This window comes from Mesobacillus sp. AQ2 (assembly GCF_030122805.1).
GTDB lineage: Bacteria > Bacillota > Bacilli > Bacillales > Cytobacillaceae > Mesobacillus > Mesobacillus oceanisediminis_A.
This window is the reverse complement of record NZ_CP126080.1, coordinates 2,613,691-2,670,045: the sequence shown is the minus strand read 5'-3', so window position 1 is coordinate 2,670,045 and position 56,355 is coordinate 2,613,691. Positions and strand designations below refer to the sequence as shown.

Annotated in this window: 64 protein-coding genes, 1 pseudogene and 1 riboswitch (1 of these 66 only partly in view); of the genes and pseudogenes, 46 read left to right on the top strand and 19 right to left on the bottom strand. The window is 40.5% G+C overall.

The genetic code is table 11. The annotated features are described in order from the left end of the window. Nucleotides 1–37 precede the first annotated feature (37 nt). Nucleotides 38–367, bottom strand: coding sequence for a DUF3231 family protein (locus tag QNH36_RS13390; RefSeq protein ID WP_283903645.1), 330 nt, complete (start codon nucleotides 365–367; stop codon nucleotides 38–40). Nucleotides 368–607: 240 nt separating this feature from the next. Here QNH36_RS13390 and QNH36_RS13385 point away from each other — a divergent pair, with 240 nt between their 5' ends. The 4 genes from QNH36_RS13385 (at nucleotide 608) to QNH36_RS13370 (ending at nucleotide 2,710) form a co-directional block, all read left to right on the top strand. Beyond that, entirely contained in the window at nucleotides 608–1,291 is a 684-nt protein-coding gene (locus QNH36_RS13385) for a Na-translocating system protein MpsC family protein (RefSeq protein WP_144480698.1), read from the top strand. 257 nt (nucleotides 1,292–1,548) lie between these two features. After that, entirely contained in the window at nucleotides 1,549–1,821 is a 273-nt protein-coding gene (locus tag QNH36_RS13380; RefSeq protein WP_144480700.1) for a hypothetical protein, read from the top strand. Nucleotides 1,822–1,920: 99 nt separating this feature from the next. Next, nucleotides 1,921–2,316, top strand: a complete 396-nt coding sequence (locus QNH36_RS13375; protein ID WP_144480702.1) for a flavoprotein — start codon at nucleotides 1,921–1,923, stop codon at nucleotides 2,314–2,316. A 25-nt stretch (nucleotides 2,317–2,341) separates the two neighbouring features. Next, complete coding sequence (locus QNH36_RS13370) at nucleotides 2,342–2,710, top strand: YbaN family protein (protein WP_144480704.1); 369 nt, start codon at nucleotides 2,342–2,344, stop codon at nucleotides 2,708–2,710. Between the two features lie 292 nt (nucleotides 2,711–3,002). Here the strand turns inward: QNH36_RS13370 and QNH36_RS13365 are convergent, their stop codons facing one another. Both QNH36_RS13365 and QNH36_RS13360 read right to left on the bottom strand, forming a co-directional pair. Beyond that, nucleotides 3,003–3,335 (bottom strand): cyclic-phosphate processing receiver domain-containing protein, encoded by a 333-nt coding sequence (locus QNH36_RS13365; protein WP_144480706.1) that lies wholly within the window; start codon nucleotides 3,333–3,335, stop codon nucleotides 3,003–3,005. A 214-nt stretch (nucleotides 3,336–3,549) separates the two neighbouring features. Next, nucleotides 3,550–4,821 carry an FAD-dependent oxidoreductase gene (locus QNH36_RS13360; RefSeq protein WP_283903644.1) on the bottom strand — a complete coding sequence of 424 codons (1,272 nt, stop codon included), beginning with the start codon at nucleotides 4,819–4,821 and terminating at the stop codon, nucleotides 3,550–3,552. A 284-nt stretch (nucleotides 4,822–5,105) separates the two neighbouring features. Between QNH36_RS13360 and QNH36_RS13355 the strand changes: the two genes are divergently transcribed. Together QNH36_RS13355 and QNH36_RS13350 are read left to right on the top strand one after the other, a co-directional pair. Further along, a complete protein-coding gene (locus QNH36_RS13355) occupies nucleotides 5,106–5,705 on the top strand; it encodes a methyltransferase (protein ID WP_144480708.1) in 600 nt (199 codons plus the stop codon). A 125-nt stretch (nucleotides 5,706–5,830) separates the two neighbouring features. Continuing rightward, entirely contained in the window at nucleotides 5,831–6,298 is a 468-nt protein-coding gene (locus tag QNH36_RS13350) for a PaaI family thioesterase (protein WP_395883626.1), read from the top strand. Between the two features lie 43 nt (nucleotides 6,299–6,341). Here the strand turns inward: QNH36_RS13350 and QNH36_RS13345 are convergent, their stop codons facing one another. Further along, nucleotides 6,342–6,851: a hypothetical protein gene (locus QNH36_RS13345; RefSeq protein WP_144480712.1), complete on the bottom strand. Its 510-nt coding sequence runs from the start codon at nucleotides 6,849–6,851 to the stop codon at nucleotides 6,342–6,344. 140 nt (nucleotides 6,852–6,991) lie between these two features. On the opposite strand from QNH36_RS13345, the pseudogene QNH36_RS13340 reads away from it, so the two are divergent. Then, nucleotides 6,992–7,706: pseudogene (locus QNH36_RS13340) on the top strand (nucleotidyltransferase domain-containing protein). Nucleotides 7,707–8,878: 1,172 nt separating this feature from the next. On the opposite strand, the gene QNH36_RS13335 reads toward QNH36_RS13340, so the two are convergent. Beyond that, the gene (locus QNH36_RS13335; protein ID WP_251540307.1) at nucleotides 8,879–9,178 is read right to left on the bottom strand and encodes a hypothetical protein; all 300 of its coding nucleotides are present in this window, start codon (nucleotides 9,176–9,178) and stop codon (nucleotides 8,879–8,881) included. 256 nt (nucleotides 9,179–9,434) lie between these two features. On the opposite strand from QNH36_RS13335, the gene QNH36_RS13330 reads away from it, so the two are divergent. The 5 genes from QNH36_RS13330 to QNH36_RS13310 all read left to right on the top strand — a co-directional run bounded on the left by QNH36_RS13330 (nucleotide 9,435) and on the right by QNH36_RS13310 (nucleotide 12,391). Then, a complete protein-coding gene (locus QNH36_RS13330) occupies nucleotides 9,435–9,809 on the top strand; it encodes a hypothetical protein (protein WP_283903643.1) in 375 nt (124 codons plus the stop codon). A gap of 73 nt (nucleotides 9,810–9,882) precedes the next feature. After that, nucleotides 9,883–9,925, top strand: a riboswitch (PreQ1 riboswitch). A 53-nt stretch (nucleotides 9,926–9,978) separates the two neighbouring features. Then, on the top strand, nucleotides 9,979–10,635 hold the full coding sequence (queC, locus tag QNH36_RS13325; protein ID WP_144480720.1) for a 7-cyano-7-deazaguanine synthase QueC: 657 nt from the start codon (nucleotides 9,979–9,981) through the stop codon (nucleotides 10,633–10,635). After that, entirely contained in the window at nucleotides 10,635–11,111 is a 477-nt protein-coding gene (gene queD / locus QNH36_RS13320) for a 6-carboxytetrahydropterin synthase QueD (RefSeq protein WP_283905419.1), read from the top strand. The genes queC and queD overlap by 1 nt, the downstream gene beginning before the upstream one ends. Further along, nucleotides 11,104–11,832, top strand: a complete 729-nt coding sequence (queE, locus tag QNH36_RS13315) for a 7-carboxy-7-deazaguanine synthase QueE (RefSeq protein ID WP_283903642.1) — start codon at nucleotides 11,104–11,106, stop codon at nucleotides 11,830–11,832. Before queD ends, queE begins: the two co-directional genes overlap by 8 nt. 19 nt (nucleotides 11,833–11,851) lie before the next feature. After that, entirely contained in the window at nucleotides 11,852–12,391 is a 540-nt protein-coding gene (locus QNH36_RS13310) for a VUT family protein (RefSeq protein ID WP_144480724.1), read from the top strand. A gap of 61 nt (nucleotides 12,392–12,452) precedes the next feature. Here the strand turns inward: QNH36_RS13310 and QNH36_RS13305 are convergent, their stop codons facing one another. After that, nucleotides 12,453–13,280, bottom strand: coding sequence for an SDR family oxidoreductase (locus QNH36_RS13305; RefSeq protein ID WP_283903641.1), 828 nt, complete (start codon nucleotides 13,278–13,280; stop codon nucleotides 12,453–12,455). A gap of 112 nt (nucleotides 13,281–13,392) precedes the next feature. On the opposite strand from QNH36_RS13305, the gene QNH36_RS13300 reads away from it, so the two are divergent. From QNH36_RS13300 to QNH36_RS13285, 4 genes are all read left to right on the top strand, one after another. Beyond that, nucleotides 13,393–13,683 (top strand): replicative helicase loader/inhibitor, encoded by a 291-nt coding sequence (locus tag QNH36_RS13300; protein ID WP_251540301.1) that lies wholly within the window; start codon nucleotides 13,393–13,395, stop codon nucleotides 13,681–13,683. 193 nt (nucleotides 13,684–13,876) lie between these two features. Beyond that, a complete protein-coding gene (desA, locus tag QNH36_RS13295; RefSeq protein WP_144480895.1) occupies nucleotides 13,877–14,911 on the top strand; it encodes a Delta(5) desaturase DesA in 1,035 nt (344 codons plus the stop codon). A 122-nt stretch (nucleotides 14,912–15,033) separates the two neighbouring features. Further along, entirely contained in the window at nucleotides 15,034–16,173 is a 1,140-nt protein-coding gene (locus QNH36_RS13290) for a sensor histidine kinase (protein WP_144480730.1), read from the top strand. Then, entirely contained in the window at nucleotides 16,170–16,769 is a 600-nt protein-coding gene (locus QNH36_RS13285; RefSeq protein WP_144480732.1) for a response regulator transcription factor, read from the top strand. The genes QNH36_RS13290 and QNH36_RS13285 overlap by 4 nt, the downstream gene beginning before the upstream one ends. Nucleotides 16,770–16,796: 27 nt before the next feature. Here the strand turns inward: QNH36_RS13285 and QNH36_RS13280 are convergent, their stop codons facing one another. Then, on the bottom strand, nucleotides 16,797–17,171 hold the full coding sequence (locus QNH36_RS13280) for a nucleotide excision repair endonuclease (protein ID WP_023614140.1): 375 nt from the start codon (nucleotides 17,169–17,171) through the stop codon (nucleotides 16,797–16,799). Between the two features lie 214 nt (nucleotides 17,172–17,385). On the opposite strand from QNH36_RS13280, the gene QNH36_RS13275 reads away from it, so the two are divergent. After that, the gene (locus tag QNH36_RS13275; protein ID WP_251540300.1) at nucleotides 17,386–18,942 is read left to right on the top strand and encodes a DEAD/DEAH box helicase; all 1,557 of its coding nucleotides are present in this window, start codon (nucleotides 17,386–17,388) and stop codon (nucleotides 18,940–18,942) included. Between the two features lie 55 nt (nucleotides 18,943–18,997). Here QNH36_RS13275 and QNH36_RS13270 read toward each other — a convergent pair whose 3' ends face one another. Together QNH36_RS13270 and QNH36_RS13265 are read right to left on the bottom strand one after the other, a co-directional pair. Next, entirely contained in the window at nucleotides 18,998–19,117 is a 120-nt protein-coding gene (locus tag QNH36_RS13270) for a DUF4023 domain-containing protein (protein WP_041965366.1), read from the bottom strand. Nucleotides 19,118–19,207: 90 nt separating this feature from the next. Continuing rightward, nucleotides 19,208–19,750 (bottom strand): histidine phosphatase family protein, encoded by a 543-nt coding sequence (locus tag QNH36_RS13265; protein ID WP_251540299.1) that lies wholly within the window; start codon nucleotides 19,748–19,750, stop codon nucleotides 19,208–19,210. Nucleotides 19,751–19,868: 118 nt separating this feature from the next. Between QNH36_RS13265 and QNH36_RS13260 the strand changes: the two genes are divergently transcribed. The 6 genes from QNH36_RS13260 (at nucleotide 19,869) to QNH36_RS13235 (ending at nucleotide 25,258) form a co-directional block, all read left to right on the top strand. Further along, on the top strand, nucleotides 19,869–20,024 hold the full coding sequence (locus tag QNH36_RS13260; protein ID WP_251540298.1) for a hypothetical protein: 156 nt from the start codon (nucleotides 19,869–19,871) through the stop codon (nucleotides 20,022–20,024). Between the two features lie 127 nt (nucleotides 20,025–20,151). Beyond that, the gene (locus tag QNH36_RS13255; RefSeq protein ID WP_283903640.1) at nucleotides 20,152–21,192 is read left to right on the top strand and encodes a LacI family DNA-binding transcriptional regulator; all 1,041 of its coding nucleotides are present in this window, start codon (nucleotides 20,152–20,154) and stop codon (nucleotides 21,190–21,192) included. Between the two features lie 41 nt (nucleotides 21,193–21,233). Then, nucleotides 21,234–22,916: a glycoside hydrolase family 13 protein gene (locus QNH36_RS13250; RefSeq protein WP_283903639.1), complete on the top strand. Its 1,683-nt coding sequence runs from the start codon at nucleotides 21,234–21,236 to the stop codon at nucleotides 22,914–22,916. A 165-nt stretch (nucleotides 22,917–23,081) separates the two neighbouring features. Continuing rightward, nucleotides 23,082–23,834 (top strand): SDR family NAD(P)-dependent oxidoreductase, encoded by a 753-nt coding sequence (locus QNH36_RS13245; RefSeq protein WP_283903638.1) that lies wholly within the window; start codon nucleotides 23,082–23,084, stop codon nucleotides 23,832–23,834. Next, entirely contained in the window at nucleotides 23,806–24,843 is a 1,038-nt protein-coding gene (locus QNH36_RS13240; RefSeq protein WP_283903637.1) for an S-adenosylmethionine:tRNA ribosyltransferase-isomerase, read from the top strand. Before QNH36_RS13245 ends, QNH36_RS13240 begins: the two co-directional genes overlap by 29 nt. Before the next feature lie 64 nt (nucleotides 24,844–24,907). After that, nucleotides 24,908–25,258 carry a VOC family protein gene (locus QNH36_RS13235; RefSeq protein ID WP_144480746.1) on the top strand — a complete coding sequence of 117 codons (351 nt, stop codon included), beginning with the start codon at nucleotides 24,908–24,910 and terminating at the stop codon, nucleotides 25,256–25,258. Between the two features lie 44 nt (nucleotides 25,259–25,302). Here QNH36_RS13235 and QNH36_RS13230 read toward each other — a convergent pair whose 3' ends face one another. Then, nucleotides 25,303–25,758 (bottom strand): DUF2062 domain-containing protein, encoded by a 456-nt coding sequence (locus tag QNH36_RS13230; protein ID WP_251541218.1) that lies wholly within the window; start codon nucleotides 25,756–25,758, stop codon nucleotides 25,303–25,305. Nucleotides 25,759–26,027: 269 nt separating this feature from the next. On the opposite strand from QNH36_RS13230, the gene pssA reads away from it, so the two are divergent. Further along, nucleotides 26,028–26,723, top strand: coding sequence for a CDP-diacylglycerol--serine O-phosphatidyltransferase (gene pssA, locus QNH36_RS13225; protein WP_144480750.1), 696 nt, complete (start codon nucleotides 26,028–26,030; stop codon nucleotides 26,721–26,723). Nucleotides 26,724–26,779: 56 nt separating this feature from the next. On the opposite strand, the gene QNH36_RS13220 is transcribed toward pssA, so the two are convergent. After that, on the bottom strand, nucleotides 26,780–26,974 hold the full coding sequence (locus QNH36_RS13220) for a CsbD family protein (RefSeq protein WP_144480752.1): 195 nt from the start codon (nucleotides 26,972–26,974) through the stop codon (nucleotides 26,780–26,782). A gap of 265 nt (nucleotides 26,975–27,239) precedes the next feature. Here QNH36_RS13220 and QNH36_RS13215 point away from each other — a divergent pair, with 265 nt between their 5' ends. Continuing rightward, the gene (locus QNH36_RS13215) at nucleotides 27,240–28,289 is read left to right on the top strand and encodes an ATP synthase beta subunit C-terminal domain-containing protein (RefSeq protein ID WP_144480754.1); all 1,050 of its coding nucleotides are present in this window, start codon (nucleotides 27,240–27,242) and stop codon (nucleotides 28,287–28,289) included. Between the two features lie 62 nt (nucleotides 28,290–28,351). Further along, nucleotides 28,352–28,486 carry a hypothetical protein gene (locus tag QNH36_RS13210; RefSeq protein WP_283903636.1) on the top strand — a complete coding sequence of 45 codons (135 nt, stop codon included), beginning with the start codon at nucleotides 28,352–28,354 and terminating at the stop codon, nucleotides 28,484–28,486. Nucleotides 28,487–28,609: 123 nt separating this feature from the next. Here QNH36_RS13210 and QNH36_RS13205 read toward each other — a convergent pair whose 3' ends face one another. Together QNH36_RS13205 and QNH36_RS13200 are read right to left on the bottom strand one after the other, a co-directional pair. Then, nucleotides 28,610–29,098 carry a hypothetical protein gene (locus QNH36_RS13205; protein WP_144480756.1) on the bottom strand — a complete coding sequence of 163 codons (489 nt, stop codon included), beginning with the start codon at nucleotides 29,096–29,098 and terminating at the stop codon, nucleotides 28,610–28,612. Further along, on the bottom strand, nucleotides 29,091–30,539 hold the full coding sequence (locus tag QNH36_RS13200; RefSeq protein ID WP_186326869.1) for a GGDEF domain-containing protein: 1,449 nt from the start codon (nucleotides 30,537–30,539) through the stop codon (nucleotides 29,091–29,093). The genes QNH36_RS13205 and QNH36_RS13200 overlap by 8 nt, the downstream gene beginning before the upstream one ends. Before the next feature lie 248 nt (nucleotides 30,540–30,787). Between QNH36_RS13200 and QNH36_RS13195 the strand changes: the two genes are divergently transcribed. From QNH36_RS13195 to QNH36_RS13170, 6 genes are all read left to right on the top strand, one after another. After that, nucleotides 30,788–31,060, top strand: coding sequence for a DUF3231 family protein (locus QNH36_RS13195; RefSeq protein WP_260983670.1), 273 nt, complete (start codon nucleotides 30,788–30,790; stop codon nucleotides 31,058–31,060). Nucleotides 31,061–31,070: 10 nt separating this feature from the next. After that, nucleotides 31,071–31,796, top strand: a complete 726-nt coding sequence (locus tag QNH36_RS13190) for a DUF3231 family protein (RefSeq protein ID WP_260983671.1) — start codon at nucleotides 31,071–31,073, stop codon at nucleotides 31,794–31,796. A gap of 233 nt (nucleotides 31,797–32,029) precedes the next feature. After that, a complete protein-coding gene (locus QNH36_RS13185) occupies nucleotides 32,030–32,434 on the top strand; it encodes a DUF6188 family protein (RefSeq protein WP_283903635.1) in 405 nt (134 codons plus the stop codon). A gap of 701 nt (nucleotides 32,435–33,135) precedes the next feature. After that, entirely contained in the window at nucleotides 33,136–33,768 is a 633-nt protein-coding gene (locus QNH36_RS13180; RefSeq protein WP_283905418.1) for a zinc dependent phospholipase C family protein, read from the top strand. 130 nt (nucleotides 33,769–33,898) lie between these two features. After that, nucleotides 33,899–34,405: an NUDIX hydrolase gene (locus QNH36_RS13175; RefSeq protein ID WP_144480762.1), complete on the top strand. Its 507-nt coding sequence runs from the start codon at nucleotides 33,899–33,901 to the stop codon at nucleotides 34,403–34,405. A 137-nt stretch (nucleotides 34,406–34,542) separates the two neighbouring features. Next, complete coding sequence (locus QNH36_RS13170; RefSeq protein WP_260983672.1) at nucleotides 34,543–35,274, top strand: alpha/beta fold hydrolase; 732 nt, start codon at nucleotides 34,543–34,545, stop codon at nucleotides 35,272–35,274. Between the two features lie 338 nt (nucleotides 35,275–35,612). Here the strand turns inward: QNH36_RS13170 and QNH36_RS13165 are convergent, their stop codons facing one another. Further along, nucleotides 35,613–35,978, bottom strand: coding sequence for a hypothetical protein (locus QNH36_RS13165; RefSeq protein ID WP_283903634.1), 366 nt, complete (start codon nucleotides 35,976–35,978; stop codon nucleotides 35,613–35,615). Between the two features lie 228 nt (nucleotides 35,979–36,206). Between QNH36_RS13165 and QNH36_RS13160 the strand changes: the two genes are divergently transcribed. Beyond that, nucleotides 36,207–36,836, top strand: a complete 630-nt coding sequence (locus QNH36_RS13160) for a pyridoxamine 5'-phosphate oxidase family protein (protein ID WP_144480766.1) — start codon at nucleotides 36,207–36,209, stop codon at nucleotides 36,834–36,836. A 48-nt stretch (nucleotides 36,837–36,884) separates the two neighbouring features. Here QNH36_RS13160 and QNH36_RS13155 read toward each other — a convergent pair whose 3' ends face one another. Next, nucleotides 36,885–37,760 carry a glycerophosphodiester phosphodiesterase gene (locus tag QNH36_RS13155; RefSeq protein WP_283905417.1) on the bottom strand — a complete coding sequence of 292 codons (876 nt, stop codon included), beginning with the start codon at nucleotides 37,758–37,760 and terminating at the stop codon, nucleotides 36,885–36,887. 114 nt (nucleotides 37,761–37,874) lie between these two features. After that, entirely contained in the window at nucleotides 37,875–39,179 is a 1,305-nt protein-coding gene (locus QNH36_RS13150; RefSeq protein WP_283903633.1) for a MerR family transcriptional regulator, read from the bottom strand. Between the two features lie 308 nt (nucleotides 39,180–39,487). Between QNH36_RS13150 and aspA the strand changes: the two genes are divergently transcribed. Continuing rightward, the gene (gene aspA / locus QNH36_RS13145; protein WP_251540276.1) at nucleotides 39,488–40,912 is read left to right on the top strand and encodes an aspartate ammonia-lyase; all 1,425 of its coding nucleotides are present in this window, start codon (nucleotides 39,488–39,490) and stop codon (nucleotides 40,910–40,912) included. Nucleotides 40,913–40,955: 43 nt separating this feature from the next. On the opposite strand, the gene QNH36_RS13140 is transcribed toward aspA, so the two are convergent. Continuing rightward, nucleotides 40,956–42,197: an MFS transporter gene (locus QNH36_RS13140; RefSeq protein WP_283903632.1), complete on the bottom strand. Its 1,242-nt coding sequence runs from the start codon at nucleotides 42,195–42,197 to the stop codon at nucleotides 40,956–40,958. 11 nt (nucleotides 42,198–42,208) lie between these two features. Next, nucleotides 42,209–42,811 (bottom strand): PadR family transcriptional regulator, encoded by a 603-nt coding sequence (locus QNH36_RS13135; protein ID WP_144480776.1) that lies wholly within the window; start codon nucleotides 42,809–42,811, stop codon nucleotides 42,209–42,211. A gap of 183 nt (nucleotides 42,812–42,994) precedes the next feature. On the opposite strand from QNH36_RS13135, the gene QNH36_RS13130 reads away from it, so the two are divergent. Beyond that, nucleotides 42,995–43,831, top strand: a complete 837-nt coding sequence (locus tag QNH36_RS13130) for a formate/nitrite transporter family protein (protein ID WP_251540270.1) — start codon at nucleotides 42,995–42,997, stop codon at nucleotides 43,829–43,831. A gap of 60 nt (nucleotides 43,832–43,891) precedes the next feature. On the opposite strand, the gene QNH36_RS13125 is transcribed toward QNH36_RS13130, so the two are convergent. Continuing rightward, on the bottom strand, nucleotides 43,892–44,680 hold the full coding sequence (locus QNH36_RS13125) for an HAD family hydrolase (protein ID WP_144480780.1): 789 nt from the start codon (nucleotides 44,678–44,680) through the stop codon (nucleotides 43,892–43,894). Nucleotides 44,681–44,841: 161 nt separating this feature from the next. Here QNH36_RS13125 and QNH36_RS13120 point away from each other — a divergent pair, with 161 nt between their 5' ends. From QNH36_RS13120 to QNH36_RS13070, 11 genes are all read left to right on the top strand, one after another. Then, nucleotides 44,842–44,988: a lmo0937 family membrane protein gene (locus tag QNH36_RS13120; protein WP_144480782.1), complete on the top strand. Its 147-nt coding sequence runs from the start codon at nucleotides 44,842–44,844 to the stop codon at nucleotides 44,986–44,988. A gap of 1,236 nt (nucleotides 44,989–46,224) precedes the next feature. Further along, nucleotides 46,225–46,854: an NUDIX hydrolase gene (locus QNH36_RS13115; protein WP_251540266.1), complete on the top strand. Its 630-nt coding sequence runs from the start codon at nucleotides 46,225–46,227 to the stop codon at nucleotides 46,852–46,854. Between the two features lie 295 nt (nucleotides 46,855–47,149). Further along, nucleotides 47,150–47,974, top strand: a complete 825-nt coding sequence (locus QNH36_RS13110) for a M55 family metallopeptidase (RefSeq protein ID WP_144480786.1) — start codon at nucleotides 47,150–47,152, stop codon at nucleotides 47,972–47,974. Nucleotides 47,975–48,063: 89 nt separating this feature from the next. After that, entirely contained in the window at nucleotides 48,064–48,996 is a 933-nt protein-coding gene (locus tag QNH36_RS13105) for an ABC transporter permease (RefSeq protein ID WP_283903631.1), read from the top strand. After that, on the top strand, nucleotides 48,996–49,949 hold the full coding sequence (locus QNH36_RS13100) for an ABC transporter permease (RefSeq protein WP_283905416.1): 954 nt from the start codon (nucleotides 48,996–48,998) through the stop codon (nucleotides 49,947–49,949). Before QNH36_RS13105 ends, QNH36_RS13100 begins: the two co-directional genes overlap by 1 nt. A 5-nt stretch (nucleotides 49,950–49,954) precedes the next feature. Beyond that, nucleotides 49,955–50,950, top strand: coding sequence for an ABC transporter ATP-binding protein (locus QNH36_RS13095; RefSeq protein WP_144480791.1), 996 nt, complete (start codon nucleotides 49,955–49,957; stop codon nucleotides 50,948–50,950). A gap of 77 nt (nucleotides 50,951–51,027) precedes the next feature. After that, a complete protein-coding gene (locus tag QNH36_RS13090) occupies nucleotides 51,028–52,632 on the top strand; it encodes a peptide ABC transporter substrate-binding protein (RefSeq protein ID WP_144480901.1) in 1,605 nt (534 codons plus the stop codon). A gap of 475 nt (nucleotides 52,633–53,107) precedes the next feature. Next, complete coding sequence (locus QNH36_RS13085) at nucleotides 53,108–54,028, top strand: S66 peptidase family protein (RefSeq protein WP_283903629.1); 921 nt, start codon at nucleotides 53,108–53,110, stop codon at nucleotides 54,026–54,028. Between the two features lie 19 nt (nucleotides 54,029–54,047). Beyond that, a complete protein-coding gene (locus QNH36_RS13080; protein WP_283903628.1) occupies nucleotides 54,048–55,136 on the top strand; it encodes a dipeptide epimerase in 1,089 nt (362 codons plus the stop codon). A 3-nt stretch (nucleotides 55,137–55,139) separates the two neighbouring features. Continuing rightward, complete coding sequence (locus tag QNH36_RS13075; RefSeq protein ID WP_144480797.1) at nucleotides 55,140–56,069, top strand: C40 family peptidase; 930 nt, start codon at nucleotides 55,140–55,142, stop codon at nucleotides 56,067–56,069. Between the two features lie 2 nt (nucleotides 56,070–56,071). Beyond that, on the top strand, nucleotides 56,072–56,355 hold the start of the coding sequence (locus QNH36_RS13070; protein WP_283905415.1) for an ABC transporter ATP-binding protein. 727 nt of this gene lie beyond the right edge of the window; only the first 284 of its 1,011 coding nucleotides appear in the window; its start codon is at nucleotides 56,072–56,074; the stop codon falls past the right edge of the window.

Below are 56,355 nucleotides of genomic sequence, written 5' to 3'. Positions count from 1 at the left end.
GGAACATATGTTCCTGTTGGGCAAGGTGAGTTTAGTGCTAGTGAAAAAGGCGTTTAAGTTTCGTATTTTCCCAAACATCCCCCACTTCAAACGGTTCGAAAGAGCAGTTAAGTGGCGGGTAGTTCAAGTATTTCAGATGAAAGATATCAGAGAACTGTCTTTCTGATTTCAGATTGACATCCTGTTCTGTAAACCCATGCGTAACAGAAATGTTTTCATTGATGAACATCTCTTTGAATTTAGCGACATGCTGTTGTGAAAGTTCCAGTGCATGCTCCACCAATATTTTGATTTCTGGATCTTCAATGTTCTGCAAAAAATAATGCAGGACACATATTGACGTAGTGTCGCTTAAGTCGTGGCCCATATGAAGGATAAATCGGCTGCTGTCATTTTGATGGTATTATGATTGCTTTCCAAGATTCCGCCCCCTTTCATTCAAGAAGTACTATTCCCAATACAAATCATAAATATAACGATGAACACTAATTAAATGATACATAATTCAAGGGATAAATCCTAAATTTAAATACGATTCATAAATGGTTTTATTGCTCCTTAAAGAGGGAAAAAACAAGGAGGAGTATATTGCATTGTGAGGTAGATTATGGATTTTGCTGAATTAGAAAAAGAAATCAGTGGATATATTGGACGTTTGTTGCGGGAAAACTTTGGGCGTGGTCCAGGCAATGTTTTTTGCACGATTTCAAGCCCGTTTGTTTCAATTTATATCACCAATTTCTTATCCCCAATGGAAAACACACTTATTTCAAATAAACAGAGTGTCTATGTGCAAAAAACAAGAGACTTAATGATGGAAACACTTGAAGAACAAATTAAGTCATACATCGAGATGAATACGAAAGATGAAATAAAAGAGTTTTATTATGATTGGAATCTTGAAGCCAAATCAGGAATGTTCCTGTTTATTTTTAAAAATGACCGCCCTTATAACTTTGGATGCTTTGATAATAAAGACTTAATCGAAAACGAAACTGTCAAACTCAGTATGGAAATACAAAAGGCCCCAAAAGAAACTCATTGCAAGTTGTTAAATGAGCGTACTTTGATCATTGTTCGGCACGGTATCCTCATCAGTCTGGAAAAAGAATTCATCCAACTAGGCTTTTCGGAAACCTTGAAAATTGCAAAGCTAAATCTTGAAAAGAAGGTCATTAAAAATCATCGGGATTCCTATGAAAAATATCTTAATGCCAGGATCACCGATTATTTTGTGGACTGGAATTTCGAACAGGATAAAAGCTATACTTTATTCATTTTGAAGCCTTAATTAAAGATGAACTTGAATAAAAATAGATAAGATGTTACTATACTTATTAGGGTAATGATTAAGACTCTTAATCTTACTTAAAAACATTTTGTAAGTTTTATTCAAAAAATCAAATAAAATGACTTCTGATTGTAATGAATGGGCATAGAACCAGAACATAAGTCAGAAAAGGATTAATCTGATTAATCCTTTTCTGGCTTTTTTTATTGTCATATATTGGATTAAATAACTACTGTAAAGGATGATTTTACAACATAATGACTATCAGCAATAGAGATTTAATTTCATGTATTGAAAACTTTATTTCAGCAAAAAAGACGACTCTTTCGGATACACCGAATACAATCAAGAAAAAAGAGCTGGAATCCTATTTAGAAGAATTTGCGGCCGAGCAGGGCATTGATTATAAAAAAAAGGAAGAGCCGACCAGAACTAGTTATTCCTTTACCGTACAGGGACAAGAGGCACTCGTGGAATTTTTCTATCGGTACAGTCATTTTTACACCAGACATTCTATTACTCTTAAATAATCAAGCTGTTCCTATGGAGCAGCTTTTTATATTTTGTTATTGAATTAAACAGAATGGTATAGGATAATTTTGTCAATGTGCTTTAAGGGGGCAGGGAAATTGGAAAAGTCATTTAATCGCTTTTTTGAAGAATATCTGAAAGAATGGAAGAAGTCTTCTTTAACTCAATTTAAATCGATGATTTCAAGGGAATACCAGGCAAGAGAAGTAACACAGGGGAAAATTCATGATTTTGGATTTGATGAATCCATTCGAGGATGGGAGCATGGTTTCAATTTTGTCAAAAGCAACGGCGCAGTATGGGATTTAGCAGAAGTAAAGAGGATTCAGCTCAGGGAGCAAGAAATAATGGCAGTAATCATTGCGAAACTGGTTATTGACGGAAAAAAGATGGATACTTGTAATCTTTTCTTTCAAACATTCACTTATGATTTCGGCTGGAAGTTAATCAGGAGTTACATAGAGGCTGGCATTCCTGTAAGCCAGTTTGATTAGCGAAGTACCGCAAGGAGGATGAACGATGAACATCGCAGTAAAAGTTATATTGATCATCATTGGATCGCTCTCAATCATATTAGGAGTGATTGGGATCGTGGTTCCTCTTTTGCCTACTACCCCGCTAATCTTGTTAGGGGCAGCTTGTTATTTCAAAGCGTCCGATGAACTGTACAAAAAATTAATCCGGAATAAATGGCTGGGCGGGTATATAAAGGATTTCCGTGAGAAAAACGGAATCACGCTGAAGAACAAAATTTTAAGCATCAGTCTTATGTGGATATCGATAGCTGCAACATTGTTAATAGTCGATTTCTATTTTTGGCTTGCAGCTGGTCTAATTATTATAGCTGTAACAGTAAGTGCTTATATCCTATCATTCGATACTCTTTAAAGGCTGCCAAACCAGAGGGGAATTAAGCTTTTGCCCGAGACTCGTATTTTACAAAAATTTAATATCAATAATACAAGAAAGAGCAATGTGATCCATTGCTCTTTTAATCTTTTTTGATAATGAGTATTAAGTTCAACCAGAAATAATTAATATTACTGGATCATTATTCAGAAAAGGAATCTATTAATGAAAAGAGCGTCCATTAAATCAAAAGTGGCTGAATTAATTGTAAGCAAGGGGATTGTGGACATCTGCACTTAGGGAATGGATTTGTAGAGTCAAGTGATATGCATTAGTAATGCAGGGGCAGGGGGCGTAAATAAATATTGATGGTGTTGGGCATCAAGCTGTCTTTCTGAGCTTGTTTAAAACTGTTGAACATTGCCTTTCCTCCGGTATGGTTAGCGGAGTGGATGGTGATTCTTTCAGCGTAAAGTTGTTTAGTAATCATTATTTTCACGAGCATTAATCCATTCCTTACATGATTTGTAAGGTCATGGTCGAGTGAAAGATGGTCGATATCGTAATTATGAAGAAGGTACAGACATTCATCAATCGTTTCGGCCAAAATATAACCCTCTGGCGGTCGGCGGTAATCATCCATAAAAACACTTATTTTCTCCATTTCTAGCACTCCTTCCTAAAAGAGGGGTGACTAAGAAAAGTCGGATAGCCCAAAATTCTTTCTTAATCTAAAGCCTAACACATATCGCGACAAAAATGGACATTTTCAGCTTGGGAAATCCTTCTATTTTTTTAAAATTTGTGTTTTATCTATTTTATTTGTGTTTTTTTAAGTCATGCAAAAATCTTTAAAACAATCAAAACCCCAATCAAGTTTATCGTCGGGTTTTCAAAATTGTTGGGCGGAAAATCCTAGCGAGCAGGCTCAGTTTGACCAGGCTGACAGGGTGAGATTTAAGGTGCAGCACCGTGATAAACTGAGCGTAAACTTTTTCATCATGGGAACAAGCCAGGGAGACCTTTTTAACAAACCATTGTAATAAATTGAGACCAGCAGGTTTTGGGCCGCTCGTTGTGCTAAAACGAAAATCTTCTGTTAAGGCAGTCAGCCATGGCATATCGACAATCCTGCTTACCTTTCTATGGAACTTCTTTGTTAGGTCTTTTTTTGACAGCCCTTTTGATAAAAGTGTTTTTAATGCTTTAGCTTCCATTGCAGCAAGACTCATTCCCTGTGCGAAAACAGGATCTACACGGCAAAAGGCATCCCCAATAACCAATAATCCCGAAGGTAAGTGATTTTTTCTTTCGAAATGAAACCGCCTCATAGAGGGAAATCGATAGACTTGAACAGTGTCAGATAGCGGTAGACCAGCTTTTATTGCTTGAAAAAAATCTGGATGATCAAGTTTCTTAGAATATTGCAGAAAAGAGTCTCTGTTAGTTGGAACATCCTTCTCCCCATAGCCAATCAGGGTTACAAGCATATGGTTTTCTTCTAAAGGTGAAATTGTGCCCCCGCGGTTAAGCGATGGGGGACTTGGATAGGAGAGGAGACTATGCCAATCCCTTGTTAAAGGAGAAAGCTTCTGGTATACCATGCTGGCATAAAATAAATCCACTTTGATTTCTGTTTTAGCTGGCATGTAAAAGTGAGAATCTTTTAGCCATTTAGTATGGAGGGCTGCTGCACCTGATGCGTCGATAATTAAATCTGCAGGGATTTCTGTTACATTTCCGTTCTGTTCTTTGGTTACAACGCTATCAACCTCATTGTTTCGGTATAAAAGATTTTGAACCTTACATGAGTAGTGGAAAACGATATTTGGCATTGTTTCAAGTCTTTTCTGGATGCTTAACTCCAGCAAAGGGCGGCTTTGCTGGCTAATGAATACTTTTGAATCAAACCTGACCTTATGTCTTCCGTGATGGGACCATGAAAGATCGCCAGCAAAATCTGAAAGTGTCGCCCCTTTTTGAGACAATTCCTTTATAAGGCCAGGGAAAAGCTCCTCTAATATTTCTTCTCCACTTTTTAACAAAACATGGCCCTGTTTCCCCTGCGGGATACCGTTCCTGGCAGAGGCATCCTTATGATCCTTGTCTTTTTCTATTACAATGACTTCGTCAAAAAACTCCGATAGCACTCTGGCAGCCAGCTGCCTGCGATCCCGTTCCCAACAACCACGGCTCGATTTACTGCTTCCTTTTTAGAATACATTCGCTGCCCCCTGCTATATATATAGAAAAGTTATGTTTCTTCAAGACCTATAAGTTAAAATGTAGGTAGCTGAACAATACGATAATTTTACCTAAAGAGACAGGGAAATGAAAGAGCTGTTATATATAGATCCAGGCTCATGGATAAAATACAATATCCTGCGACTTGTTCAAGAAACCTGTATCCCTATTATGATTGGAGAACATGCTGATGAATGAGCAACAGTTTGATAGATTGCTGAATGTTGGAACCACGGGCCAACAGAAAGGATTCATGACATCCTTGCATTATCATCGTTATGAACCTACTCCATACGAGGCACTTGAGTTATTTTTTCAAGAGTATGAACTTAGTCGACATGATCAAATAGTTGACTTTGGGTGTGGTAAAGGGCGTTTGAATTTTTATCTTAATTATCGTTTCAATTCAACTGTCACTGGAATTGAAATGAATGAGATCTTCTATTCGGAAGCACTTGAAAATAAACTTAACTATTTGAAGAATCATCGTAACAGAGCGGATGCCATCCATTTTCACTGCATTTTGGCAGAGGATTATGAAATTTCCCTTGATGAAAATAAATTTTACTTTTTTAATCCTTTTACAGTGCAGATTATGATGAAGGTAGTTAAGAATATCCTGTTATCTTTTGAAAGGGAACCGAGGCAAATCGACTTGATTCTTTATTTTCCATCGGAAGATTATATTTTTTATTTGGAGTCGCAGACACCATTTGCACTGGTATTTGAATATGAATTACCGGATCCCAACCTGAATGAAAGATTTTTAGTGTACAGATTGAACCCTTAAAGCAAGTTTTAAAGAAATGAAAGAAATTAGCAAAATCCTGCTTTTTAAAGGGATTTAACCGTGAATAGAGAAATTATTACTGAATAAGGATTGATAAGGGAGGAAACAAATTGGAAGAGAAAGTGATGAATGCAATACAGGATGATTACCCAGAGGATTTTGCCTGGTGTTATGGCTGCGGAAGGATGAATGAACACGGCCATCATTTCCGTACAGGTTGGAACGGTGAAAAGACAATAACAATATACAAACCCAAAAAAGAACATATGGCATTACCAGGTTTCGTATATGGCGGTTTGATTGGTTCGCTGGTGGATTGCCATGGCACTGGTTCAGCTGCCCTCTACCTGCATCGGAAAAATGGTAACGAACCAGGTAATGGGGCAGAGCCTCCAAGGTTTGTAACAGCATCGCTTCATGTCGATTTCCTGAAGCCAACACCTAATGGAATCGAATTGAAAGCAATAGGAACCGTCCGCGAGATTCATCCAAAGAAATATCGCGTAGAAACAGAAGTATATGCTGGAGAAACATTATGTGCTAAAGGGGAAGTAGTGGCTGTTGTCATGCCTGATACTTTTTTAGAAAAATAATGCGTGAAAAAGACCCTGATCACCCTCAGGGTCTTAAATTTGATTATTTCACAGGTTCAAGCAAATTTGTCGGCAAAAAGCCTTCTTCGCCCGAATCCTTCATTTTCACCTTTGTTCGCCGGAGGTCTCTTTCCACTATTTCCGCTTCACTTCCCTGCTTGATTTCCTTGACATCTTGATCTTTTACGATCTTGTCCACTCCTTCTACATCATTCAATTCAATCAATTTATAAAGTTCATCATAAGCTTCTGCTGAAAGTGCAAGATAGGCATCTTTTTGGACTGTGGCCGTATCTCCGGACTGCAGGGTGTTATCCTTTACTTCCTGTTCACCTTCCTTGTAGGTATCCTTCATGTTCTGGATGATTCCCGGTGTTTCTTCTTTTACTTTATCAACGACTTCTTTTGACTTTTCCTCGGTTGCTTTCGCGGCATTTTTTGTTTCTTCTTCTAATTGTTTTGCTCCCTGTTCAGCTTCATCATTGCTGCATCCAGAGATCAACATAACTGCTAATCCAGCAGGCAATATCCATTTTTTTAATGAAACGGTCATAAGTAAAATCCTCCTGATCCCACTATTCGTATATTGTAAGATACCACTCAGGTTAGCAATTAAAACATCCATGCTACATCGACAAATACTCAATATTGGATAATAATACCTTTATACATTATTTTCGAGGGGGGATTTGCATGAAAGGGAAAAGAGGACTATCTCCACTTGCCACAGCCAAGAAATTCATAGATGACCTGTTTCCTGACTGTGACGCAGCGCTTCTGGCCGGGAGTGTAACCAGGGGGGGAAGCAACCGAAACCTCCGATTTGGATATGGTGGTCTTTATAAAAGATATTCCCTCAGCATACAGAGAGTCATTGGTCGCATATGGGTGGCCAATTGAAGTATTTGTACATAATCTGCACACCTGCAGAGAGTTTTTTCAAAACGATATTAGCAGGGCGAGGCCCAGTTTGCCCAGAATGGTTGCTGAGGGAGTGGTCATCAGAAATAATGAATTACTGGCTGAAATAATCGATGAAGCGAAAAGTATCATTGAAGAAGGTCCTGCCGAATGGACGCTGAAAGAGATCGAGTTCAAGAGATATTTCATCACCGATACTCTGGATGATTTCATCGGGACAAATAATAAGGCAGAAGAACTCTTCATTGCCAATGGTTTGGCTGACCAACTTCAAGAATTTATTTTAAGGACCAACAAACGGTGGATCGGCAAGTCAAAATGGGTAGTGAGGGAATTAATAAGATTTGACCCTGAATTTACTGAAAGATTTATTGGATCGTTCGAAATATATTACAAAACCGGAAACAAGCAAATGATCATAAAATTGGCGGAGGAAATATTAGAAGAATACGGTGGCAGATTATTTGATGGTTTTTCAATTAGATGAAAAAGCAGCCATATTATTGACTGATTTAGATTGCTTATTCTCAGCCTTTTTGAATCTTGACAGGTTTGAAGGAGTAGTGTGAAAAGCTGTCAAAAACCCGTCGTTATTTTGACAGGTTGGATGGTGTAGAGAGAAAAGTTGTCAAAAATCCATCGTTATTTTGACAGGTTTGAAGGAGTAGTGTGAAAAGCTGTCAAAAACCCGTCGTTATTTTGACAGGTTTATAGTTGTAGAGCAAAAAGCTGTCAAAAATCCGTCGTAATTTTGACAGGTTTGAAGGAGTAGTGTGAAAAGCTGTCAAAAATCCATCGATTTTTTGACAGGTTAGATGGTGTAGAGCGAAAAGTTGTCAAGAATCCATCGTTATTTTGACAGGTTTATAGGTATAGAGCAAAAAGCTGTCAAGAATCCATCGTTATTTTGACAGGTTATATGGTGTAGAGAGAAAAGCTGTCAAGAACCCGGCGCTATTTTGACAGGTTTATAGGTAAGAGCAAAAAGCTGTCAAAAATCCGTCGTAATTTTGACAGGTTGTGAGGTGTAGAGCGAAAAGCTGTCAAAAATCCATCGATATTTTGACAGGTTAGATGGTGTAGAGCGAAAAGTTGTCAAGAATCCATCGTTATTTTGACAGGTTTATAGGTATAGGTCAAAAAGCTGTCAAGAATCCATCGTTATTTTGACAGGTTTATAGGTATAGAGCAAAAAGCTGTCAAAAATCCGTCGTAATTTTGACAGGTTGTGAGGTGTAGAGCGAAAAGCTGTCAAAAATCCGTCGTAATTTTGACAGGTTGTGAGGTGTAGAGCGAAAAGCTGTCAAGAATACATCGTTATTTTGACAGGTTATATGGTATAGAGCAAAAAGCTGTCAAGAATCCATCGTTATTTTGACAGGTTATATGGTGTAGAGAGAAAAGCTGTCAAGAACCCGGCGCTATTTTGACAGGTTTATAGGTATAGAGCAAAAAGCTGTCAAAAATCCGTCGTAATTTTGACAGGTTGTGAGGTGTAGAGAGAAAAGCTGTCGAAAATCCATCGATATTTTGACAGGTTAGATGGTGTAGAGCGAAAAGTTGTCAAGAATCCATCGTTATTTTGACAGGTTAGATGGTCGCGAGCGAAAAGCTGTCAAAACCACGTCGTTGTTTTAAAATAAGCTTTTCAAATGGAATTTAAGCTTTGTAAATTGTGAAGGCAGCTATGCAAAAACAGCTGATGATAATGATCTCAATCGTGAGAAGGTACCAAATCCCTTCAGAAGCGGCAGTTCCTGCCATCGGTGCCGTGAATCCCATGATTAAACCAATTAGATATCCAGTCAATATTGTTTTGAAGTTAAATAGATTTCCAAATAGAATACCTGATAAACCTCCAATAATCACGGAAAGCAACGCGGCCTCCAGGAAGTGTAAAGGATATAAGTTGATAAAAATCAGCCCCGTTCCCAGCGCTAATCCGGCGGCGGCCACCATCGTTATATTCCTGCCCAGGTGTAAATCGATATACATTCTACGATTGTACAAATAGATATATAGAATATAAGCTGATAAAAAATTTATTGGATAAAAAATCACAATCCACTCCGGCAAGATTCATCACCTCTACATTCACTTTATTCATGTACGGAGAGGAGGTGCTAACAATTAGAATGGTGCTAGTCGTTTGTTCTTAACCCGTTGTAATTTTTAATAAATAAAATGAATAGTTTAAACTGAAAGAATGTTCTTTATGGATGAAATAGTTAAAAAGCTGCGATTTAAAGAAGGCAATACATTGGTATTGAATGCACCAGATGGATTCCGCTTAGGGGTGGAAGGTGAACAGCAGAGTGATAAAAATAATTTCTTACTTTTGTTCGTGAATAATAGTGACGAAGTCAGGGCGTGGCTGCCAAAGGCGCTGGAAGCTTTAAAGGAAGATGCAGTTTTCTGGATTGCATTCCCGAAGAAGAGTTCAAAGGTTAAAGCAGACATCAACCGCGACTCTCTTTTTGCGATCGTAAGCGAACTATCTGATTATAGAGCTGTAAGCAATGTCTCCATAGACTCAAAGTGGTCAGCTCTCCGATTCAGGCAAGAGCACCTGGTGAAAACAAAAAAATGACGGTATAAATTTAGCTTTCCTTTTATAAAATGTATGATAAAATGAATAAGTCAAAATTACATATTCCGTCTATACGGAAGAGGTTCTAGCTACCCTCTCAAAAAAACTAAGGGAAAACAGTACTGCTGTCTTAGTGGTGCTGTTTTTTCGTTGTAAAGGAGAATTTTTTATGAAAAACGAGAAAGCTGTTGTCGTTTTCAGTGGCGGGCAGGATAGTACAACATGCCTGTTTTGGGCTTTAAAAGAATTTAAAGAGGTTGAATTAGTGACATTTGATTACAACCAGCGTCACAGGACAGAAATTGACTGTGCGAAGGACATTGCAAGTGAACTTGGAATCAAGCATCATATCCTCGATATGGGACTGCTGAACCAATTAGCGCCAAACGCATTGACCCGGAACGAAATTGAAGTGAAAGATGGAGAGGACGGGGAGTTGCCGTCCACGTTTGTTCCAGGTAGGAACTTATTGTTTTTATCATTTGCTGGTGTTCTTGCGAGTCAAATCAACGCAAAACACATCGTAACAGGTGTTTGTGAAACGGACTTCAGCGGCTACCCTGATTGCCGGGATGTTTTTATAAAATCAATGAATGTTACCCTTAATCTTTCAATGGATGATAACTTTGTCATCCATACACCTTTAATGTGGCTGAATAAGGCGGAAACATGGAAGCTGGCCGATGATCTTGGCGCAATGGAATTTGTCAGGACAAAGACATTGACTTGCTATAACGGGATCATCGCCGATGGATGCGGGGTATGCCCTGCCTGCAGGCTGCGGAAGAAAGGACTGGATGAGTTCCTGGAAGGAGCTGAGTCATGATGTGCGATTTCCGAATTGTCGACCAGCTTCAAAAAATAGATGAAGATATAAAAAGAGGACAGTTAAAATATCACTCAAAACGTGTCCTTGTCAGCAAGGAATTTACCTTTGATGCCGCCCATCATCTTCATGAATATGATGGGAAATGCAAAAATCTGCACGGACATACGTATAGAGTCATCTTCGGTCTGAGTGGTTTTGTTGATGCCCGCGGTCTAATGATTGATTTTGGTGACATAAAGGATATTTGGAAGACAGAAATAGAACTATACCTTGACCACAGATATTTGAATGAAACCTTGCCGCCGATGAATACGACGGCTGAAAATATGGTTGTCTGGATTTATGAACAAATGGCAAATGCTCTGGCAAACAGAAAGCACTTGTATGACGGAGCTAGGGTTGAATTCGTCAGACTCTATGAAACTCCTACAAGCTATGCAGTAGCAAGACGGGAGTGGATGAAGATTGAGTAAGATTCCCGTTATGGAGATTTTTGGGCCGACCATCCAGGGTGAGGGAATGGTAGTAGGCCAAAAAACAATGTTTGTACGTACCGCAGGGTGCGACTATTCATGTGCCTGGTGTGATTCAGCATTTACTTGGGATGGGTCCGGAAATGATTTAATCAGGCAAATGGATGCAATAGAAGTTTGGAATGAGCTCACAACACTAGGTGGAGATGGGTTCTCATATGTTACGATTTCAGGAGGTAATCCAGCGTTACTGAAAAACTTGTCGAGTCTTGTTAATTTGCTAAAGGAAAAAAATATTAATATATGCCTGGAAACCCAGGGCAGCAAATGGCAGGATTGGTTCCTGGATATTCAAGCGCTGACCCTGTCGCCAAAACCGCCTAGTTCAGGGATGAAAACTGATTTTTATGTCCTGGATAAAATTGTAGATCGTTTGGCTGAAAAAGGCGCATTACAAAATGTAAGCCTGAAGGTCGTAATTTTTGATGACATTGATTATGATTACGCTAAAATGGTGCATACACGATATCCAGCACTATCTTTTTATCTGCAGGTAGGGAATGATGATATTGTTACCGAAAACCGCCAGGAGCTTGCGGTTTCATTGGTCGATAAGTATGAATGGCTGATTGACAAAGTGATGAATGATAATGAAATGAAGAATGTAAGAGTTCTGCCGCAGCTTCATGTGTATATTTGGGGAAATAAAAGAGGGGTTTAAATAAACAGGAGGTAAGATTATGAGAATCTTTTTATACTTGATTTCAATTATAACTGCCAACGTGATTACAGCGGCACTTGCACCACTTCAGTTTGGTATGTTCATTGTGCCGATGGGTACATTATTGATAGGAGCCACATTCATTTTCCGTGACCTTGTCCAAAATAAGTATGGCCGAGCGAAAACATACATGTTCATTGGCTTGGCTCTTGTATTATCAGCAATTGTTTCTTCGATTCTTGGTGACACTCTTTGGATTGTATTCGCTTCGGCTTTGAGCTTTGCTGTTGCTGAGACGACCGATACTGAAATTTATACGAGGCTAAAACTGCCAATGAGCTGGAGAATCTTCTATAGCGGATTGGTTGGCGGACTGTTGGACTCAATCATATTCGTCGTGCTAGGATTGAGTCCTTTAGGAGCAAACTTCCTGCCATGGGAAGCCGTCCCTGCTGCGATTTTAGGCCAGGTCATCGTAAAAACCATCATTCAGGGAATCGGTGCCATGCTGCTTAATCCAATCAATCATATTTTCAACAATAAAGCAATGTCTAACTAGAGAAAAGGTGTCCAATCTATTGATCGGGCACCTTTTTTATGAAAAGAATCTGCTGGGAGGATTACATATTCAATTTTTTAATAACGATTTTTTCAATCATTTTCCACGGAAGAAGATTTTTTAAAAACAAGGTATTCTTGATGCCTTTACCAATTGGATATCTCAATTGCGGGGAGTTTACGGATGCAATTCCAGAAACAAGCCTGGCAACATCCTGAGGATTCCCATAACTGGCATCAGCGGTTTTTAGTTCTTTCATAATCGCTTCCATAGAGGATTCATATGGTGATTGGTCATGCATTGGAACTGCTTCAATGCTTTTCCATATATCCGTTTTAAAGGAACCAGGTTCAATCAAAATTACATCGATTCCAAAAGGCTTTAACTCCAGCCTTAAGCTTTCACTGTATCCCTCCAGAGCATGTTTCGATGCTGCGTAGGCAGACAGGCCTGGGAATCCAAACCTTCCGCTGATGCTGCTCATATTTATGATTTTTCCATACCTTTGCTGACGCATAAAAGGGAGGACGGCCTGAGTGACAGCAATCACTCCAAAAAAATTCGTTTCAAATTGTTTTCGATATGTGTCCACCTCAAGTTCTTCTGAAAAGCCACCTTGTGCATAGCCGGCATTATTGACTAGCAGATCTACTGAATCCAGTGAATGCACGAACCTCTTGAATTCTTGGATTGATTCATCAATCGTAACATCCAACTGAAATAATTGAATCTGATCTGTCACTTTTTCAGCCGCTGCAAGCTCCAACAAATGATCTTTCTTTTTTAGATTCCTCATTGTGGCAGTCACATGATAGCCTGATTTGGCCAGTTCAATTGCGATCAATTTTCCAAATCCGCTTGAGGAACCCGTAATAATTGCATGCTTCATATTTTCTCACCCGCCAGGACAGCTTTTTATCTCATTCTACATTGATAAAGCTCAAGTTGCTATGTATCTTTACGGCCAGCATGGAAAAAATGAATTACTGTGGGTTTGAAGGATGGTGAAGAAAACAGTGACGAAGGAAGAGAGTTTAAAACTATTGGCTTTAATCGAATATATTTATCCGGTAGTGACAGTTAAGAGCGAAACAATTATAGATTGGATGTCTATTTGTGATTCTTTGAAATATAATTTCACATTTGAAAATTTGGTTAAACATATAAGGGTAAATCCGTATCCGCCAACTTTGACAGAAATGATTGATGGCACCGGAAATGATCGAACAAGTTTTGGCTGGGTGAAGGAATATTCGATAAGAGATCAAAAGCGGAATAAACCAACTACATAGAAAAAATTATTAGTAAATGTTAGTACCAGATAATAATCATAAATCCTTGATATTCCAACCTTTTTATTGTAAAAACAAAACGAAACATGACATTTATCATATGTCATACATGACACCTGCTACTGCACAAAACCATTTCCCTTATTTATAATTTAATTAACTAAGAAATCCGAAAGGGGAATTATTGAACAAGATGACAACTAACAACGCAAAAGAACTTAGAAAACAGGTCGCCCCTTATGAAAATTCAAACACTAAAATGAGTATTATTCAAATAGTCAACACTGTCATTCCATTTTTGGCATTATGGTATTTTGCCTATCAAAGTCTGTCGATTTCCTATGGATTGACACTTGTGCTTGCGGCTGCTGCTGCTGGTTTCATGGTCAGGATCTTCATCATCTTCCATGACTGCACGCATCATTCGTTCTTCAAAAACCGTACTGCGAACAAAGTTGTCGGAACCCTCACCGGAGTACTGACTTTGTTTCCCTATAGCCAATGGGGCCATGACCATGCTGTCCACCATGCAACCAGCAGCAATTTGGACAAACGCGGAACTGGCGACATCTGGGTGCTGACAGTCGATGAATATATGGCTGCTCCTGCGTGGCAGAAGCTTGCGTACAGATTGTACCGCAATCCATTCGTAATGTTTGTATTGGGGCCAATTTACATCGTTTTATTCAAGAACCGTTTTAACCGCAAAGGTGCCAGAACGAAGGAGCGCCTTAACACTTATTTGACAAATGTTTTGATTTTTGGAATTTCTGGCCTCCTGATTTGGGCAATTGGCTGGAAGGCATTCTTAATGGTAGAAGGGCCGATATTCTTCATTGCCGGGATGTTTGGCATCTGGCTGTTCTATGTACAGCATACATTCGAAGATTCTTATTTTGAAGAGGATAAAGACTGGGAGTATGTAAAAGCTGCCGTGGAAGGAAGCTCATACTACAAGCTGCCAAAAGTATTGCAGTGGATCACTGGAAATATTGGCTACCACCACGTTCACCACTTAAGCCCTAGAGTCCCGAACTATAAGCTTGAAGAAGTTCATAATAATACGAAGCCATTGCAGAATGTGCCGACCATCACAATTTCAACCAGCCTGACTTCCTTGCGTTTCCGTCTTTGGGACGAACGAAAGAAGCAATTCATTAGCTTCAGGGAAATGAAAGCATTGCAGCAAAGCAATAAGTTGACGACTCAGACAAAACCGGAACTATAAAACTCGCTCCCCTAATTCTGGATGTATAAAGGCATCTTGAATCAGGGGAGTAATTTTTTGTAATTATATCCATTTCCATTATGATAGAATAGAATCAGCAATCATAAAGCAGAGGTTTTTATATGTTTAAAAGGTATTTCAATTCACTTAGAAGTACAGGAATTTCCCCATACATATGGACTATACTCGGTATTCTTCCCTTTTACTTCATTTGGCAGATGCCAACTATGGCTGGGAAAGCGGCAGGAATCATCCTGACTCTGCTGTTTTTTCTCGTATACTGGCTCGCATTTGTCTCAAGAGGATGGACAGTATACCTATGGACGTGTATCCTGATCGGTATTTCCATTGCATCTGCAAGTCTTTTCAGCTATGTTTATTTTGCATTTTTTATTGTTTATTTTATTGGGAATATAAAAGACCGTATTCCGTTTCTAGTTTTATATTTCATTCACCTGGTAGGGACATCGATTGTCATCAATTTTGAAATCGTCCTCCAGGAAGAGTTCTTTATAAAACAGCTTCCTATCATTGTGATTGTGTGGATCAGTGTGATTCTGCTTCCTTTCAGCATTCATAACAAAAATGAAAGAGGAGAGCTCGAAGAAAAGCTTGAGGATGCAAATAAGCGAATTTCGGAACTTGTTAAGCTTGAAGAGCGTCAAAGGATCGCCAGGGATTTACATGATACTCTTGGCCAAAAGTTGTCATTAATCGGATTGAAAAGTGATTTAGCCCGCAAATTGATCAATAAAGATGCCGAATTGGCAAAAGAGGAATTAAAGGATGTTCAGCAGACGGCAAGGACTGCCCTGAATGAAGTAAGAAAAATGGTGGCAGAAATGAGAGGGATCCGCGTCCGTGACGAGCTCATCCACATCAAACAGATTTTAAAAGCAGCGGAAATCAAGTTTGTCGGAAATGAAGAAGATTTTAATCTCAACAACGTATCTTTGCTTTCTGAAAATATCCTAAGCATGTGCCTTAAAGAAGCAGTTACGAATGTTGTTAAACATAGTTCAGCAACAGAATGCAGCGTTTCCATTCGGCAAACAGAAAATGAACTTGCTGCTGTAGTGAGCGATAATGGAGTCGGCAATATTACGGAAGAGGACCTCTACAAGGGCAGCGGGCTACAGGGCATGAGGGAACGACTGGAATTTGTGAATGGCACACTTGATATTCTTTCAGATAACGGTACGAATCTTAAAATTAAAATACCTAAAGTATTGAAGCAAACCGATAGGGAGGACCAGCTATGATACGTATTGTCATTGCCGAGGACCAGCGCATGCTATTGGGGGCATTGGGGTCTCTGCTGAGTCTTGAAGATGATATGGAAGTCGTTGGCAAAGCGAGCAACGGGGAGGAAGCAGTTGCACTGGCCAAAGAGATAAAACCGGATGTATGTGTGATGGACATTGAAATGCCTGGAAAAACCGGACTTGAAGCGGCGGAAGAATTGAAAGGGCTGGGCTGCAAGATCATCATTTTAACCACGTTTGCCCGATCCGGGTATTTTCAGCGAGCGTTGAAAGCAGGTGTCAGCGGGTATTTATTGAAGGATAGTCCTTCAGAGGAACTGGCGAGCACAATCCGGAGTGTGATGGGAGGAAGACGAGTGTTTGCCCCTGAACTCATGGATGATGTATACAGTGAGGAAAATCCGCTGACCGAACGTGAGATGGAGGTCCTTGAACTTGTGGCCGATGGCAAAAACACAAAGGAAATTGCCGGACAGCTCAGCATTACAACAGGCACGGTCAGAAACTATATTTCCACAATCCTGGATAAACTTCAGGTTACAAACAGGATAGAAGCCATTACCCAGTCAAAGGAAAAAGGCTGGTTTAAGTAATAAGAAGAGCCTGCATGCAGGCTCTTCTTATTTATAAAATACCTTATCGATATTATACTTGGCTTTAAGTACGTTAATAGCATAGGTTTCATAAATTTCTCTGTCGATTGGATCTACCACAGTTATGACTGCAATTTTGTTCACTTCATGACGATGGTTTTTAATTGGGGAGACATTATCCTCGAAATGTTTTTTTACACGAGGTCTAAGCTTACGTGCTTTTCCTACGAACATCAATTCATCGTCAGCGTCAAAGAACATGATGATTCCGCCTTTATCCCTTGGGATCCGGTGGTAATCAGTAAAACCATATTCACTGCTGATCACAGCTTCAACTTTTTCTCCTAATTGCTTGCTTCGTGTGATGACTACATCTGGTGCTGGCAGTTCAATTTTAATCACTTATAATCACTTCCTATTCTTCAATTAGTAAATCGTACCACAGGCAATATCTAAAATCCACATATTATTATTTTACCCAATAGTAGAAGCTTGACAACTCAGGTGAATCTGAAAAATCATTTGCAATATAACCTTGATATTTTCTAACATAAACAGCAATAATGAGAAGGGTGGTTGGGTTCATCCAGCCGAATAAAGAAAGCAGGGATTTATATTGAATCATTTTAAATCATTAGGTATATCAGAATATATTGCAGACACATTAAATCGGAATGGGATTTCTGAGCCTACTTCAATTCAGGAAAAAGCAATACCATTATTGCTGGATGGCAAGGATGTGATTGCTCAGTCTCAGACAGGTACCGGCAAGACTTTCGCTTTTGTGCTGCCCATTATAGAAAAAATCGATATTCATAATCCGAATATACAGGCATTGATTGTTACACCTACGAGAGAGCTTGCTTTACAGATTACCCATGAAATCAAAAAGCTGACGGATGATATAGAAGGAATGAATGTTCTTGCTGTATATGGCGGACAGGATGTAGAAGCGCAGCTGAAAAAACTAAAGAAAAACATCCATATTGTCATCGGTACTCCAGGGAGATTGCTTGACCATATCCGCAGGGAGACTGTCGATTTTTCCAAAGCCGCGTTTCTTGTACTTGATGAAGCGGATCAAATGCTTCATATCGGTTTCTTGAATGAGGTTGAAGAAATCATCAAGCAGACGCCAAAAACAAGACAAACATTGCTATTTTCAGCGACAATGCCTGATGAGATCAAAAGGCTGGCTAAACAACATATGTTCCAGCCTGAGTACATCCAGGTTGAGAAAACCCAGGCTCCGCTAAAAAATATCAAACAAATGGCCATCAGTTCAACGGATCGGTCCAAGCAAGGTGATTTGATTGAATCTTTAAGATCCTATCAGCCATTTCTCGCGGTGATTTTTTGCCGGACGAAAAGAAGAGTAAGCAAGCTGAACGATGTGTTAAAAGCAAATCATTTCAATTGTGATGAGCTGCACGGTGACCTGTCCCAGGCGAAAAGGGAGCAGGTAATGAAGAAATTCCGTGAAGCGAAGATTCAGTACCTTATTGCCACCGATGTAGCTGCAAGGGGACTTGATGTAGAAGGTGTCACCCATGTTTTCAATTATGACATTCCCCTTGATACCGAAAGTTATATCCATCGGATCGGAAGGACAGGAAGAGCAGGCAATGAAGGACTCGCGCTAACCTTTTATACAGCCAAAGATCGATCATTATTGGAACAAATTGAATTGGAACTCAACATCAGGATCGAAAAAAAAAATATGGGGAATGCCAAAAGAGATGAAGATCAATCAGGAGATAAGAGAGTCTCGAAAACGCATAAAGCTGGCGACTATAAAGGAAGGAATTCAAGCTTGAGACGAAGGGGTAACAGTAAACCTGAAAGAGATCATCGAGGCGAAAAAATAGCCGATAAAAAATCAGCCTCCCGCAATGGCAATCGTCCCTCACGCATGGAAGGTCAACAACGCACAGAAAGGGAACAGCCATCGTCAAGACTGGAACAAAGAAGGAAACCAGATAGCCAGGGATCAGGAAAAAACCGTCCAGACGAAAAAAGAGGTGGACAGGCTGAAAATCCATCAAGAAACGGACGGACAAGGAGCAACATAGGAGAAAAGCCTAAAAGGGATAGCAGGAACAGAACCAACTCCAGTTCATCGACAGACCGAGTGGGTCTCAAGAGCAGTTCCAGAAACCGCCGAAAAAGATAACATGAAAATAGACCGCTTTTAAGCGGTCTATTTTTAAAATGTGATGCAAGTATCTTTAATGTTGTTTGTTAGGAAGCTTGTCACTCGGGTTTTCTTTTCCCTGGCGCTTTCTATTCTGTTCATCTTTTCGCTGCTTATCATGCAATTTTTGGACAAATTCGTGTGTGTTCTCCATTTCCGTACCTCCTCATATAACTGGCTCGTCGTTACTTTTTCCATTACAGAGCCGGTTCATTCATGCGCATTCATAAAAAAAGACGCCTAATTATCGCGTCTGGTTGTCAAAAATATAGACTAGGGCATTTTCAGGCTTGTTGAATTTGGGGCCTTTAAAACCTCTTTTTAGCATTTCTTTTCTCAAAAACATCATGATTCCACCATGCCCAACAATCAAAACATCTTCGCCAAGTTCCATTGCCTGATCCAAAACCTTGTTAATCCTTGCAATGACTTCCTGTTTACTTTCCCTCTGAGATTTATGTCCAAAAAACCACGCAATCCTTATTAAGGATACGTGAAGCCAAAGAGGAAGCCGTAAATCAGAGGGAATGACTGGATATATCGAGATTTCTCTAAGTTCCTCCAGAAAAATAATATCTCCATCATAAGCCTTATATGCAGTGGTTTTTGCCCTTGGTAAATCACTGGAATAACAATTACCCCATTTTTGACCTTGATGATCGATTCCTACTTCCTCGATACTTGATTCATTATACTCTTGCTGCCATGACAGCAGCTCCTGGGAAGTCACAAACTTTGCAGGATAGCCTAATGTCACTTTAAAATGACGTAATAACCCAATCTTCATAAATTACCACCTAACAATATTATCATGATAATTAATTCAACAAATCACTTGAAATACCTGCTTAAATTATTTGGTTAGTAACAATAAGATGAGGAACATTAAGGGCAGGGGTGTTTAAATGCCAAGAGGAAAAGAACTGGAACAACTGCCAATGGCAAATTCATTGCCTGGTATGGGAGAAGACCGCAGTAAATATAACCGGGAAATCCTTACCGGTATTACTGAAAATGCTGGAACCCAACCTGCAGAAGATAGCAAAAAAAAGCAAAAGTAATCCGGGAAAGAAACCTGAAGGTCAGAGCCTTCAGGTTTCTCTTTTATAAGAAATAGTTGATATAAGATTGAAACCATATTATGATTAATTTAGAACGTAAACGTTTACGTAAAGGGTTTGATGGTTAATGAGTCATACAATAAAAGATGTAGCAAAACAAGCGAAAGTCTCTACCGCCACTGTATCAAGAGTTCTTAATGGACTGAGTGGCTTCTCAAAAGAAACCGAAGAAAAAGTGCTGCGAGCCATCAAAGAACTTGGATATCAGCCGAATGCAATCGCCCGTGGATTGGTCAGCAATAAATCCAATACTGTAGGAATCCTATTTCCGGAGGTTTCCAGTCAATTCTCTTCAAATATCCTGCGTGGAGTCGAAGAAGCGGTTCATGATCTGGGCTCAAGTGTGATCGTCTGCAATACAGCCTCACAAGGAAAGCGAACCATGAAGTATTTACAGCTCTTAGCAGAGAAGAGGGTAGATGGTATCCTGTTCGTCAGTGAAAAGATGACTGAGGAATATTACAAGCAACTCAAGTCGATGAAGGTGCCTGTTGTACTTGTTTCAACCGAATCCTACCAATACCCTTTGCCCTTCGTAAAAGTAGATGATAAACATGCAGCATTTACTGCAACTGATTATCTGGTAAAAATGGGGCACAGTAAAATTGGAATGATTGGCGGAAACACTCAGGATCCGATAGCCGGCCAGACAAGAGTAGATGGATTTAAACAGGCTATGGCTTATAATGGGCTCGCCATAATAGAAGAGAGTATCATCCATTCACCGGGATTTTCATTTAAGGATGGTTATATTCATTTTCCGAAACTCCTGGAACAATCACCAGATTTAACAGCAATATTTGCTGCAAGCGATGAGCTAGCTCTAGGCGCGATATCTTCGGCACATAAAGCCGGAATTAAAATACCAGATGAACTTTCAATCATCGGTTACGATAATCTCCCGGTTGCAGAAATGGCAATACCGCCATTGACGACAGTAGCTCAGCCGTTGGAACAAATGGGACGGGTTGCTGCAGAAATGCTTTTTACGATGATGGCCGAGGGCACAATTGTCGAAAGCAGAATCATGCCGCATTCTGTGGTCGAACGGGATAGTGTAAAAAGGCTTTCGATGAGGCGAGGGATGTTATATGAGCATCAAAATTAAAAACGTAAACGTTTACTTAAGATTACTTAGGAGTGACTTGCATGAAAAAACATTGGTGGAAAGAATCTGTCATATACCAAATATATCCCCGGAGTTTCAAGGATTCCAATGGTGATGGCATTGGCGACATCCCTGGCATTATTTCTAAGCTTGATTATTTAAAAGAATTGGGTATAGACGTAGTCTGGTTATCTCCTGTATATAAATCTCCTAATGATGATAACGGATATGATATCAGTGATTACCAAAATATCATGGATGACTTTGGGACAATGAAGGACTGGGAACTTCTCCTTAAAGAAATGCATGATAGAGGACTTAAACTGATCATGGACCTGGTTGTAAACCATAGCTCTGATGAACATCATTGGTTTATGGAGTCGAAAAGATCGAAGGATAACCCTTATCGTGATTATTATATTTGGAGACCGGGGAAAGATGGCAAGGAACCGAATAACTGGAAATCCACTTTCAGCGGCTCTGCATGGCAGTACGATGAAAATACTGAAGAGTATTACTTGCATATCTTCAGTAAAAAACAGCCTGATCTAAATTGGGAAAACCCTAAGCTTCGCCAGGAAGTATATGACATGATGAGATTCTGGCTGGATAAAGGGATCGATGGATTCAGGATGGATGTCATCAATTTCATTTCAAAAGTAGATGGACTCCCTGACGCTCCAAATCCTGAAGGAAAAAAATATGTATCCGGAAGCAGATATTTCATGAATGGACCGAGAATCCATGATTATCTTCAGGAAATGCATAGAGAAGCACTTGCTGATTATGATGTAATGACTGTTGGCGAAATGCCTGGTGTCAATGTGGAGCAAGCCAAGCTTTACACTGATGAATCCAGGAACGAAGTCAATATGGTTTTTCAGTTTGAGCATGTTGACCTGGATTCCGGCCCAGGTGGAAAGTGGGATCTCAAACCCTTACAGCTTACTGATTTAAAGAAAAACTTTACTAAATGGCAAATGGGCCTTGAGGATATTGGTTGGAACAGCTTGTATTTGAATAATCATGACCAGCCGCGGATGGTTTCAAGATTTGGGAATGACAAGCAATACAGAGTGGAATCGGCGAAGATGCTGGCCACCTTCCTGCATATGCTGAAAGGAACACCGTATGTTTATCAGGGAGAGGAAATCGGGATGACCAACGTCCGCTTTGACTCGATCGATGATTATAAGGATATTGAGACCCTGAATATGTACGATGAGAAGGTCAATCAGCAGGGGGAAGTTCCAGCAAAAGTTATGGAATCCATATATGTGAAAGGGCGTGACAATGCGCGTACACCTTTCCAGTGGGACGATAGCGAGCATGGCGGTTTTACAACAGGAACGCCTTGGATTCAGGTAAATCCAAATTATCCACAGATTAATGCCAGGCAGGCAGTCGCTGATGAAAATTCCATCTACCACTATTATCGGAAGCTGATTCAGTTAAGGAAAGAGCAGCAGATTATTGTCCATGGCCGCTATGATATTCTGCTTCCGGAAGATGAAAACATATATGTATATACGAGGACGTTGGGCTCGCAAAAGCTCCTTGTTATATTGAATTTTACCGGTGAGGAACAAAGCTTCACATTACCAGCAGACCTCCAGGATAAGAAAAGCGATGTTCTAGTGTCAAATTACGAGCCAGCACCTGAATACGTTTCTTCAATTCCCTTGAGACAATATGAAGCGATAGTATACCTTCTGGAACTTTAATAATTAATATGTAATCTGAAAAGGCTGCCATTGTGCAGCCTTTTTTGGGTTCTACTTTGAAAGTTCAGACTAAAGTCGTAGTACATTTCAAGCTTCTCTACGAGGATTCATTTTCTTGGAAATCTTATGATAAAGACAAGAAAGAAATCACAAGGAGGATTGACTATGGTAAAAAACAAAGTGGTGATGATTACTGGTGTCACGCAGGGACTTGGAAGAGCATTGACGTTAAGGTTTGCGAAAGAGGGAGCGAAACTGGCAGTCTGTGCCCGAAGGACAGAGGAGTTGTACAGGGTCAGGGAGGAAGCGGTAAGTTATGGAGTCGAAGTGCTTGCCGTTACGGCTGACATATCGATTCCCAGGGACGCAGAGAAATTCGTCGCTCTCACACTTGAAGCATATGGACGAATCGATGTGTTAATCAATAACGCCTCCATTCTGGGACCTAGCCCCATGCCTCTTTTACTCGATTTTCCCGAGGAGGATTTCACCGAGGTGCTCAAGGTTAACAGCATCAGTCCCTTTTTGGTCACGCGAAGGGTCCTGCCTTCCATGCTGGTGAATAATGAGGGGTCTGTTATAAATGTAACATCAGAAGCAGGTCATGTTGGATATGCCGGCTGGGGAGCATATGGAATCTCAAAATTTGCCGTCGAAGGTATGACCGGGACATGGGCAGATGAACTAAAATCGACAAATATAAGAGTCAATATGGTCGACCCTGGAGAAATGGACACCGCGATGCATGCACTGGCGGTTCCAGATTGCGATTATGAGTTAGCAGATCCAAATGAGGTCGCTGATGTCTTCCTTTATCTTGCCTCAGATGCCTCAAAAGGGGTCAATGGCCAGAGATTAGAGGCTCAGGCATTTAAAAAGAGGGATTATAATGCAGACAAAAACAACTGCAACATATGATTTCTTCCTGCCAGATTACCTTAATGCTTCCCATCCGCCGGAAAGGCGGGGACTTCGCCGCGATCAGGTCAGGATGATGGTTTTAGACAGGGAAACTGGCCGTGTTGGTCACGATCATTTTATTCGCCTCGAAAATTACTTGAACCCAGGAGATGTACTTGTATTGAATAACAGCAGAACCATACCGGCTGCCCTGAAGGCAGATTGGATGCGCGACGGGAAGGTAATTGGAACTGACATTGAATTAAGACTAGCCAGAAAAAGGGCTGGAGCCGTTTGGGAAGTCCTGGCTACACAGCAGAATGTAAAAACAGGGGACTGTTTTAAAATATCGGAAAAATTAGAAGCTGAGGTTATTGGGGAAGTCTTGAAATCCCCATTAAAAATTATGCAATTCACTCTTCAAGGAGAAAAGTTTTATGATGCAATCTATTCAGTAGGATACCCAGTAAGATACGAGTATATCGAAGTTCCGTGGGAGCTTGATTATTACCAGACTGTTTTCGCAAGCCAGCCAGGGTCAATAGAAATGCCATCAGCAGGCAGGGCGTTCACCTGGGAAATGTTAATGAAGCTCCAGGGAAAAGGGATAAAGCTAGTGTATCTTCAACTTCATACCGGGCTTGGTTATTTGCTTGATGACCTGAATCCTCATTCGCCGGAAGATCTTTATGAAGAATACTCAATAAACCAGGAAGCAATGGATGAAATACTCAAAGCGAAAGCAGGGGGAAGGAAGATTATCGCCGGGGGAACGACCGTAGTTAGGGCGCTTGAAACCGCAGCTGCTGAATCAACCCTGAATGGTTGGACCAATCTTTACGTTGACTCTGAATATCAATTACAGCTCGTGGACGGGATCATTACGGGATTTCATGAACCGAAGGCCAGCCATTTGGATATGCTGACAGCATTCATTAATGAGAATGGCCTATTTGAAGCTTATGCTGCCGCAATTAAAAACAATTATTTATGGCACGAATTCGGTGATATCAATCTGATTATTTAACCGAGTTTAAGATGACACTGTTAGTTTTTGATCATAAGTCACTTGAAAGGAGAGCGGGGGAATAATGAGGTTCCATCATTTAGGGATTGAAGTGAGTGATTTACAGGCTGCGAAAGCCTTTTATGAGAAAATTTTCGGGTTTAAAGAAAATGGAGGACTCCGATTTGGGGGAGAGGATATTTTCTTCTTGGAAAAGGATGGCTTCAAGATTGAACTTATTGGAAACGTGCCCGTATCGGAAAGTGGAGTGTCTATGCATCTTTGCTTTGAGGTGGATCATCTGAATTCTGTTATAAAGGAATTTCGTAGTCGAAATATCATACCTATAGAGGGTCCTTATATTGTGGGGAATTGGAGGACTGTATTTTACCCAGGCCTTGAACGAGAATTAATCGAATTCCTGGAAGTCATATAAATAAAAAATAAGGAGCAGAAAAATCTTAAGAATTTTCTTGCTCCTTATTTTTTTATATCCCATTTTTTTACTATATTCAGGAAGTTTAATCGGTACTTTCTCATGATGGTATAAACGACATAATAGACAATCAAACCGAAGAGAAGGATATTAATAATCATGCCAATGAAGAAAACGGCACCTAAATGCATTCCTGCTTCCATTCCATGTAATGTCATACCAACTGGAGAATGAAAGTTCCCACCTGGAATGACAGTCTCACCCACGACTACATTCAGATAAAACAAAAATGGAAACAGCCAGATTAGAGCTACGCCGCTTATGAAACCTGCCATAGCATTACCCTTGAACACCTTAGCACTTACGGTAGACAGGATGGGTCCCATCCCAAAAGATGGTATGAAATGGATTAAAAAACCCATGGTAAATCCTATTGAAACATTGTGTGCGTTTTCCTTTATTCTTAATAATTTTATAAGAAGAAATTTGATCCTGCGCATATATTTGTTGATCATAATTCACCAACCCCAGATAAGTATACAATTAGAAGAAACATTTTTAAAGCATTTTTTACAGAGGCCATCCATAACATTTCTTACAAAATCTTTTAGGAATTTTTATGATTATATTCTACTCAGGATGAGAATTAATGATATAGTTAAACTATATTTTCGGCGATTAAATGAAAAAATAAACATGTTTGCTAGGCTGCCAGGGTAAAAATAGGCATATGCAGAATTAGATTATGTTCGGAGAGTGATGACAACTGATGCGGTTTACAAAGATGATTCCCAATATGTTCACACTGGGGAATCTGTATTGTGGTTTTCTTTCGATTGGATTTGCGGCTAATGGTCAATTTAACAATGCGGCCATTTTAATATTAATCGGCATGATGCTCGATAGCATGGATGGAAGACTTGCGAGGATGCTGAAGGCGGATAGCCAGCTTGGCAAGGAGCTTGACTCACTTGCGGACATCGTTACCTTCGGTGTAGCGCCGTCATTCCTGGTGTATTATACATATTTCTACCAATTTGGGATATGGGGTCTAATGGTTGCCGGACTATTTCCGCTTTTTGGAGCTTATCGCCTGGCGAGGTTCAACATCAGCACGGATAAATCATCACTTAATTACTTTATTGGCGTTCCAATCACTGCTGCAGGCGGAATCATGGCCATCCTTACCCTATTCGGGCACTTGATTCCTAATATCGTTACGACGGTTGTCTTTACAGCTCTCAGCTTCCTGATGGTCAGCAGGGTGAGGATTCCTAGCTTTAAAGAAGTTCCGCTTCCAAAATACGGTACCATTGTTACCATTTTTCTTGGGTCTTTGTTATTTGTCATATGGAAAGGGACGTATGGACAATTCCCATATTTGATTTATTTTGCAACACCGTTATATATAGCCTATCTTGCATACCGGTTTGTAAAGGGTAAAAATAAGAATAATGTTGAGTAGAACAACAAGAAAACGCCTTCGCTCGTTGCGAAGGCATTTTTTCTTATTTATAGCTATTAATCTCTTGAAGAATCGTTAAATGCGCGTGATACGTCCTCTTTTAAATCCCCGGCGGTTTCTTTCAATTTGCCTTTTCCTTTATCAAGACGGCCTTCCGCTTCCATGGATTCATTGTTGGTCACCTTGCCAAATTGCTTCTTGGCTTCACCTTTTACCTGATCGAAAGCGCCTTTTGTTTGTTCGTCATTCATTGTTTTGGCCTCCTTTAATTGTGTATATTCTTTTATACCCGTTTAAAGGGAGGACAAACTCATAAGACTTCTGTGAAAGTAACTCTAGTGAAAATAGCTTGATGTTGAGTACAGTTACACAAATCGATAAGCATTTAATTTATTTAGGTGAACTGCCTTTTATGCACACGAAAAGTTAATGAGTAAAAAAATTACTTTAGAGAGTAAGTGATCGTTGCTTTATAGAGTAAAAATGATTACTATTAAAAGTAAGGAGGAGGAAGCGATGGAAAAACTTAGATTGAATGTGGCTTTACTGAGGAAGCGAGTACCTAATCTTACTACCGCAGCAAAATCTGTCGGACTAAGACCTGCTACTGTTTCAAACCTATCTACGGGTAAAATTCCCGTTGGCAGGGCGGAGGTACGTACAATTGTGGCACTGGCGGAGCTTGCTGGCTGCTCCCTGGATGAACTTATTTTAAGAGGGGAGAGTGTGGAAATGATCGAAACTGGTATTAAAATCTTAGACTTATTTGCTCCAATTGCAAAAGGCGGGACAGTTGGCCTGGTCGCACGGCCGGGTATGGGCCAATTAGTAGTATTGGCTGAAATGCTGCACAGATTAAAAATGGAAGAGTATAAGACCATTCTTCTCAATCCAAAGGACAACCATCCTGAAATGAACGACATCCTTGATGATGTTGACTTTGTGGCTAATAGTATAGAAGAGACTTTTAACATGATGATTTCTGCAGGGGTTGACAAGAAATTTGTACTTACAGCTGATCGTGCATATGTTTTATCAGGAGAGATGTACACCCTGCAAGAAATGCTTGATGATAAAGACATGACAGAAGTAACAACATTCTTGCTCGATTTAAAAGGAGAAGCAGTGGATGATGATCTTCCATATGGACCGCTCGATACTTTGTGGCAATTCGATGCTGATTTGGCTGCAAGACATAAATATCCGGCCGTAAATCCTATCTACTCTACATCTTCCATCCTTGAGGGTTCTTATCTAGACCCCGTTCACCATGGCGTACAGCAAAAAGCACAAAAATTACTCCGCCGATATCGGGAGTTGCGTTCGATCGTTACGGTTCACGGTGTCGGCCGTCTGCCGGAATCCGAACTTCAAGTCTACAAGCAAGGTGAAAAACTGGAGGCCTATTTGACTCAGCCCTTTTATGTTGCCGAACCTTATACTGGGAAAAAAGGTGTAACAGTAGGATTAAAAGAAACTTTATCTGACGTGAAAAAAATTCTTGAAAGCTCTCCAAGTGAGTTTAATGCAGAAGACCTCCAATTTATTGGTAAAATCGAATCTTGATCAGATAATTGAGAAAAGCCCGAGGTGCCTAGGGCTTTTTATCGTTCACCAGCTGAATATTCATGCTTAACATGGATTTGTATGTTTTGAAGACGGGGATTGCAATGAAGAATTTGCGCCATGTATTGGTCAATAATTCCATCCATTTGTTGATGGTTTTTTGGGCTGCACTGCTGAAAAAATGGATTTATCGTTGATTGGAAAGCCCAGATAAAGATTCACTAAAAGAATTAAAAGAGCCGGCAATTAATTAAAACCGGCTCTTTCCGTTTTTATTAGATATGCATTTAACAGTGAGGTGTTCTTTGACCTTTGGCTCCTTAATAACGGCCTACTTGCAGCTGCTTGAACACCTCATCCCGAACCTCTTGCAGGGTGTCAGGGTGGAGCAGCTTTGTGGTACTAATTTTTAAATAAGCCTCTTCATCAATACTGCCTTCTTGCTGAAGCTTATCTAAATGGGGAAGCCGGAAATTTCCGATTGGCAAATATGCGAGATATAGTTTTTCTCCTTCATGGTCCAAAGATATTTTTATTCCCTTTAACTCAGGATAAAAAAAGGATGAGTAATCCTGTTCGATGATCAAGTCCTCTTTCACCGCCGCTTTTATATAGGGAAGAGTAGTAGGAAGTGAAATGAAATAGATCATCTGGTCATAAGAGTAATGTAAATCAGCTATTCTGATAGCATATTGGGATGTGACCCGCTTCGAGTAATTCTTCATCGAAAGGGTATACATCGGCCTGCTTGTCATTATAGATGTCAAAACGAAGACCAATGCTGCGATAATAAATGTCAGTTCAATCAATGCAAACGAACTCCTTAAATGTGACCACCGTATTTTTTCCAGATCTTTTTGCTTTATAAAGTGCTTGATCGGCTGCCTCAATGAGTTCATTTTTACTCGTGATGGCAGGGTGATCTGTACATGCTATTCCAATGCTTACAGTTAAAATGCCATGTGGTTGGGTTTCCTCGCCGGGAAAGCTTGCTGCTTCTACATTTTTTCGAATGGTTTCCGCCATTACTTCTGCTTTTGGCAGAGGTGTTCCCGGTAAAAGCACAACAAATTCCTCACCGCCAAACCTGAAGGAGAAATCACCAGCTCTTAATGAATTCTCTATGACACGTGCAAGTTTCATCAACACCTCATTACCAAGGAGGTGTCCATTCTTATCATTAAAAACCTTGAAATAGTCAATATCGAAAATAATCAATGACAAAGGCCCGGGACCTTTTGCATCATCTGGAAAGTAATCATCAAGAATAGTCTGGAATGCGCGCTGGTTTAGGAGCCCCGTAAGTCCATCTCTCAAGGCCATTTCTTCAATCTGTTGATAAAGTCTGGCATGGTCAAGCGCGATGGCCGCCTGGTTGGCAAGCGGCAGAATATTCTCAGTATCTATCAATGTAATCGGACGCTTGTTAACAATATTGTCTATCAAAAGGATTCCGATATTTTTCCCCTGATTAATCAAGGGGATGACCGCAAATTCATCCGTTTGGAACAGGCTGTTAATCAGTGCCTGGGAGGAATCGGTTTCATCGATCTCCTTCACGATCACCGGCTGTTGTCGTGTTAATGATTGGCTAAAGACATTTTGGCCATCAAGCGGAATATCCAGTGACCGAAGTATTGAATTCAATTCAGGATCAGTGAAGTTGCTGTCGAAATTATGTTCAATCAAGTCGCGCAGCTTCAATTTGTCTTCCGATATCTTCTCCCAAACTTCATAGCCTTTTTTTACATCCATCGGCCCTACACCGACTACTCCTTTTAAAGAATTTGTTTCATGTGATGACAAGAAAATCATTGCCCGATTGAAGCCTAGTCCATGACCCGCAGTAACCGAAGTCAGGATTACTTTCAATAGCATATCCTGCTGAAGAGTTCGCTGCATGGTCGTACTTACTTCACGGAACACTTGTAAATGCTTTGATTGATTCATGAGCATATTTGTCCACAACTGATGATTGGTTCCCTTTTTATCGATTTGTTGTGAAACATAACCTGCTGCTGAACCAATTGCAAAATACACCGGGATAAGGAGTATCGGGAAAACTTCAGCCTGAAAGAAAACAAGGGAGGTGCTTAATCCAGCGGCAGTTAATCCGCCTATCAGGTTGAAGGAGGATCCTGATAATGCAATAAAAAAGAGAACCATCCATATTAAATGGTTTGTTCCAAAAAGCAAACCAGAAATTTCGACAAGCAACAGAGAGGCGAGGACCAGGATAAGTCGATTCAACCAAGCGCTTACATGGAATCTAATGATATTCGCTAATCCAGCTAACCCGCCGGAGATTAGGATTATAAAAAGAAGTTCAATCAGAGTGCTCACTCCTATATGGGACATCTTAAGTCCATTTTACTATTTATTTCATATGGACTCGGTTTTTTTCACTATAAAGATTTTTATCTAAATTAGTTATGTAATAAATAAAAAAAACTGAATCAGAAATAATAATTATATCATCGAAGTATCGGGGTGAGAAGATGGAAGATAAGACGAAAATCGACTTAACAGCTGCAGAAATGTCCAGTCTTTGGACACAGTATATAAACGATACGGTTTCAATCTGTGTATTAAGCTATTTTTTGAATAAAACCGAAGATAACAGAGTAAAAGAAATCGTCGAATTTGCCCTAAATGCTTCACGAAAAAACATTTCTCTTGGACAGGAGATTTTCGATGGAGAAGGATTTCCCTATCCGGTCGGTTTTACAGCAAAAGACGTGAATGTCCATTCCCCCAAGGCTCTTTTCTGATACGTTTGTGATGATGTATCTTAGGTATATGTCCATTCTTGGCATGGCTGCAAACGCAGCGGCAATCGGTCTCGGTACACGGCCTGATGTTATCCTCCTGCATAAAAGCGTATTAAAATCGGCAATCCAGCTGCAGGATAAGACCAGGGAATTGATGCTTGAACAGGGTACTTACATAAGGCCTCCATTTATATCGGTTCCGGATAAAGCAGAATTTGTGGAAAAACAAAAATTTCTTTCTGGATTGAAAAATAGAAGGCGAGCATTGACTTCTATAGAAATTTCACATTTATTCTTGAATATACAGACAAATCAAATAGGCAAGGCCTTGATTATGGGTTTCATCCAGGTAGCTCAAGATAAAGAAGTAAAGGGATACTTACAACGAGGAAAGAAAATCGCCCATAAGCATGGAGATTTATTCAGTGATATTCTTAAGCAGAATGATATACCAGCTCCGATGTTCTGGGACTCGGCAGTAACAGATACGACAACACAAATTTTCTCGGATAAGCTGATTATGTTTCATGTTTCGGCGATGATAGCAGCTGGAATCGGTAATTATGGTGCAGCAATGGCGGCAAGTCCGCGAAAAGATATTGGAATACAGTATGCATCACTGATCCCCGAAATCGCATTATATGCTGAGGACGGTGCGAATATCATGATTAAAAACTCCTGGTTGGAGGAACCCCCGATGGCAGACGATCGAGACGTGCTTTCCGGACAGAAATAGGCTTAATTTGATATAATTAGAAAAATCTATTGCCAAAATCAGTAACTCTATTTATAAGAGAATATAACTTAATAAGAACGCTAACCTAGATATCCTAAGAGGGATTTCTTTTTCGGTAAAGAATACTTAAGAATAGAATGTCGCTTTGTTTTAAAAAAGCTCTCTTATAGCAGCTTTAAGTTTTTCGTAAAAGAACTCTGATTAAATGATTTCTATATAAAGTAGGGACGAAAATGTATAGAAAATTAAGTAATATTGACTTCAATTTTTTTATAGGCCAGAAAGTAATAGAGGTAAGGGTGGATAAGAATCTACCTTTAGTAATGATTTTTGAATCAGGCAGATTAATAGTTGAATGTCCTTGGAGGCTGCATGTTAAGAAAGAAATTGCCATTGGGTATTCAGACTGTATCCACTCACCTGAAAGATACTCTCATAAAAAGATTGAAAAGATACTAATGGAAAAAGGAATAGTTAAAATCCTTCATTTTGATGAAATATCTGATTTAGTTGTGGAATTTGAGGGTGATGTTATTCTTGAATTGTTCCATGACAGTAATTATTTTGAAGGGTGGCAGTTAAGTGGAGACAAAGGGTTTGATTTAGTATCTTTACCAGGAGGTTCTTATTCGGATTAGTTAAGCACCGCCATCGTACGATTGTTTGGTGGCTTAAGTATAATAATGCATTTAGCTGTAATACCTCCTTATTATTTCTTAAACGTAGCAGCATACCCATACGTGTACTAATGGAAACTCACGTAATATGAAATTTATTTGATCTAAAAGGAAGATGGTACCTTTTTTGTTGTATTCCTATGTGCATGGGGCAGTTAGTTTATTATAAGTTTTTGTCTTAGGATAGGCTAATTTATTATCTTTTGGATTAAAGTACAAAATGAACCAGGAATAGGAGAAAAGGATGAATAAACAAATTAGTCAATTTTTCTATATATCATTATATATTGGTAATCTTATTAAAAATAAAATTGGAATGGGCAATAAGGGGATTATTGTATACGTATTAGTATATTTTAGTTTTTCTACCTTTCTGTCAATACTCACCAATGGATCTGATATATGGTTAATTAAGGTGCTTATGCCTTCTTTTATTAGCAATTATCTACTGATGGGAATGCTGTATGTCTTCTTTTTTACTTGGAGGAGATAGAACTGTACGGACAGTATAAGGTGGGTTGATTCAAGAAGGAATAGCTTCCTTCTTTTTTTCCTTATTGAACAAATGGCGCAATTTAGTTAAAGAAGAAGCTGGAAAACATAGGGTTATAAAATGTCTTCTTGAATTAAATAGATCAGAAGTGAAAAAAGGGGAGAGTATTTTGGGTTCAAGAATAATGCACTCAATTATTGGTAAAAAAATTGCAGAGGCTTTATCGATCGAGGACAAAACATCATTTTTGCTTGGCAGCATTGCTCCAGACGCAGTTTTTACATACGAGGAAAAAAACTTATCACATTTCTTCATAGGTGAAGTGCAAGATTATTCAAGAAGCGTTGATTATAAAGGATTTTTACATAAATATAGTTCCCAAGTAGAAAACGCTTATATATTGGGGTACTGTGCACATTTAATTGCTGATGATATATGGTTAAGAGGTTTTAACCTGTCTTGGTTAAAGAACAGAATGGATGCTGATGATGGATTATACAAGTTATACCATAATGATTTCCGATTACTAAATGGAAAGTTATTAGAACACTATGGTTTTTCAGATGAATTGAGAAAGTTATTTAGTCATTATCATCTAACCCAAGATTTAGATGAGGTTACTTCGATAGAAGTTGAAAAATTAGTTCCTTATGTATTAGGAGATATGGTGTACGATAAGGAACTTCTAAATGAAAAACTTAATGTTTTTACTTTTAATCAAATTATCGGTTATATAGAGACTTCAGTTGATCATGCGGTACAAATTATTAAACCACACCTTACAAAACAAGTCAGAAACTAATAGATGCGTAGACTCATGGTGAAACTGCCTACACATTTTGAGTTCTTTCTAATTAAAAACGATCAAGGAATATGGATACTGCATACGCAATAAATAAACGGAAAATTCCGAATAAAAAGGGGGTTGGAATATGTTCTTTCCTACACATATTGTATCTGCTGGTGGATTTGTTGAAGATTCGGAAGGAAATATTCTTTTAGTAAAAACTCGTGACGGTGGTTGGGTTTATCCTGGAGGACAAGTGGAAGCCGGAGAAAATCTCATGGACGCTTTGGTTCGTGAAATCAAAGAAGAAAGTGGAATTAGCACGACGGTTAGCCACTTAGTTGGTGTCTATTCAAATACGGGTACTTTTAAATGGTACGATGGTGAAACTGATGTTCCTACTCAAGTTATTTTTGATTTCGTATGTCATCCTATTGGTGGTCAATTAGCTGTTTCTGAAGAAACCACTGATTGCCGCTGGGTAGCGAAAGATCAAGTTTTAGAAATGGTTACACATCCCGCTATTCGAACTCGCTCTCAAGCTTATCTGCAGTTTAAAGGGGAGGTAAATTACATTGAATATATTACAAGCCCCCAGTTTAAAATCAAGCATCAGACAGGGATATCGAAGCAGATTGTTTCTCCAATATGATACTGACAGGCGCATCGATTAGGAAAGATAAATAGGGTTTGAAAAAACTTTTAAAAAAACGAAGCAATTTAGTGGAAGAAGATTGGTGTATTTAGGAAGAATATCAGCATTAAAACTTTATTTCAAGGGTGATATTATTGGTTGAAAAGTACATTAAGGTGGAAAATGGCAATCTTTGGACAGATAAAAGAGGGCAGGGAGTTCCGGTTATTTTAATCAGCGGTGGACCTGGCTCTTGTAACTATTTAGATTCTATATCAAATCTTATTGATGATATCTGTGAAGTTATTATGTTTGATCCTAAAGGATGTGGTCGATCAAATTATGATGGAAATGGGTACGATTTAGAAGCTTGTCTTCAAGACATTGAAAACATTCGGGAAGAGTACGGCCATCAAAGTTGGGTAGTAATTGGACATTCCTGGGGGGCTGATTTAGGGTTGGCTTATTCGCTTTTGTATCCCAAATCCGTAATAGGCTATGTTTCAATTTCAGGAACTGGAATCCAAAATGATAGGGATTGGAAAGATACTTATAATCGAAACAAAGTAGAAATTGATGAATTGAAACCGGATTTTGAGTATGAGGCTAATAATATTGTTCACCGTTCTCTTATTGATTCTTGGAGAGAATTTATAAAGAAACCATTATTGTTAAAAGAAATCTCACAGATTGACTTACCTTCACTTTTTATTTATGCCGAAAATGATATTCGCCCTTCTTGGTCAATTGAACAAATCTCAAATCTTATTCCTAATTCTAGATATATCGAAATTGAAGGAGCAGAACATTATATTTGGCTAAACAAGAAGAAAGAATTAGGTGAAGTCTTAAAACCTTTTATTAAGCAAATGGGCCAGTTATTTTAAGAAAAACTTAAATCATATTGTAAAATTAAAGAGATCCTCAAGTCTTGACTTCCATACAGTTAATCCACAACGAAATTGTCACCACCATAAATGAGATTTTGAAGAAGTCGTAAATAGTTGGTTGGACTGTTAACAAGCACGTATATTTTCTAAATGAATATCAGAACAATTGTGTAAAAAACTACTTAAAGTAACGGGTACTTATGCCAGAAAAATAATTAGTGAAATGCTTGGAGATTCACTACCCCAAGCATTTTTCTTGCCAAATCTCCTTTTAATTAGCTTTTGCCGTTTAGAACAGAAGTCGTTAAAAAAGTGGAAAGGTACTTTCTTTTCGTTCATTGACTTTGATTCAAATTCGGGAATTTGACGGGGGTATTTAATGATAGTTGATCCCGGTAGGAACGATAAGCAACGACACTGTGAAAGTTTGAATGAACATCTAACTGTAGAATCTTAGGCCCATTTGTTTCTAAATAATACTTCATTTGTCCTTGCGCAAGCTCATAGAATGACAAAGTAATCCCCAAATAGTGTTTCGTGGTCACTTTACTGTCAGGATGATTCATCACATAATTTGCAATCTGCTGTACCGTAGCTGATGGTGTAGAGGTGATGGAATAAAAAGTCTCCTTTGCATTGCTATACGCTTGGTTTAAAGTGTTTCTTGCTTTTTCAAGAAATTGGTTAACAGCATTGTTCATATTTGTACCTCCAACTCTATTTAAGATGTTAATTAATATACCCTTCTAATTTCATTAGAATCCATATACTGGTTCAAATTTGAGAAGAAAAAGGCGGGAGATTAGTTGCTGTGGTAAAGTAATGCTTAACCAAAGTGTTTTATGAACATTCTTAGGATGAGTTTAAAACAATTCGTTATAATATGATGATTAAAGTGGTAAGGATTTACATAAACAGAAAACGGGGGAATGAGGGAATTGGATCATACGATCAAAAGCTTTGATGAATTAAGAGAACGATTCGGGGAACCAAGTGAACTGGCAAAGCGCAAGGTCATTTCTTATGTGGATGAGCATTGCCGCAACTACATATCAAAATCACCCTTTTTAATTCTTTCCACTTCGGATAAAGACGGCTGCAGTGATGCCTCTCCCAGAGGAGATACTCCAGGGTTTGTGCTGATTCTCGATAAAAATAGGATTGTGATACCAGACCGTCCCGGAAACAAAAGAATGGACTCGCTGAAAAATATTTTATCGAATCCACAAGTTGGCTTATTATTCCTTATCCCAGGTATGTCGGAAACATTAAGAGTCAATGGCAGGGCAAGCCTTACACTTGATCCTGAATTGCTGGGAAGGATGGCAGCAGGAGGGAAAAATCCACTGTTAGGTATAGAAATAGAGGTAGAAGAATGTTTCATACAGTGCGGAAAAGCATTAAGACGTTCTGGATTATGGGTTCCCGAAAGCTGGGCAGATCCTTCCACACTGCCATCAGGGGCTGAAATACTTGCTGCTCATTCCAAATTGCCCGGCACGACTGCGGCCGAAATAAAAGATAGATTAGAAGATGGGTATAGGAATAGATTGTATTAGGATTAAAAAAGCTGCCCTTTGGCAGCTTTTTCTAAAGCATTTTAATTTTCAACGTTTCTTGATTTTCTCCCGGTAGACTTCGTACAGGCGGTCAGGATAATTAGTGAACATCCCGTTTACGCCCCAATCAAGAAGCATTTCCATATCTTCCTTTTCATTGACTGTATAAGGAAAAATCAGTAATCCAGAATCAGAAATCTTTTTTATATACGCAGGATTGGCAGCAGTGTAATGCATCCCAACTCCTACAGCATATTCTTGCAAATTCCCGATTTCACTATCCGTTATAGTAGCTGGAGCATAATAGGAAAGTAATTGGATTAATGGAATCGATTCATCGATTGCATGGATTTTCCGTAAACTTGCAGAACTGAATGACTGGATGATCACATTGCCAGCTTTATTTTCTGCACCAATCAGTTGATACTCATTCAGAAGATCAATCAACTTTTGTTCCATTTCGGGATAGACATCCGGTGATTTTGTTTCGATAAAAAATTTCGAATCAGAGCCGAATTTTTCAAGGATTTCCCTAAGCGTCGGGATCTTAAGCCCCTTGAATTCAGTTTTCGCTTTATCGGGAAAAGCTTCATTGAACCAGCTGCCTGCATCAAGACCCTTGATTTCTTCCAGTGTTAAGTTTTTAACCAGTCCAGTCTTGCCTGTAATCCGGTCAATCGTTTCATCATGCAGGGCAATCAATTCACCGTCCCTGGTCATTTGCAGATCGATCTCAATGTAATCTCCATTCATTGCCTTTCCTAATTCATAAGATGGGAAAGTGTGTTCAGGCGCATGACCAGAAGCACCACGGTGTGAGATATTGATATCTTCCATTCCATTAATTGAGGAACTGGCTGCTTGTGGAGACAGATTCCACGGTAAAAAAATGACCAACGCAATAGTTCCCAGCCAGCGATTCATACGGCCCACTAGTTTTCCCTCCAGATTCATTTGCATTTGCTGTACGATATTCTTTTGCTTGAATCCTGTTCTAGTGTAACTATTATTTACAAATTGCCTGGTTATATGCTGATTCTATTTCCAAACCTTCCACCAGTTTCTTTTTGCCTGTTTTGAAGCGGCTGTTTCCCTGAAACTGTCAACCATATCTTTGAACATTTCATCGCGCTGTTTGATTTCCTGTCTTAATTCTTCCCGTTCGCTCTGCAGGGTACGGACCAAATATTCGCGTTCTTGGTTGATGACTTGATTCAGATTGGCCAACTCCTGATTTGTAGTTTCCCGACTGTTGGAAACATAATCAGCAAGAATCTTGAATTCCTCAGAGACCGTTTCGGTCGTTTCGTTCAGACGCTTGGCAAGATTGGATATATCCTTGTTGGTGCCAGAAGATAGCTGATCAACCGTACTTGCTAATTTTAAGATCTTCTCATTCGTTCCTTTATACGTTTTTGTCATATTGGACGTAAGCGTCGCAATTCGTTCGGAGGTGCCTTTTGAAACATTCGTAAGGCTTCCGGTAAGTGCATTTATTTTTTCAGAAGTACCCTTTGAAACCTTCGCAACACTCTCAGTCAGTTTAGAGATTTTTTCACTTGTACCTTTTGAGCTTTTCTGGATAGTTTCAGATAACTGGGTAATTTTTTCAGTGGTACCATGAGAAGCTTTGGTAACCCGCTCCGATAATTTGGTGAACATTTCGGAAGTACCCTTTGAAACCTTCTCGAGATTAGTATTAATTTCGGAGGTCCCTTTCGAAACATTCGTAAGCTCGGAAGAAATGGTTCCGAGCTGTTTGGAATTCTCTTCTGAAGTCCGGTTCACTGTTTCTGAAAGCACCGTTATATGCTCATTGGTTCTTTCACCGGTTTTATAAATCGAATCCGACAGGGATTTAACTGTAGTGAGAGTTCCTTTGGAAATTTCCTTTTTTACCTCTTCAATGACTTCTTTTCTAATACCATTTCTGATCTCTGCCTTGACTTCTTCAATCAAAGAATCTTTATATTGCTCCATTGCCTTCATGAAATCGCTATATTCATCCTGGCTGTCAGAAAGGGAAGTGCCAGGCGATTCAGGCTTAATTGTCAGGCTGTGAGGATTGTATTCCTGGTCGGGAAAATGGTTTGTCTCCATATGATGCTGCAGAAGGTCCCTAATCATATCTTTGCTGAGATTTTTATCCCGCATCTGTTTTATTTTCATCAGTTGATCTATTTCAACATCCGTATAGAATCTTGCTCCCTGCTTCGTTCTGGGAACAACAAGCAGGCCGGACAGGTCCTTTTCCCATTGTCTGATGGTTCCAGACGGAACATTAATTTTCTTGGACACCTCTTTAATTGTATATGCCTTCATGAATTGAGTGTCAGTCATCATGCCCATTCCTTTCTGAATTGTATTATGAAAAATCAGTGTCCTATTACAATTCAGCAAATGTATTCCTGTTTTCCTGCATGATGACAAAAGCTATCAAAACTAGTGGGATTTCTGCATAACAACCAATAAAGGTACAGAGTTTGCAATCGATTCCCAAGAAAAAAGTTTGATTTGTCGTGATGAATTTATGATTTTGATTTACAATAGTCATGTAAGCCCAATAACTAGGCTGAGGGATAAAAAAATTGTCGGAAATTGATTGCCCTCAATACTTAATCTAAATCTGAAGCTTTTTGGAGGGGTAGGAAATGACTGAAGTAAAAGTCAGGATAGAAAAAGACTTCCTTGGAACAAAGGAAGTATTGGCAGATGCATATTATGGCATCCAGACATTAAGAGCAGTAGAAAATTTCCCGATTACCGGGTACAGAATACATAGTGAATTAATTAAGGCAATGGCCATGGTAAAAAAAGCAGCGGCATTAGCAAATATGGAAACAGGAAGACTGTATGGCGGACTTGGTGAGGTGATCGTAAAGGCGGCTGATGAAATTATCCAGGGTCAGTGGCATGATCAATTCATCGTTGATCCGATTCAGGGTGGAGCAGGAACCTCTATCAATATGAATACGAATGAGGTCATTGCGAACCGTGCATTGGAATTGCTGGGGGAGAATAAGGGTGATTATTTTACCCTTAGCCCGAACTCTCATGTGAACATGGCTCAATCGACGAATGATGCTTTTCCTACAGCAATCCATTTATCCGTGCTGTCGCTGCTGGACAAGCTTTTAGATACGATGAATATCATGCGCGATGTTTTTTCTCAGAAATCAAGAGAATTTGATGGAGTAATCAAGATGGGCAGGACTCATCTGCAGGATGCTGTGCCAATTCGCCTCGGTCAGGAATTTGAAGCCTATACCCGAGTCGTTGAGCGAGATATTGAAAGAATCAAGCATACCCGCGGCCACTTATTCGAAGTTAACATGGGGGCTACAGCAGTTGGAACAGGCCTTAATGCCAATCCAAAGTACATCAAGAATGTTGTCCGTCACCTTTCTGAGATCAGCGGATATCCATTGAAGAATGCAGACCATCTAGTCGATGCCACTCAGAATACAGACGCATATACAACGGTATCAGCGGCATTAAAGGTTTGTATGATGAATATGTCCAAAATTGCCAATGATTTACGCTTGATGGCTTCTGGACCAAGGGTCGGTTTTAATGAGATCTTCTTGCCATCAAGGCAGCCAGGTTCTTCTATCATGCCTGGAAAAGTGAACCCGGTCATGCCAGAGGTCATCAACCAGGTCGCATTCCAGGTCATTGGGAATGACCATACCATCTGCCTTGCTTCGGAAGCAGGCCAGCTTGAGCTTAATGTCATGGAACCTGTTCTCGTTTTCAACCTTATTCAATCAATCAGTATCATGAACAATGGTTTTAAGGTGTTTACAGATCATTGTCTTGTTGGAATCGAAGCAAATAAGGAAAAGCTGGAAAAAGATGTGGAAAGAAGCGTTGGCATTATAACCGCTGTAAATCCGCATCTCGGGTATGAAGCGGTATCACGAATAGCCAGGGAAGCCATCCTCACCGGTAAATCGGTAAGAGAGCTATGTCTGGCATATGATGTACTGACAGAGGAAGAACTGGATTTGATCCTGAATCCTTATGAAATGACGAATCCCGGGATAGCCGGTGAAGAGTTGCTGAATAAAGATTGATTGCAAACAGCCGTTGTCCTGACCGACAACGGCTTCGTTTGTTTTAGGCTCCAATACTTCTTGTTTCAGCGGTTTTTCTTAAAAGGAAGGCTAAAGCAAAGGTACCGAGGAAAAAGGTAGAAATGCCAGCACCGACGAGCACCCCTGAAACACCAATGCATTTAGCTAACAAGGCACCTGCAGCAGGAGCTACTAACATCGAGAATGTCTGTAAGGATGCGGCTGCAGAAGAAACCCTGCCCATGATATTCTTGGGTGTTTCTGATTGCAGTACATATCCATATGGAACACCTTCAGCAGAAGCAAGGATCCCAAGCAGGAAGGCACCAGCCATCCATAATATTTTCGGAAGCTCGAAAACACCATACACACCAACTCCGATAAGAAGAATGAGAATGCCGCTCATGACAGAAGCTGAAGCCATCAGGTGGATGGGCTTATTTTTCCAGCTTGTAAATCGTCCGAGGAGAAGGGCTCCGACTACGCTGCCGAAACCAACAGAACTTACCAGCAAACCGAATTCCTCTCCAGCAAACCCAAGATTTTGTGCGACAAAGACAAACAAACCATCATAGAGAAAAATAATGAAGAAGGCAATGGAGGAAAGGATGATTGCTGCCTTTAGTATCCTGGCAGTGAAGATGTGTCTTATGCCTTCTGTGAGGTCTTCCAAATAAGAAGTTTGATGTTGTTTCTTTATGGAAGCTTCTGTTTCGATTGTTGGCAGGGCCATCAAAATCGCAACCGCAATCAGAAAGCCTGCCGCTTCAAAGATAAAGGGGCTTCTTACCCCGAAAAGCGCGATCAATCCACCGCCCAGGGCCGGGCCGATGATTTTCATGGTATTGACTGAAAGCTGGCTTAAAGTCACAGCTTCCGGCAATTCATCTTCAGGAACGATATGCCTGATCGCACTTTGTCTAGCAGGATCATAGAGTGCGGCGACCGTTGCCTTAAGAAATACAAACAGGAGGAGTACATAAAGATTCGGCGCGAAAAACATACCAGCAACAAACAGGATTCTAAGTAATAAGCAAGTGATCATCAATGTCTTCTGGGGAAGTCTGTCAACAAATACACTGGCTAGCGGGCCGATGAGAACCCAGGGAATTCCCATGACGATGATTACTGAAGCGATTGCTGCTTCGCCCAGTCCCCAATGGTATGCAACGATTACCTGTATCGCAATAAAATCCAGCCAATTCCCCAAATCAGAAAACACCTGTGCACCAAAAAGCGAACGATAAGCTTTGTTCTTCAACGGTTTAAAGATACCTGCCTCCATATTCCATCCTCCTAATGGCCGTTTTTCAGCGCTTTTTTTCTTCGTTCTATTTGTTTTTCGCCAAGCTTCTTCGGATCCTGGCCTTCAGGCAGCTCATCATTCTCGATGAAGAAGAGCGATTCTTTTATCCAAGTAAGCTCAGCCTCAAGTTTTAACTCGGCATATCTCATTGAAAGCATTCCGACACCGTTAATATATGAAGTATTATTTTGTTTCCATTCTTTGACGAAATTCAGGATTTCCTGTGACTCCTTTGCTCTTTCTTTTAGATGTTCGGCCAGGATTGTAATATCCATTTGGTTATGCCAGGCAGCCATCTTCATGAATAACTCATCCTTAATAGCTGGTGGTTCAGGTCTTCTGGCAAGCCAGCTTTCCAATTCAAACCAGCCTTTACCGGTCAGCTCATAGAGTTTTTTCTTTCGCCCTCCAGTCTCTGATTCAATGGTGGTGATGAATCCCTCTTCTTCAAGCTTTTTAAGTTTGGGATAAAGACTGCCGTAACTCATGCCCCAGAATAGACCCGCTGCTTTATGCTCAAATTCGGATTTAATGTCGTAGCCGGTGCTTGGACGGAAGCTGATGACTGCAAGGATGGAATGTTCAATTGACATGTTCAGCACTCCTTTATGATTATATATATCATTTTGATATATCAATATGATATGTTTATTTATAAAAAATGTCAAAACATAATGAAACACCGTTTTTTTGTTGGACAAAGGGGAATTAATTCATTAAAGAAATGTTCAATTATCAAAAGGAAATAATGCATCTAAACGACAGGAGGAATAAAATTGGCATTTCGTAAACCCCATGAAATCGCACAAGTGACTATTGACTCTGGCACATATAAGGCTGCAATGCCCGTGAAGAATATGCTTATTTTGGGTTTTCTCGGAGGAGCGTTTATCGCTATTGGCTATCTTTTGGACATCAGGGTGATCGCAAACCTGCCGCATGAGTGGGGGACATTCGGAACATTCCTAGGTGCCTCGGTTTTTCCCCTAGGACTGATTTTGATCCTTCTTGCTGGAGGAGAACTGCTTACGGGGAATATGACAGCCATTTCGATGGCCAGTCTCGCTAAGAAGGTAAAAATGAAGATGCTATTGAAAAATTGGTTTTGGATCACTTTAAGCAATTTTGTAGGTGCTCTATTTGTAGCCTATTTTTTTGGCCATATTGTAGGTTTGACGGAGACTGGTCCTTATCTTGAAAAAACAGTCTCTGTGGCAGGGGCAAAACTGGATGCTGGTTTTTGGGCGGCATTTATTTCAGGAATTGGCTGTAACTGGCTTGTTGGTCTGGCGGTTTGGCTTTCATATGGTGCTTCCGACATGACCGGGAAGGTATTAGCAATCTGGTTCCCGATTATGGGCTTCGTTGCCATTGGATTCCAGCACGTTGTTGCAAACATGTTCGTGATTCCGGCAGCAATTTTTGCGGGTTATTATAGTTGGGGTGAATACTTCACCAACTTTGTGCCAGTATACTTGGGCAACGCAGTAGGCGGTGGTGTGTTTGTGGCTTTGATTTATTGGATGAGCTATAAAGATACCATTAAAAGGCAAGCTGAACAGCCCGAAAATGAATTTTCAAAAGCAAGCGCGAAGAAAAGGGCGATAAGGTAAACAAAAGGAGCCTCTAACTTGAGGTTCCTTTTTTATATTGCGGGTCTGTATTTGTGGCTATTATTCGATTAACCCAAGTGACTTTAATCCGTTATATATTCCTGAATTGGTGACAGAAGTGGTTTTATGTTTGGCATGCTGAAACAAATCAGGGTGTGCATTGCCCATCGCAAATCCTTCTCCTGCAAAGGCCACCATTTCCTTATCATTCATACCATCTCCAAAAGCAATCGATTCCTCACGTTTTATACCAAGCTTTTTCAAAAGAAATTCCACGCCAATTCCCTTATTAACTTGATCGCGAATGACATCGAAACAGTGTTGCATGCCCTCAACGTTCACTTGGGATAAATGGATTCCATCATTGAACTGGTAAAGGGAGTAATCTTTGTTTCCCGCTGTGATGATTGTCATTCCAAGAACATCTTCAATGGCATCCTCAGTAAAAATATCATTCTGGCGCAAATGAAAATGTTTTTGAAAGGCTTGGACCGCATCCGGCTCTAGGCTGGTAAAGTAATTTTTTGAATTCGAATAACAGACCACCTCATGATCATTATCATCGGCAATGTCCAGGATGTATCTTACATCCTCAGATTTCATAGGTTCTGCAAAAATGGTTTCTCCTTCATATATGCCGAGCGCACCGTTATATCCGATAAAAGAGGTAATCTGAAGTTCCTCTGCAAGATCCGATATTTCGTGGAGCGGGCGTCCTGTAGCCAATACCACCTCAATATTTTGTTTTTTCATTTCCTTAATAGCTGCCCTTGTAGAATTCTCAATCGTGTCATCAGGCGTTAAGATTGTTCCGTCTATATCCAAAAATAAAATCTTGTATGGTCCCATGTGAATTTCTCCTGTCATGAATGAATAGTTTAAGTTTTACACAACGACACATATGTTATCAAATATTTATCATGTCTCCAGTTAGAGGGCAGCTTGTTTAATAAAAATTTCAAAAGGGTAAACTTTAACCAAGACAACAACAGGGAAGGAGATGTTTGCCAATGTTATGGACAATTGCAGCAATATTGCTGGTACTCTGGGTGCTGGGGCTGGTTTTTAAGGTAGCCGGCGGAATTATCCACATCCTCCTCGTAATTGGCATCATATTGATTGCATACAAAGCAATCAAAGGACGATCAACAGGTTGATTATCGAATTAAGGGCAGCGGCAAATTTGTCGCTGTCTTTTGCTTTGCTAGAGGCGGAACCAGTGGTTTGTATAATAGACATCTTATTGGTGACTTGATTTTCCAGTAAGTGGAGATTGGAGTCGCCAATGAGGGATATTGGTGACTTGATTTTCCAGTAAGTGGAGATTAGAGTCGCCAATGGAGATTATTGGTGATCTGTTTTACCAGTAAGTGGAGATTAGAGTCGCCAATGGAGGTTATTGGTGACTAGTTTTCCCAGTAAGTGGAGATTTGAGTTACCAATAGAGGTTATTGGTGACTTGATTTTCCAGTAAGTGGAGATTGGAGTCGCCAATGAGGGATATTGGTGACTTGATTTTCCAGTAAGTGGAGATTAGAGTCGCCAATGGAGATTATTGGTGATCTGTTTTACCAGTAAGTGGAGATTAGAGTCGCCAATGGAGGTTATTGGTGACTAGTTTTCCCAGTAAGTGGAGATTTGAGTTGCCAATAGAGGTTATTGGTGACCTGATTTTCCAGTAAGTGAAGATTTGAGTTACCAATGGAGGTTATTGGTGACTTGATTTTCCAGTAAGTGGAGATTGGAGTCGCCAATGAGGGATATTGGTGACTTGATTTTCCAGTAAGTGGAGATTAGAGTCGCCAATGGAGGTTATTGGTGACTAGTTTTCCCAGTAAGTGGAGATTTGAGTTACCAATAGAGGTTATTGGTGACCTGGTTTTCCAGTAAGTGGAGATTTCGGTCACCAATGGAGGTTATTGGTGACTTGTTTTACCAGTAAATGGAGATTCGAGTTACCAATAAAGGTTATTGGTGCCCCTGTTTTTCCAGTAAGTGGAGTTTTATGTCGCCAATGGAGCTTGTTTGGAGACCTTTTTTTCCATTATGTTAAGATTAGAGTCACCAATAGATCTTATTAGTGACATGTTTATCCGGTATATAAAGATTCAAATCACCAATGAAGCTTTTTGCGCTTTATTTTCTATTAAATGATTTTATCAATGGAAACATTTTGATTAAGGATATTGGATTCGCCAATAAGGATAAATGTGTATCGGATGAAATAGTTTTAAGTGATTTTTGGCAACAACCTTGTTTACTCAGGATTTTTAAAAACTCTTCTTAGATTATTTTTACTCTGTAAAATATCAAGAGCCGTTTCCTTTATTTTCAATGGTTTTTCATAATACAATAAAGACATATACTTATACGGGGAGAGTGGATGTCCAATAATGAAAATTCAACAAATATCAGAAGCTTTATTGGGGCGTACACCCTCAATATTGGGACATGAACAATTTATGAAATTTGCTGTGCTGCTGCCGTTGGTGGAGGTCAATAATGAGGTTCATATCTTGTTTGAAGTACGGGCACTTACACTTAGAAGGCAGCCTGGCGAGGTTTGTTTTCCCGGCGGCAGGATTGAAAAGGGAGAGGAACCAAGAGTAGCTGCTGCAAGGGAAACGTCAGAGGAACTGGGTATTAAAGAGAGTGAGATCACAAATATGATTCCATTGGATTTTATGGTGTCAGCTTTTGGTACCATCATCTACCCGTTTGTTGGAACGATAAATAACCCAGAGTCAATCAAGCCGAGTGAAGCCGAGGTAGGTGAGGTCTTCACTGTTCCCCTGGCATTTTTCAAAAAGAATCAGCCGGCTACATATAAAATTAATTTCCAGGTCGAACCAGAGGATGGATTTCCGTTTGACTTGATTATCGGTGGAGAGAATTACAACTGGCAGACCAGATCAATGGATGAATATTTTTATAGGGTGAATGGCAAGGTGATCTGGGGATTGACAGCACGGGTACTGACTCATTTCCTTGAACTGATGGAACAAGAAAATATTAGAGATTAGGAGTGCCATTTCTGGCGCTCCTTTTTATTCCTGAATACCATTATCTTGAAAAAGCTGTTTCGTATTCACATGCATCATAAAATATTAATTAACTATTCAGTTTCTATCCAGATTAAATAAACTAGACACCCAAAAATTATTATTGCACAAATAGTTTTTTACCCATATTTACTTTTAGTGACAATACTCCTATTTCTTAGTAATTGCAGAAATTTATAGGAGAAAAGGTTGCGGTTGGTAGATTTATTATTTATAATTTTAAGATAATTATTTATTTATAGAAAGTTGGTTGAAAATGAAATTGTACATATCAGTGGACATGGAAGGGATCACCGGATTGGTAGACCATACCCATGTGGATTCATCTAAACATAATTACGAACGTAGCCGGAAAATCATGACCCAGGAAGCGAACTATGTGATCACTAAGGCTTTTGAAACCGGATGTGAGGAAGTCATCGTCAATGACAGCCATTCTAAAATGAATAATCTGCTGATTGAAGATCTTCACCCTGATACCCAGTTGATAACCGGTGATGTGAAGCCCTTCTCGATGGTCCAGGGATTGGATGACAGTTTTAAAGGAGCAGTGTTTGTCGGCTATCATGCCAGAGCTTCAATGAGTGGCGTAATGTCGCATTCCATGATATTTGGTGTCCGCAATATGTGGATCAACGATGTTCAAATTGGGGAACTCGGATTTAATGCATATGTAGCAGGTTATTTTGGGGTACCAGTTATCATGGTGGCTGGAGATGATGGAGCAGCAAGAGAAGCAGAAGCATTGATTCCAAATATCACCACTGCGGTTGTTAAGGAGTCAATTTCGAGATCTGCGGCAAAATCGTTAACACCTATCAAAGCTGGGGAACTTATTGCCGAGAAGACAGAACAAGCTATTAAAAACAGCGACAAAGTGAAACCGCTTACTCCGCCGGATAATCCGGTCCTGAGAATCCAATTCGCTAACTATGGGCAGGCAGAGTGGGCTAATCTGATGCCGGGAACGGAAATAGAAGTGGGAACGACCATTGTCCGTTTTCAGGCAAAGGATATTCTAGAAGCCTATCAAGCTATGCTTGTGATGACAGAGTTAGCCATGAGAACAACTTTTTCGTAAGCAGTGTTTTAGCTATCTTGATGCCTGAGCTTTCATTAAGACCGTCAAAGACATCTGCTGACATGAAGACATGATAAGGAAGTGAGTTAATGCTGCAATACATAATCAAACGGCTGGGCTCGATGGCGTTGACTTTATTGGTCATCATTACACTGACCTTTTTCTTGATGCACACTATACCTGGTTCGCCTTTTAACGAGGAGCGGGCGACAAGCGAGGCTGTACAAAAAAACCTCGAAAGTTTTTACCATTTGGATGAACCGCTTTATGTTCAATATTTCTTGTATTTAAAGTCAGTTGTTACTTTCGATTTCGGACCGTCTATTAAAAAATCCTCCCAAACCGTGAACGAAATGCTGGGCCGAGGATTTCCGGTTTCGTTTGAACTGGGAATGGTCACGCTCATTGTGGCAATCTTCTCAGGAATTCTGTTGGGAATCATCGCAGCCCTGCGGCATAACGGCATTATCGATTATCTTGCAATGACCATTGCGGTGGTCGGGATCTCCGTCCCTAACTTTGTGATGGCCACGCTTTTGATCCAGCAGCTTGCCGTGACCTGGCAAATCTTGCCCGTCGCCACTTGGACCAGCCCGAAGCATATGATCCTGCCTACATTGGCACTTGCGACCGGACCAATGGCCATCATCGCCCGTTTGACGAGGGCGAGCATGCTGGAGGTTTTGACACAGGATTATATCAGGACAGCGAAAGCAAAAGGGCTTTCCCCTGTAAAAATTGTGTTCAAACATGCGTTGAAAAATGCTTTGCTTCCGGTAGTAACCATTTTGGGATCCCTGGCGGCAAGCATTTTGACAGGTACCTTCGTAATCGAAAAAATCTTTGCGATTCCGGGCATGGGCAAGTACTTTGTCGAGAGCATCAACCAGCGTGACTATCCTGTCATTATGGGAACCACGATTTTTTACAGTACTGTGCTGATCGTGATGCTTTTCCTGGTTGACCTGGCATACGGATTCCTGGATCCGAGAATCAAACTTCATAAAAAGGAGGGGAAATGATGGCTCTGCGAAAACATCAGGAACATCAGACAAATTCGTCGATTCCCGATGACTGGTTTGTTCCTATAGAAAAGAGTGACTCAGAAGCAGAAGCTGTTGTCAGGCCCAGTCTCTCGTATTGGCAGGATGCCTGGAGAGGCCTCCTGAAAAATAAACTGGCAATGATGGGATTGTTTTGCTTATCAGGTTTGACCTTTATGGCTATTTTCGGGCCACTCATTTCACCACATACAGTCGACCATCAGGATTTAATCAACCAGAACCTCCCGCCATCCAGTGAACATTGGTTTGGTACTGATGAGCTGGGTCGCGATGTATTCACACGTACTTGGTACGGGGCACGAATATCCTTGTTCGTCGGCATCGCAGCGGCTTTGATTGATTTTGTCATTGGCGTCATCTATGGCGGTATTGCTGGCTATAAGGGCGGCAGGACAGACCATTACATGATGAGGGTCATTGAAGTACTTTATGGACTGCCGTATTTGCTGGTGGTGATTCTAATCAGCGTTGTGATGGGACCAAGCCTGGCTACGATCATATTTGCTTTGACGATAACAGGATGGATAGGAATGGCGAGGATTGTCCGCGGTCAGGTCCTGCAAATCAAGAATTATGAATACGTTTTAGCGTCTAAGACATTCGGTACAAAAGCAGGGCGGATCATCCGCAAAAATCTTCTTCCCAATACGATGGGACCGATCATCGTTCAAATCACCCTTTCCGTTCCATCGGCAATCTTTGCTGAAGCATTCCTTAGCTTCCTTGGTCTTGGAATCCAGGCACCGCTGGCGAGCTGGGGTTCAATGGCCAGCGATGCTTTGCCGGTCATATTATCGGGTGATTGGTGGAGGCTGTTTTTCCCGGCATTCTTCATCTCTTTGACGATGTTCTCGTTTAATGTGTTAGGTGATGGGCTTCAGGATGCACTTGATCCGAAGCTAAGGAGGTAAGCACCATGGAAAAAGTACTTGAAGTAAATGACCTTCATGTTTCATTCAAGACATATGGGGGCGAGGTAAAAGCCGTCCGCGGTGTCACTTTTGATTTACATAGGGGAGAAACCCTGGCTATCGTTGGAGAATCTGGATGCGGTAAAAGCGTAACTTCGCAAAGCATCATGAGACTGATCCCAGAACCGCCAGGGAAGTTTGATGGAGGGTCGATTCTTTTTAAAGGGAAAGACCTGTCAAAATTGAAAGATTCAGAAATGCGAAAAATACGCGGATCGGATATTTCGATGATTTTCCAGGATCCGATGACGGCACTGAATCCAACCTTGACGATTGGCGACCAGCTTACTGAAGGAATCCTGCAGCATATGAAGCTGACCAAAGAGCAGGCGAAAAAAGTAGCGGTTGATATGCTGTCCCTTGTCGGGATCCCCAGTCCGCATGTCCGGTTAAAACAATACCCGCATCAATTCAGTGGAGGCATGAGGCAAAGGATCGTTATCGCGATGGCGCTAGTATGTCAGCCAGAGGTTTTGATTGCGGATGAGCCTACAACCGCACTTGATGTGACCATCCAGGCGCAAATCCTGGAATTATTCAGGGATATTCAGAAAAAGACAGGCGTATCAATTATCTTGATTACCCATGATCTTGGTGTAGTGGCTCAAGTGGCTGACCGGATTGCTGTCATGTATGCCGGCAAGATCGTTGAAACAGGTACCAGAAGAGAAATCTTCTATAATCCACAGCACCCGTATACTAAAGGGTTATTGAACTCTGTACCCCGTTTGGATGTAGAAGGAGAGGAATTGATTCCAATTGGAGGTACACCGCCAGATTTGTTTTCTCCGCCTGTGGGATGCCCGTTCACAGCAAGATGCCCATATGCGATGTCAGTATGTGACAGAGTATATCCTGATCAGACCAGCCTTTCGGATAGCCATGCAGTAGATTGCTGGCTTCAGGATGAGCGTGCCCAAAAGCTGCTCGCAAACAAATAATGGTCAAACAGGCTTTTGCCTTTTGATATAAAAGAAGTTCAACTTAAGGGGGAGACAAAGTGAAAAAGATCTTAACAATGTTAATGGCAGCATTGCTTGTGTTCACGATGGCGGCATGTACCGCCAATAATGAAGCTGGCAAAGAAACAGAAAAAGACAGTGGCGAAAAAGGCGGCGAAAAGGTACTTCACCTGAATAACGGCCAGGAGCCTACATCGTTTGATCCGCCAATCGGTTTCGATTCCGCATCATGGAATTCGTTGAACAACCTGATGGAAGGCCTGACACGACTTGGCAAAGAACATCAGCCAGAAGCTGCGACGGCAGAAAAGTGGGATGTATCTGAAGATGGAAAAACATACACATTCCATATCCGTAAAGATGCAAAATGGTCTAATGGTGATGATGTAACAGCAAATGATTTCGTATTTGCCTGGAAACGTCTGCTTGATCCTGCGACTGGTTCATCTGCAGCATTCCTGGGTTATTTTATCGAAGGCGGAGAAGATTTCAACAGTGGCAAGGGGCCTGCTGAAGATGTCAAAGTAAAGGCTGTTGACGAAAAGACGTTCGAAGTTACTTTGACAAGTCCACAGGCATACTTTCTTAGTGTAATTGCTAACCCGGCTTTCTTCCCGGTGAATGAAAAAGTTGCGAAGGAAAATCCAAAATGGTTCGCAGAAGCGGAGTCATTTGTAGGCAATGGACCTTTCAATCTGGCAAGTTGGGAACATGATACGAAATTCGTCATGGAAAAGAATGACCAGTACTGGGATGCAGAAAACGTTAAACTTGACCGTGTTGAATGGGCGATTGTTGATGACACAAATACTGAATATCAAATGTATCAGGCAGGGGACCTTGACGTCTCAGACGTACCTGCTGAACTGAGCGAAAAGCTGTTTAAAGAAGGAAAGGTCCAGGTTGAAGACCAGGCAGGAGATTACTTCTACCGCTTCAACGTTACGAAGGAACCATTCCAAAACGTGAATATCCGTAAAGCGTTTGCACTTGCTGTGGACCAGCAAAAAATTGTTGATTTTGTAACAAAGAACAAAGAAGAAGCAGCTTATGGTTTTGTATCTCCAGGATTCCAAGATCCATCAGGCAAAGATTTCCGTGAAGTAAATGGAGATTTTAACAAGACAGACATTGAAGAAGCTAAAGCATTGCTAGAAAAGGGTATGGAAGAAGAAGGATATTCTGAACTTCCAGACGTTACCCTGACTTATAGCACAGACGATACTCATAAAAAGATCGCAGAGGCATTGCAGCAAATGTTCAAGGAAAATTTGGGAGTGGAAGTCAAGCTAGCGAACATGGAATGGAATGTTTTCGCAGAAGACCAGAAAGCACTGAAGCACCAGCTTTCACGAAGCTCATTCCTAGCTGACTATGCAGATCCAATCAACTTCCTGGAAAACTTCCAGACTGGACACTCCATGAACCGTACGGGCTGGGGAAATCCGAAGTATGATGAATTGATTCAAAAAGCGAAGAACGAATCTGATGAAACGAAACGTTTTGAATTAATGTACGAAGCTGAAAAGATTCTTTTTGAAGAAGCTCCAATCTTCACTGTTCATTTTTACAATCAGGTATATCTTCAAAACGAAGCTGTAACTGGTGTTGTGCGCCACCCAGTAGGATATCTGGAATTGAAGTGGGCCGATAAGAAGTAATGATTCTAAGAAAGGGGTGTTCGTCTTGGAACACCTCTTTTTAATAGTACATAAAATAGGCTCTGTTAAACAAGACTGTTGATTTTCGTTCCAGGCGCTTCGCTTTCCGCTGGAAGATATGAAAAAGACCAACTGCCGTCTTTTTCATAAGCAATTCTTCCTTGGGGCTGGCGCTGAGCCTCCTCGTCGCTTTGCTCCTGCGGGGTCTCACCTGACCAGCTAAGCCCGCGGGACATTGATAAGCTTCTTCGAACCTGCCCACGCAAGATGGAAATGCGTTAGCATTTTCGGAGGAGTCTACGCGCCTTCCACTACAATCAACAGGAGTAGAATTAGAATTTAGCTTTAACAGAGCCATTAATTAATATCCTATAACATACTATTCTTTTTTCACGGAAAGATTTTGATTTTACCATATTAATGGAATTATATATCTTATGAACTTGTCCAAAATGACTAAAGGGAGTTGATTGACATGGCAATTAAGCCCAACCGTTTGAATAAAGGTGATACTGTTGCAGTCATCGCGCCAGCAAGTCCGCCAAATAAAGAAAATTTGAAGCGAGGCTTAGCCTTTATTACTGAGCTTGGTTTGAACTATAAATTAGGTAAATCATTATACGAAGAATATGGTTATCTTGCTGGCGATGATCATGCGAGGTTGGAAGATTTACATGAAATGTTCCTTGATGACGAGGTTAATGCGATTATCTGTGCCGGAGGTGGTTATGGCACCGCACGAATCGCATCATCTATAGACTATAAACTAATTGAAAAACATCCAAAGATATTCTGGGGTTACAGCGATATCACATTTTTACACACAGCCATTCGGCAGAAGACTGGCCTCATCACATTTCATGGTCCCATGCTTGCCTCGGATATTGGCAAAGAAGGTGCCCATCCACTATCCAAAGAGACATTCCGGCAATTGTTCCAGCCAGCAGAATTGCGATATGGTCTTGATCTTTCGCAAATAGAAGAACTGGTAAGAGGTGCAGCTGAAGGCCCGTTGGTCGGCGGCAATCTATCACTCCTATCAAGTTCAATGGGGACGCCATTTGAAATTGATACAAAAGGCAAGATCCTGTTGATTGAAGACATTAATGAAGAACCGCGTGCTGTTGATAGGATGCTTAATCAGTTGTATATGGCAGGGAAATTACAGGAGGCAACCGGAATTATTTTAGGTGATTTCAATAATTGTGTTCAGGAAAGGGACCTGTCATTATCCTTGGATGAAGTCATCGAACACTACATTAAGCTCGCGGGCAGGCCTGCACTAAAGGGATTCAAAATGGGTCACTGTGCACCGCATATTGGAGTCCCGTTGGGAGCGGCTGCCAGAATGGACACCGAAACAAAACATTTATTTGTCGAGAGTGGCATTAACTAGTACCGAAGGAGACAAGGATATGATTATTGAAAAGATTGAGACATTCCGCACAGCAGTCCCTCTGAATAAGCCTTTTAAAACGGCTCTTCGTACAGTTACTGTAGCTGAAGCGACTTTTGTTAAAATCACATGTGATAATGGGATTGTTGGCTGGGGTGAGGCACCTCCGACTTTGGTGATTACTGGAGACAGTCTTTCTGGCATTGAAGCAGGAATCAATGATGTAATCCGCCCTTTCTTAATAAATCAAAATCTTCTTGGCTATGAAGCTATTTTTCAGGGGTTAAAAACAATCCTTGTCAATAACACAAGTGCGAAGGCAGCTGTAGATATGGCATTGTACGACTGCATCTCTCAAAATTGCGGTCTTCCGCTCTATCAACTTCTCGGCGGCTTCAGGAATGAAATCGAAACAGATTTTACTGTCAGCGTGAATAGTCCCGAAGAGATGGGTGACGATGCAGTTGAATACGTGAAGAATGGGTTCAATGTCCTGAAGGTTAAGGTAGGTATTGGCGAGATATCTACAGACATTGCGAGGATCAAAGAAATCCGCAACAGGGTCGGCAAAGAGATAAAAATCCGTCTTGATGCGAACCAGGGTTGGAAACCGAAGGATGCAGTCAGGGCAATTCGAAGCATGGAGGATGCGGGTCTGGACATCGAACTGGTAGAACAACCCGTAAAAGCCGAGGACCTCGACGGCCTGAAACAGGTCACAGATTCGGTTGATACATTGATCATGGCCGATGAAAGTGTATTTTCACCAAAACAGGCATTTGAAGTGATCAGAAGGAGAAGTGCAGATCTGATTAATATAAAGTTAATGAAATCAGGCGGAATTTATCAGGCTCAAATCATCAACCAATTGGCTGAAACAGCCGGGATCGAATGCATGGTAGGCAGTATGATCGAAACCAAGCTCGGTATCACGGCTGCTGCCCATTTTGCCGCCAGCAAGAAGAACATCACTCGCTTTGATTTTGATGCACCATTAATGCTTGCAAAAGAATCCATTTCAGGCGGGATAAAGTATAATGGCAGAAAAATAACACTTCCCGTACGAACAGGCCTTGGGATTGAACAAGTCTTTTTGAAGGAGGAATGATCAATGGAAAGCAATAATTTTTGGCTCGTCAATGTACCGGTAGCAACTCTTTGGACTTCCTATGATTCTTCAAGGGAAATCGATGAAGCTGCTGTATCAGGGAACGTTAATTTGGAAGAATGGCTCGAAAAACTCACGTATGAACTGAGGCTGCAATTATGTGATGATAACCTCGTTCAATCACAGGTTTTATTCGGCCAGGAAGTTTTGATCATTGATGAAAAGGATGATTGGGTCCATGTCGTTATCCCGGACCAGCCTTCAGGCAAAGACAAAAGAGGTTATCCGGGCTGGATCCCAAAAGATCAGCTGATTCAACAGTCTGATTGGTATATCAAGAAAGGCCAAGTTGCTGTGGTAACCTCCAGGAAAGCTTTGCTTTACTCAGAGCAAAATGAAAAATTGATGGAATTAAGCTATCAGACAATGCTGCCTGTCGTGGAGGATGTCGTCGACCGCATCCGCGTCAAGACGCCAACAGGAATCGGAATTTTGCGGACAGAGGATGTTGAGGTCCATCCATCTGAAAAAGAAATTCCGCAAAAGAATGGCGATGCAATCGTTGCAGCGGGCGAGCAATTCCTTGGGCTGCCATATCTGTGGGGAGGAATGAGCAGCTATGGATATGATTGCTCTGGATTCAGCTACAGTATGTGCCGGGCCAATGGTTGCATTATTCCAAGGGATGCCCATGAACAGGCAGCAGCCGGCGTGAAAATAGAAATACATGATATTTTGCCAGGTGATTTACTCTTTTTCGCATATGAGGAAGGAAAAGGACAACTTCATCATGTAGGCATCTATTATGGAGATGGGAAACTTCTTCATTCTCCCAATACAGGTAAGAACATTGAAATCATTCGGCTCGAAGGTACAATCTATGAAAAAGAACTCTGTGCAGCTAGACGCTACTGGATGAATACGGAGGCATAATGATGAAAAATGAAGTTCTATTAAGTGTCAAAGATTTAAAGAAGCATTTCACAATGGGTAAAAATGAAGTACTGAAAGCTGTAGATGGTATATCATTTGATATTTTTAAAGGTGAGACATTCGGGCTTGTTGGAGAATCAGGCTGTGGCAAATCCACTGCCGGAAGGACGATGATTGGCCTGTATGACCGTACAGATGGAGAAGTCATTTTCACCGGCAAAAATGTCCATGCATTATCTGAAAAAGAGAAATTCAAATTTCATAAGCAGATGCAAATGATTTTTCA

Coding starts and splice junctions, on each gene's coding strand:
- QNH36_RS13390 (WP_283903645.1), bottom strand. CDS start 367: ATGGGCCACGACTTAAGCGACACTACGTCAATATGTGTCCTGCATTAT.
- QNH36_RS13385 (WP_144480698.1), top strand. CDS start 608: ATGGATTTTGCTGAATTAGAAAAAGAAATCAGTGGATATATTGGACGT.
- QNH36_RS13380 (WP_144480700.1), top strand. CDS start 1,549: ATGACTATCAGCAATAGAGATTTAATTTCATGTATTGAAAACTTTATT.
- QNH36_RS13370 (WP_144480704.1), top strand. CDS start 2,342: ATGAACATCGCAGTAAAAGTTATATTGATCATCATTGGATCGCTCTCA.
- QNH36_RS13365 (WP_144480706.1), bottom strand. CDS start 3,335: ATGGAGAAAATAAGTGTTTTTATGGATGATTACCGCCGACCGCCAGAG.
- QNH36_RS13355 (WP_144480708.1), top strand. CDS start 5,106: ATGAATGAGCAACAGTTTGATAGATTGCTGAATGTTGGAACCACGGGC.
- QNH36_RS13350 (WP_395883626.1), top strand. CDS start 5,831: ATGAATGCAATACAGGATGATTACCCAGAGGATTTTGCCTGGTGTTAT.
- QNH36_RS13345 (WP_144480712.1), bottom strand. CDS start 6,851: ATGACCGTTTCATTAAAAAAATGGATATTGCCTGCTGGATTAGCAGTT.
- QNH36_RS13335 (WP_251540307.1), bottom strand. CDS start 9,178: ATGGTGGCCGCCGCCGGATTAGCGCTGGGAACGGGGCTGATTTTTATC.
- QNH36_RS13330 (WP_283903643.1), top strand. CDS start 9,435: ATGGATGAAATAGTTAAAAAGCTGCGATTTAAAGAAGGCAATACATTG.
- queC (WP_144480720.1), top strand. CDS start 9,979: ATGAAAAACGAGAAAGCTGTTGTCGTTTTCAGTGGCGGGCAGGATAGT.
- queD (WP_283905419.1), top strand. CDS start 10,635: ATGTGCGATTTCCGAATTGTCGACCAGCTTCAAAAAATAGATGAAGAT.
- QNH36_RS13310 (WP_144480724.1), top strand. CDS start 11,852: ATGAGAATCTTTTTATACTTGATTTCAATTATAACTGCCAACGTGATT.
- QNH36_RS13305 (WP_283903641.1), bottom strand. CDS start 13,280: ATGAAGCATGCAATTATTACGGGTTCCTCAAGCGGATTTGGAAAATTG.
- QNH36_RS13300 (WP_251540301.1), top strand. CDS start 13,393: ATGGTGAAGAAAACAGTGACGAAGGAAGAGAGTTTAAAACTATTGGCT.
- desA (WP_144480895.1), top strand. CDS start 13,877: ATGACAACTAACAACGCAAAAGAACTTAGAAAACAGGTCGCCCCTTAT.
- QNH36_RS13290 (WP_144480730.1), top strand. CDS start 15,034: ATGTTTAAAAGGTATTTCAATTCACTTAGAAGTACAGGAATTTCCCCA.
- QNH36_RS13285 (WP_144480732.1), top strand. CDS start 16,170: ATGATACGTATTGTCATTGCCGAGGACCAGCGCATGCTATTGGGGGCA.
- QNH36_RS13270 (WP_041965366.1), bottom strand. CDS start 19,117: ATGGAGAACACACACGAATTTGTCCAAAAATTGCATGATAAGCAGCGA.
- QNH36_RS13265 (WP_251540299.1), bottom strand. CDS start 19,750: ATGAAGATTGGGTTATTACGTCATTTTAAAGTGACATTAGGCTATCCT.
- QNH36_RS13260 (WP_251540298.1), top strand. CDS start 19,869: ATGCCAAGAGGAAAAGAACTGGAACAACTGCCAATGGCAAATTCATTG.
- QNH36_RS13255 (WP_283903640.1), top strand. CDS start 20,152: ATGAGTCATACAATAAAAGATGTAGCAAAACAAGCGAAAGTCTCTACC.
- QNH36_RS13250 (WP_283903639.1), top strand. CDS start 21,234: ATGAAAAAACATTGGTGGAAAGAATCTGTCATATACCAAATATATCCC.
- QNH36_RS13245 (WP_283903638.1), top strand. CDS start 23,082: ATGGTAAAAAACAAAGTGGTGATGATTACTGGTGTCACGCAGGGACTT.
- QNH36_RS13240 (WP_283903637.1), top strand. CDS start 23,806: ATGCAGACAAAAACAACTGCAACATATGATTTCTTCCTGCCAGATTAC.
- QNH36_RS13235 (WP_144480746.1), top strand. CDS start 24,908: ATGAGGTTCCATCATTTAGGGATTGAAGTGAGTGATTTACAGGCTGCG.
- QNH36_RS13230 (WP_251541218.1), bottom strand. CDS start 25,758: ATGCGCAGGATCAAATTTCTTCTTATAAAATTATTAAGAATAAAGGAA.
- pssA (WP_144480750.1), top strand. CDS start 26,028: ATGCGGTTTACAAAGATGATTCCCAATATGTTCACACTGGGGAATCTG.
- QNH36_RS13220 (WP_144480752.1), bottom strand. CDS start 26,974: ATGAATGACGAACAAACAAAAGGCGCTTTCGATCAGGTAAAAGGTGAA.
- QNH36_RS13215 (WP_144480754.1), top strand. CDS start 27,240: ATGGAAAAACTTAGATTGAATGTGGCTTTACTGAGGAAGCGAGTACCT.
- QNH36_RS13210 (WP_283903636.1), top strand. CDS start 28,352: ATGCTTAACATGGATTTGTATGTTTTGAAGACGGGGATTGCAATGAAG.
- QNH36_RS13195 (WP_260983670.1), top strand. CDS start 30,788: ATGGAAGATAAGACGAAAATCGACTTAACAGCTGCAGAAATGTCCAGT.
- QNH36_RS13190 (WP_260983671.1), top strand. CDS start 31,071: ATGATGTATCTTAGGTATATGTCCATTCTTGGCATGGCTGCAAACGCA.
- QNH36_RS13185 (WP_283903635.1), top strand. CDS start 32,030: ATGTATAGAAAATTAAGTAATATTGACTTCAATTTTTTTATAGGCCAG.
- QNH36_RS13175 (WP_144480762.1), top strand. CDS start 33,899: ATGTTCTTTCCTACACATATTGTATCTGCTGGTGGATTTGTTGAAGAT.
- QNH36_RS13165 (WP_283903634.1), bottom strand. CDS start 35,978: ATGAACAATGCTGTTAACCAATTTCTTGAAAAAGCAAGAAACACTTTA.
- QNH36_RS13160 (WP_144480766.1), top strand. CDS start 36,207: ATGAGGGAATTGGATCATACGATCAAAAGCTTTGATGAATTAAGAGAA.
- QNH36_RS13155 (WP_283905417.1), bottom strand. CDS start 37,760: ATGAATCGCTGGCTGGGAACTATTGCGTTGGTCATTTTTTTACCGTGG.
- QNH36_RS13150 (WP_283903633.1), bottom strand. CDS start 39,179: ATGATGACTGACACTCAATTCATGAAGGCATATACAATTAAAGAGGTG.
- aspA (WP_251540276.1), top strand. CDS start 39,488: ATGACTGAAGTAAAAGTCAGGATAGAAAAAGACTTCCTTGGAACAAAG.
- QNH36_RS13140 (WP_283903632.1), bottom strand. CDS start 42,197: ATGGAGGCAGGTATCTTTAAACCGTTGAAGAACAAAGCTTATCGTTCG.
- QNH36_RS13135 (WP_144480776.1), bottom strand. CDS start 42,811: ATGTCAATTGAACATTCCATCCTTGCAGTCATCAGCTTCCGTCCAAGC.
- QNH36_RS13125 (WP_144480780.1), bottom strand. CDS start 44,680: ATGGGACCATACAAGATTTTATTTTTGGATATAGACGGAACAATCTTA.
- QNH36_RS13120 (WP_144480782.1), top strand. CDS start 44,842: ATGTTATGGACAATTGCAGCAATATTGCTGGTACTCTGGGTGCTGGGG.
- QNH36_RS13115 (WP_251540266.1), top strand. CDS start 46,225: ATGAAAATTCAACAAATATCAGAAGCTTTATTGGGGCGTACACCCTCA.
- QNH36_RS13110 (WP_144480786.1), top strand. CDS start 47,150: ATGAAATTGTACATATCAGTGGACATGGAAGGGATCACCGGATTGGTA.
- QNH36_RS13105 (WP_283903631.1), top strand. CDS start 48,064: ATGCTGCAATACATAATCAAACGGCTGGGCTCGATGGCGTTGACTTTA.
- QNH36_RS13100 (WP_283905416.1), top strand. CDS start 48,996: ATGGCTCTGCGAAAACATCAGGAACATCAGACAAATTCGTCGATTCCC.
- QNH36_RS13095 (WP_144480791.1), top strand. CDS start 49,955: ATGGAAAAAGTACTTGAAGTAAATGACCTTCATGTTTCATTCAAGACA.
- QNH36_RS13090 (WP_144480901.1), top strand. CDS start 51,028: ATGTTAATGGCAGCATTGCTTGTGTTCACGATGGCGGCATGTACCGCC.
- QNH36_RS13085 (WP_283903629.1), top strand. CDS start 53,108: ATGGCAATTAAGCCCAACCGTTTGAATAAAGGTGATACTGTTGCAGTC.
- QNH36_RS13080 (WP_283903628.1), top strand. CDS start 54,048: ATGATTATTGAAAAGATTGAGACATTCCGCACAGCAGTCCCTCTGAAT.
- QNH36_RS13075 (WP_144480797.1), top strand. CDS start 55,140: ATGGAAAGCAATAATTTTTGGCTCGTCAATGTACCGGTAGCAACTCTT.